The organism is Alkalihalobacterium chitinilyticum, assembly GCF_029028005.1.
GTDB classification, from domain to species: Bacteria; Bacillota; Bacilli; order Bacillales; family Bacillaceae_F; genus Alkalihalobacterium; species Alkalihalobacterium chitinilyticum.
This window is the reverse complement of the sequence record NZ_JAOTPO010000001.1, coordinates 115,344-173,014: the sequence shown is the minus strand read 5'-3', so window position 1 is coordinate 173,014 and position 57,671 is coordinate 115,344. Positions and strand designations below refer to the sequence as shown.

Below are 57,671 nucleotides of genomic sequence, written 5' to 3'. Positions count from 1 at the left end.
GCATATGGAGAAAATTTTGATCGTTACACACTTTTACCGAACTTGTCTGTTTCAGCCTACTCCAGAGTCGGCTCACTTTTTTTATTTTCAAAGGTACCGATTGAAGAGCTAAACGAAAAGTCAGTAGCCTTAACATCTAGTTCGGCGACGACGATTCATTTACTTAAAATTATATTAGAACGATTCTATGAGTTTTCAGTTGAATATGATGTTATGAAGCCCAATTTTGAATCCATGCTTGAAACACATGATGCGTGCCTCTTAATTGGCGATGATGCAATTAAAACGGTTTGGAATAAATCAGATCGATATTATATGTATGATATAGGTCAACTTTGGTATGAACATACGGGATTACCAATGACTTATGCGGTTTTTGCTGTGAGAAATGAAGTGCTTCAGACAGAAACTGAAAAATTGAGTGTATTATATGAACAGTTGATTAGTAGTAAAAGAAAAAGTATTGATATCAACTATCTACCGATGATTGATAGTATTAGAAACAACTTTGGTGGAACTCAGCTGTTTTGGGAACAATATTTTAAAGGTTTATCGTATGACCTTAATGATCAAATGTTAAAAGGCCTGAATTATTATTATCAATTAGCATATGATTTAGGTTACTTAAAGAAAAAGGTACAAACTATTTCATTGTGGAGTGCTTTTGACCATAGTCATTCCATGTAGTTTAGGGTGGAAGAAATGAAATTAGCAGACGTTTATTATAAATTACAGAAGGATATTAACATCATCGAGAAAGAGTTAGAGGTGACAGTCCAAGCAGATCATGTCACATTAAGTGAAGCTTCCACTCAACTACTCAAAGCAGGTGGAAAAAGAATACGTCCTGTCTTTGTTTTGTTAGCAGGAAAATTTGGTGATTATGATATTCATTCATTAAAAAATATTGCGGTTCCACTCGAACTCATTCATATGGCGTCATTAGTTCATGACGATGTAATCGATGACGCCGAAACGAGGCGAGGTAAGCGAACCGTTAAAGCACAGTGGGATAACCGTGTTGCAATGTATACTGGTGATTATATTTTCGCGCGGGCACTTGAAATATCACTGTATTTTGAAAACCCAAAGATTCACCAAATACTCTCCTACGCAATGATGGAAATGTGTATAGGTGAAGTAGAACAAATCCGTGACCAGTACAACTGGAACCAAAACTTTAGAAATTACTTACGACGTATAAAAAGAAAAACAGCTCTATTAATTGCTGTAAGCTGTGAATTAGGAGCAATTGCAGCAAATGCTCCATTACATATCCAAAAGCGCCTTTATTATTTTGGTTATTTTGTCGGTATGAGTTTTCAAATTACAGATGATGTTCTAGATTTCATCGGTACACAGAAACAACTAGGGAAACCGGCTGGCAGTGATCTTTTACAAGGCAATGTCACATTACCTGCCTTATATGCAATGGACAAAGATCCAGAAATTAAGCGCCTCATCATGGAAACTCTCGATGATCCGTATGTCGATAAATTAGACATCAGAAATGTATTGGATGAGATCAAAAATTCAGGTGGAATTGAATATTCTCTGCAAATCAGTGATATGTACTTAAACAAAGCATTTAGATGCTTAGAAGAATTACCTGACATTGATGCCAAAAAGTACTTATATGAAATTGCAAGTTACATAGGGAAACGAAAGTTTTAATCAACGGACCTCTATGTCTCATATATAAATGAACTTACGCATGTTTGCCCTTAGCGGCCACATGCGTTTTTTGTTGTAGCACCCTCTCTCTAGTAACGTATTAAAGAGGGGGAAGTCCATTTTTTATAATTCTTATATAATGTTTCATTTATTGTATAATTCGTCCAAATTTGATATAATCTAAAAGGCTTGTACATAACACGAAAAATGAGAGGTAGGGTTTTATAATGGAAAGAACGTTTTTAATGGTTAAACCAGACGGAGTTCAACGTAACCTAGTGGGAGAAATCGTTTCTCGCTTTGAAAAGAAAGGTTATAATTTAGTAGGTGCAAAATTGATGACGGTTTCAAAAGATCTTGCTGAAACTCATTACGCTGAGCACAAAGAGCGTCCTTTCTTTGGCGAGTTAGTTGATTTCATTACTTCTGGACCAGTATTTGCAATGGTTTGGGAAGGTGAGAAAGTAATTTCAACAGCTCGTACGATGATGGGTGCTACTAACCCTGCAGATGCTGCACCTGGAACAATCCGTGGTGACTTTGCTGCACAAGTTGCAATGAACGTTATTCATGGTTCTGACTCTCCTGAGAGTGCAGTTCGTGAAATTGGTATTTTCTTTAAAGAAGAAGAGTTAAACACTTACGATAAAACAATTAGTAAGTGGGTTTAATAAAAAGCGGGAAAGGCATCTAAAGCAGATGCCTTTTTCTTTTTTAACGCAATAAAGTTTATATCGAAGATGTCTAGCTCCAGCGCCCAGCGACTAGCGAGACTTCGCTCACCTCCTTACGATAAGTCAACATCGGCTCCCTAGCGATCACCGTGTTTTCTTTATCTCATACGGCGGGCTCCAGTCCGTACGTCGCTAAACGGGCGCTTGCGCTTTTCGTGTCTAGATCCAGCGCCCAGCGACTAACTAGACTTCGCTCACCTCCTTGCGATAAGTCAACATCGGCTCACTTGTTACAAGACAACTACCGATTATAGAACATAAGAAAAAGTTCTATTTTTTCTTTTGCTATTTTATGAAAACCGAACGGATCTTATATTTTTTTGTAGTTTTATCGGGGAAACTGTGATAAAAAGTAATAAATAAGTTTGTTTTTAGAGGAGACAGCAAGACATGAAATGTGATTATAACGAGTTTGTTGATAGTGTCAAAAGAAAAACGGGGATCGATTTAAATTTGTATAAAGAAGCTCAGATGAAGCGCAGATTAACATCTCTTCGTGAAAAAAAAGGATATAACGACTTTACTAGTTTTTTTCAAGCCATGTTAAAGGATGAAAAACTATTTGATGAATTTCTTGAGCGTATGACGATCAATGTATCCGAATTTTATCGAAACCCTAAACGATGGGAAGTGTTAGAAAATAAAATCTTGCCGCGGTTGCTAAAACAAAACCCTCGTCCGAAGGTTTGGAGTGCGGCGTGTTCTACCGGGGAGGAGCCGTATACCCTTGCCATTATTATGAGTCACTTTATGCCATTATCCCAAGTTTCTATTTTAGCGACAGATATTGACCGAGCCATTTTAGAAAGGGCAAAGGTTGGGTTTTACGCAGAGCGTTCGATTAAAGATGTTCCAAAAGAAGTGTTGCACAATGCATTTAACAAAGATGTTATCGGTTATACCATTAAAGACGATATTAAAAAGACTATTAAATTTAGGCAGGGCAATTTACTTGCAGACCGTTTTGAGTCGAACTTTGATTTGATCGTTTGCCGAAACGTTATGATTTATTTTACAGAAGAAGCAAAGCATGAACTATACCAGAAGTTTAGTGATGCGTTAAGGCCTGGCGGAGTCCTTTTCGTAGGAAGTACAGAACAAATATTTAATCCTCAGACGTATGGCTTTGAAACAGAGGATACTTTTTTTTATCGGAAAAAGTAATGAAACTTCATATAAATTCTAGACGACCTTTATATTTTAAAAATTTTCTGATAAACTGAAACTTCTAACATAAAAAGCTAGGTTACAGCATACTGAAAAATTTCTTAAGACAAAGAAATAAAGTTGTGCTATAATTTAGTGCATAAAAGCGCTAAAGAGAGAATAGGTTGGAGGAGGAGTAAGATATGAGATACCTTACAGCAGGAGAGTCACATGGACCGCAGTTGACTACGATTATCGAAGGTGTTCCCGCTCATCTAGATTTATTACCTGAAGATATTAATGTCGATTTAGCTCGTAGACAAGGTGGGCATGGCAGAGGACGCCGTATGCAAATTGAAAAAGACGTTGTTGAAATATTAAGTGGAGTTCGCCATGGAAAAACGACAGGTGCGCCGATAACACTCGTCGTCGAAAATAATGACTGGAAAAATTGGACGAAAATAATGGGTGCAGAACCATTATCAGAAGAAGAAGAAAAAGAAATGAAGCGCAAAGTAACACGCCCAAGACCAGGTCATGCCGATCTCAATGGTGCAATTAAATACGGCCATCGTGATATGAGAAATATATTAGAACGTTCCTCGGCTCGTGAAACGACAGTTCGTGTTGCAGCAGGAGCTGTAGCCAAGAAAATTCTAAAAACATTTGGTATAGAAGTCGGTGGACACGTTCTTGAAATTGGTGGTGTGAAAGCAGAACAAACTTCTTACACCTCAATAAATGATTTACAAGATCGTTCGGAAGCTTCGCCTGTACGCTGTTTAGATGAAGACGCAGGACAGAAAATGATGAATGCGATCGATCAGGCAAAAAAAGACGGCGATTCAATAGGTGGAGTGGTTGAAGTGGTCGTAGAAGGAGTTCCAATTGGTCTAGGAAGTCATGTGCACTACGACAGAAAACTGGATGGAAAACTGGCAGCAGCTATTATGAGTATTAATGCATTCAAAGGTGTTGAAATTGGAGTCGGCTTTGAAGCTGCTAGAAAACCAGGAAGCCAAGTTCATGATGAAATTTTATGGGATGAAGAAAATGGTTATACTCGTAACACAAACAACCTTGGCGGGTTAGAAGGCGGAATGACCAATGGAATGCCTATTGTCGTACGTGGAGTAATGAAACCTATCCCAACTTTATATAAGCCTCTTCAAAGTGTCGATATTGATACGAAGGAACCTTTTGCTGCAAGCATAGAGCGTTCGGATAGCTGTGCGGTTCCAGCTGCATCTGTAGTTGCGGAAGCTGTTGTCGCTTGGGAAATTGCTAATGCACTACTTGAGAAATTCGGCAGTGATCGTGTAGATGAAATAAAGGAGAATATTGAACGACATGAAGAGCGAGCGAGGTTGTTCTAATGGAACAATTACACATAAACACATCCTCAAAGCAATACTCTGTATGGATTGGTGACGATATTCGCTATAAAGTGTCTGAATATATTCCAACTCCGCTGCAACAAAAAGTGTCGTCTGTTTTAATTATTACAGACGACCAAGTTGCTCCATTGTATTTACAAGATGTAAAAAACGGATTAAGTAATCGTTTCGAGGTATTCGAATATATTGTACCAGCTGGAGAACAGTCGAAATCATTTCAGCAATACTACGATATCCAGACGTATGCATTAGAACAAGGATTAGATCGACATTCACTAGTTATTGCACTAGGTGGAGGCGTTATCGGTGATCTTGCCGGTTTTGTTGCAGCGACTTATATGCGTGGAGTACCTTTTATTCAAGTTCCAACAACATTACTTGCACATGACAGCAGTGTAGGGGGGAAAGTGGGGATCAATCATCCGTTAGGTAAAAACATGATTGGTGCTTTCCACCAGCCAGAAGCAGTAGTTTATGATCCGACAGTATTTAAAAGTCTTCCGTTACATGAATGGCGATCTGGGTTTGCTGAAGCGATTAAGCACTCTTTAATTTGGGACGCTCAGTTATATTCATGGCTTCAAGATCATATAGATGATTTTTCAAACATTAAAGGTGAATTAGCAGAACAGTTACTGTTACGTTCAATTGCTGTCAAAGCTGCTGTCGTTAGTGAGGACGAAAAAGAAAACGGCATCCGTGCTATTTTAAATTTCGGACACACTTTAGGTCATGCGATCGAAAAGGAACTAGGCTATGGCAAAATGACTCACGGTGAAGCAGTAGCAGTCGGTATGATTTTTGCAATGCGTTTAAGTGAACAATACTATGATATTTCTTTACCGATAGATGAAGTAAAAGCTTGGCTAACTAAATTAGGGTATGAGACAGATATTCCTGTTGAATTAGATCCTAATCAATTAGTACATACAATGAAAAAAGATAAAAAGGCCCAAAAAGGAGTCATCCGAATGGTCCTAATGAAAGAACTTGGGAGAGTAGAGGTTGTTAGTGTTGATGAAGAGCCAATCAAAGAGCTGCTCTTAAAGTCTATTAAGGGGGAGTAGGAATGATTAGAGGAATTCGAGGCGCAACAACTGTTGAGGTAAATGAAGAAGAGGTTATCTTGGATGCAACAGAAAAACTATTAGAAACGATCATCACCAAAAATGGAGTTAAACCAGAAGATGTTGCCCAAATTGTTGTGACAGTCACTCATGATTTAAATGCGACATTCCCAGCAAAAGCACTGCGTCGTTTTGAAGGGTGGAAGTTTGTGCCGATTATGTGTGCACTTGAAATCCCAGTGCCAAATAGTCTGCCAATGTGTATTCGAGTGATGATTACTGCAGAAACAGATGTACCTCAAAGTGAAGTTGAGCATATTTATTTAGAGAACGCTATCTCACTTCGACCAGATTTACAATTGACAAATAAAGAAGACTCAAGGTAAGATTACAGTAGTTGAGATGAGAGTAAGATTTAGTTTAATTAGTTATTTAGAGTATTAGTTTTTAGGTTATATGAGTTGAAGCTTGTTACGTATGATGAGTTTCTAGAATAGTTTATTTAAGAGTAGAGCAGAGATGAGAATGAATAGTTGAGTAGAGCTGAGCAGAGCGAATATATGTATTAATGATTCGGCTGACTCTAGTTAAGGGTGTCAGGCGCCGCAAAGCGAAATATTAGTGCTGATTTTTCATCAGCATCTCTATTTTCGTATGATTTTGGGGAGCCAGTCACTTTGGGGTCAGCTTTTTATATTTAGTTTAAGTAATGGATGCTAAATTCATGGCAACACGGATGATCTAGCCTCTGTTTTCTCCGCCATATTTCTCACGTTCATTTTCACTCACTTATATGAAGGAGTGAAAATCATGTTAAATACCTCATTATCTTCCTACTTAGAAGATGCCAATCAATTCAAAACAGTTCCCGTTATAAGTCATTTATTTGCTGATACGTTAACACCCATTCAAATCTTTCGTCAGTTAGAGCAAGATGCGGTTTACTTACTCGAAAGTAAGGATGAGCACTCGCCGTGGTCTAGATTTTCATTTATTGGTCTTTATCCAAAGTTGTTTTTGAGTAATACAGGCAATGAGTATTATATAAAAGAAAAAAACGAGACCATTCATACTACTTCTTCTTTTCAATCAGCATTTGACTATGCAACAGAATATGTGGATGTGAAACCAATTAAACTTCCAATCCCCTTCCATAGCGGTATGGTTGGATATGTATCGTATGATGCGGTAGAGCAATTTGAACGTGTTCTGGCTCAGCAGGATACAAACAAGGAAACGGTTCACTTTGTATTCTGTGAACTCGTTATTGCCTACGATCACCACAAAAAAGAAATGTATTTAATTTCTCTTCCTAGTTCGGGTCATAGTGATGAAGAAAACAAAAAGATTTATAACCATACAGTTCAAATGATGAAAAACGTTGTTGCACAAATGATGGAGGGTTCCAAAGACAAGCGAGCATTACCACCACCGACGTACAAAGTCGATGTATCGTTTGAGCAGGTTCGTTCGAACTATAAAAAAGAAAAATTCCTAGCAGATGTAGAAAAAATTAAAGAATATATTCGCGCTGGAGATGTATTTCAAGCGGTGCTATCCCAACGATTTGAAGTTGATATTAACGTTAGTGGTCTAGATATCTACCGAGTGTTAAGTATGGTAAACCCTTCCCCTTACTTGTTCTATATAAAAATTGGGGGTAACGAAATTATTGGTAGCTCACCTGAACGACTCGTCCAAATCCAAGATGGACATATGGAAATTCATCCGATTGCTGGAACGAGGCCGCGCGGAAAGTCCGTAGAGGAAGATGAAGCGTTAGCTCAAGATTTATTATCGGATGAAAAAGAACGTGCTGAGCACTATATGCTCGTTGATCTTGCTCGAAATGATATCGGCCGAGTAGCTGAATATGGTTCTGTTGAGACGCCGGTTTTATTAGATGTCGGGAATTTCTCACATGTCATGCACATCATCTCAAAGGTGACTGGGAGATTGCAAGAAGGCATTCATCCACTCCAAGCTTTCTCTTCTTCATTTCCTGCTGGAACGGTTTCGGGGGCACCGAAAATTAGAGCGATGGAAATCTTAAAAGAAATCGAGCCAACAGAACGAGGGATTTACGCTGGGGCGATTGGGTACTTTGGTTTTGATGGCAATATTGACTCATGTATCGCCATTCGCACATTAGTGATAAAGAACAAAAAGGCTTATGTTCAAGCTGGTGCAGGAATCGTAGCCGATTCAATTCCAGAAAATGAATATGAGGAAACACGAAATAAAGCAAAGGCGCTTTTACATGCTGTTCAATTAGCAGAGGCCATGGTTAAGAGAAATGCGGAGGAGGCGATTGGCAATGTTTAAAGACATATTGCAAAAATGTATTCGTGGGGAACACTTGTCAGAAACAGAAGCAAAATCAGTAATGGATGAAATTATGACAGGTACAGCCACTCATAGTCAAATTGCTAGCTTGCTGACATTATTAAGATTTCGCGGTGAGACACTGGGGGAAATGGTCGGTTTTGCAAAGTCAATGAAAGAGCATGCTATCTCAATTCCTCATAATGAAAAGGGTGTAATTGACACATGTGGAACTGGCGGGGACCATGCGAAGACATTTAATATCTCAACAGCAGCTGCTATTGTTTTGTCTTCGCTCGGTGTGACAGTTGCAAAGCATGGTAATCGATCCGTTTCTTCAAATAGTGGCAGTGCAGATGTTTTAGAACATTTAAATATAGAAATTCAAACAACACCTGAAGAAGCGGCTCTTGTACTAGAAGAAAAGAAAATGAGTTTCTTATTTGCTCCTCTATACCATGTCGCAATGAAAAATGTTGCAACGCCTAGAAAGGAATTAGGGTTCAGGTCGATCTTTAACTTATTAGGACCATTAACGAATCCAGCTAATGCAGAAGCTCAATTAATTGGAGTGTTTGATGAAAAGTACGGTGAATTGATGGCACAAACACTTAGAGAGTTAGGAGTTAAAAGGGCAATGCTCGTAACAGGCGCAGAAGGCTTAGATGAAATTTCAATCGGTACGAATACCTTTGTAACGGAATTGAAGCATGGTGAAATTACCAAGTATATTCTAACACCAGAGGAAGTTTCCTTGCCACGAGGACCGTTAAGTGATATTCAAGTTAAGACACCTCTCGAAAGTGCAAACATGATCTTAAATGTGTTCCAGAATGGTAAGAATGAAGCTGCCAGGAACATTGTTGCCTATAATGCTGGAGCAGGTTTATATATAGCTGGAAAAGTACCGTCTATTAAAGATGGTGTTCGAGAAGCGCAAAAAGCAATAATGAATGGAACGGTTTATAATCAATTTACTAATTTACAAGCGAAAAAGGTGGAGAGAATCGATGCTTAAAAAAATTATCGAAACAAAGATGGAAGAACTAGATCAATTAGTCTTACCGCCAGGCATATCAGTTGAACGCAAATCTCTTTTTCAGCACCTTTCTCATCCGAATCGTAAAGTGGGTTTAATTGCGGAAGTGAAAAAAGCATCTCCTTCAAAAGGAGTGATTAAAGAAAATTTCCACCCTGTGGAAATTGGCAAAGCATATGATGAGAGTGGTGCTGATGCTATTTCAGTCTTAACGGACCGCACTTACTTTCAAGGGCATCGTAGTTATTTAACGGCGATTAAAGAAGAAGTAAATCTGCCAATTTTACGTAAAGACTTTATTATTAGTCCACTTCAAATTGAGGAAAGTGTGCGGATTGGTGCCGACGCGATCCTTTTGATTGCTGGTATTTTCGAAGTAGAGAAGTTACAAGAATTATATACAATTGCGTACGAAAAAGGTCTTGAGTGTTTAGTCGAAGTACACTCAAAAGAAGAGTTAGAAGAAGTTTTATCCGTGTTTACTCCAGAAATTATCGGTGTTAATAATCGCAATTTAAAAACGTTTGAAACGTCATTAGAGCAAACCGAGAGACTAAGTTCCCTAATTCCAAAAAACAGTTTATTTATTAGTGAAAGTGGAATTCATACTCATGCTGACGTTGATCGTGTATATAGAGCAGGAGCAAACGGAATTTTAGTCGGAGAATCGTTAATGAGAGCGAATACTCCTGCAGAAGGAATTCAAACATTATTTGGGGGAGAAACAGTTGCAAACGAAGCTTAAATATTGTGGCAATCACTCATTACAAGATGTTAATAACGTTATAAACTCTCGGGCTGAATATATCGGTTTCGTTTTTGCTGAGAGTAAACGAAAGGTCACAGCGGATGATGTGAACAACTGGTTTAGAAGTGCTCCGGCGAATCACACAAAACAAATCGTAGCGTTATTCGTGAATGCAACTATCTCAGAAATTGAAGAGGTCGTGTCCAAAGTGCACGTTGATATTATTCAATGTCACGGGAATGAAACACCAGAACTTGTTCAAGAAATCAAGCAGCGCGTGAAAAAAACAATCTGGAAGGTCATTCACCATCAAGAAAAAGCATGGCAAGACATGAAAGCCTTCGCTACTTATGTTGATGCGTTTATTATTGATAGTAAAGTCAAAGGTCAATGGGGTGGAACAGGTATTACCTTTGACTGGGGACATATACCGAATTATATTGAGCAAGGTAAAACTTTGCAGAGACCCGTTTTTATAGCGGGTGGTATCAATCCTAGTAATGTGGGTGAATTATTAACCTATCAACCTGATGGAATTGATATTTCTAGTGGAATCGAAAAAGACGGAATAAAAGATAAAACATTGATCAAACAGATCGAAGAAAGGATTACTAATCATGATAACCAATTATCCAGATAAACGAGGCAGATTCGGACCGTTTGGCGGCAAGTTTGTACCTGAAACGTTAATGAATGCGATTGAAGATTTAGAGAAGGCACTTGAAGAAGCGCTTCAAGACTCTGCTTTTTTTGAAGAATATCACCATCATTTACAAGAGTATGCAGGACGAGAGACTCCTTTAACTTATGCCGAAAATATTTCTAAAGAATTAGGTGGCGCTAAGATTTATTTAAAGCGTGAAGACTTGCTTCATACAGGTGCCCATAAATTAAATAATGCGATGGGGCAAGCACTTCTTGCTAAACGAATGGGAAAAAAGAAAATCGTTGCTGAAACAGGAGCAGGTCAACACGGGGTTGCGACTGCCACCATTGCAGCGCGCTTTGGTTTAGAATGTAAAGTGTTTATGGGAGAAGAAGATATCGAACGACAGAAGCTGAATGTTTTCAGAATGGAGCTTTTAGGAGCGGAGGTCATTCCGGCTACGTCTGGTAGCAGAACCTTAAAAGATGCAACAAACGAAGCCATCCGTTATTGGGTTGGAAACGCTGAAGACACATTTTATTTAATAGGATCAGTAGTAGGTCCACACCCGTATCCTAAAATGGTACGTGAGTTTCAAAGAATTATAGGAGATGAAGCTAAAAAGCAGATGCTAGAAGTAGAAGGGCGTTTGCCAGATGAAATTGTTGCTTGTGTAGGCGGGGGAAGCAATGCAATTGGAATGTTTTATCCATTCCTAAACGATGACGTGAAATTAGTTGGAGTTGAAGCGGCGGGTAAAGGAGTAGCAACCAATCAACATGCTGCAACCATCACAAAAGGAACGAAAGGTGTAATTCACGGCTCGCTCACGTATTTACTTCAGGATGAAAATGGACAAATTATTGAGCCGTATTCCATTTCTGCTGGCTTAGATTATCCAGGGGTAGGGCCTGAACATGCGTACTTAGCAAGTATTGAGAGAGTGTCATATGAAGCGGTAACGGACAGCGAAGCACTTGATGCATTAAAAAAACTATCGGTAACTGAAGGGATTATTCCAGCCATTGAAAGTGCACATGCATTAGCAAAAGCATTTGAGCGAGCAAAACAATTAACGAGTGATGATATAATCCTCGTATGTTTATCAGGTCGAGGCGATAAGGATGTTCATACGTTAATGAAATCAGAGCGAGGTGAAAAAGGATGATGCAGCGATTTCAACAATACGTTAAATCTCAGGATCAACCGCTGTTTATCCCATTTATTATGGCGGGTGACCCAACCCCAGAGGCAACCATTGAGTTAGCATTAACGTTACAAGAATCTGGAGCGCATGGGCTTGAACTAGGTATCCCGTATTCAGATCCACTTGCCGACGGGCCAGTTATTCAACGAGCAGCGAAACGAGCATTAGCACATAAAATGTCACTTAAGAGAGCATTAGAGCTCGTTCCCATTATGCGCGAAAGAGGACTAGGAATTCCTGTAATAGTGTTTACGTATTATAACCCAGTTCTTCAATTTGGAGAACGGGAATTTATGAATAAAGCAAAAGAGTGTGGGGTGGATGGACTGCTTGTTCCAGATATTCCGTTTGAAGAAAGTGAAGAACTCGCTCAGTTATGCGAAGAAAACGAACTGCAGTTTATTTCACTTGTTGCGCCGACATCAAAACAAAGAATTGAAAAAATAGCAAAATCAGCAAAAGGATTTATCTATTGTGTGTCCTCATTAGGGGTGACAGGAGTTCGAAACGAGTTTCATCCTAAAGTTTATGAATTTTTAGAAGACGTCCGCTCATATAGTAAAGTGCCAGTTGTCGTTGGTTTTGGAATTTCCAACAATGAGCAGGTACAGCAGTTACAGTCCCATTGTGATGGTGTAATTGTTGGAAGTGCGATTATTCGCGAGGTTGAGAAGGTAAAGGAGCTTCTTGAAGATGAAAAATTAAGAAAAGATGGACTTTTTCATATAAAAAGGTTTGTCCTTTCGCTGATTTCATCGTAACATAGTATTATAGATTTCTCACTGTAAACCATTAAAGACTTTTTGATCGGTTTTTGAATAGAGGCTGACTCGAAAGCGAAGTGTCAGACACCGCTGTATGCTTTTTCATTGCACATTAGGAGTAGCAATGAATATAGAAATGGGGGGTGTCTGCATGTCAGGGTCGGCCTCGAACTTTTTTTATACTATCTTTTACGGATGGTTAGTATAAGAAAAGCTAAGGGGTAAGTTTTTCTTACTGATATCAAACATTATTAATGAATACATAGAAAGAGGTGCTTACGATGAAAGCAAAACCACAAGTCATCGGGCTGCCAGCCTATAAACCTGGAAAACCAATTGAGGAAGTTAAACGTGAATTAAGATTAGAGAAAGTTATAAAGCTCGCTTCCAATGAAAATCCGTTTGGAGCTTCGAAGAAAGTCGCTGAGGCGATTTCACAACTGGCGAATCAAACTGCTGTTTACCCAGACGGTTATGCAGCAGAATTACGGAATAAAGTAGCGCAGTTTGTCAATGTCAATCCAAATCAACTAGTGTTTGGAAATGGATCGGATGAAGTCATACAGTTACTTTGTCGAACATTTTTAACCCCTGATACAAATACAGTTACTGCAGATCCTACATTTTCACAATATAAGTTAAATGCTGTAATTGAGGGAGCCGAAGTTCGAGAAGTACCTTCAAAAGACGGCGTTCATGATTTAGATGCAATGCTTGAAGCGATTGATGAAAAGACGAGAATTGTATGGGTATGTAATCCGAATAATCCATCAGGTACATATGTAAACGAAGAAGCATTTAAATCATTTTTAGCCAAAGTTCCAAACGATGTGCTCGTCGTATCTGACGAAGCCTATTTTGAATATGTAACGGCTTCTGATTTCCCACAAACGGTTCCTTTACTTGAACAATATAATAATTTAATTATCTTACGCACGTTCTCAAAAGCATATGGAATGGCAGCGTTGCGAATTGGATACGGTATTGCTAACAGTGAGATTATTTCACTAGTAGAGCCAGTCAGACCGCCGTTTAACACGACAACTTTTGCACATGCTGCTGCGATTGCTGCTTTAGACGATCAACAATTTATTAAAGAGTGTTATGAGAAAAATGTTGAAGGAATCGAACAATACGTAAAGTTTTGTAAGAAATACAACTTAAAATATTATCCAACGCAAACGAATTTTCTTTTAATTGACTTTGGTATTCAAGGTGATGAAATTTTTGATTTTCTCTTGAAAAAGGGTTACATTATTCGATCTGGAAATGCACTCGGTTTCCCAACATGCGCACGAATTACAGTAGGAAGTCAAGAAGAAAACGCAGGAATTATTCAAGAGCTTTCAGCTTGGCTTGAAGAAAGAAAAGTGAACTCTGTAGGCTAGAAGGAGATTTTAATGTGGAGAAACGCAAAGTATTTGTTATCGGTCTAGGTTTAATTGGAGGCTCAATTGCATTAGCTATTAAGAGAGAGCACGATGTCCATATTGTTGGCTACGACATTAACGAACAACAAGTAAAAATGGGCTTGTCTCTAAAAGTTATTGATGACGCTGCTGATTCAATTCGAGCTGGGGTAAAAAATGCAGATCTAATCGTATTAGCCACACCCGTTACTAAAACGGAACAGTTACTCGAAGATATTTCTAATTATGAATTAAAGCAAGGTGCAATTATTACGGATGTCGGCAGTACCAAACAACGAATATTTCAAAGTGCAACTTGTCTTAAGGAAAGAGACGTAACTTTTATAGGGGGTCATCCAATGGCGGGCTCTCATAAAAGCGGTGTCGAGGCGGCAAGGGCACATTTATTTGAGAATGCCTTTTATATATTAACGCCAGTGGGTCAACAAAATATGAACAAAGTCATTCAATTACAAAATTGGTTAAAGGGAACGAGAGCGCGTTTTATTGAGATGTCACCTGAACAACATGATCGATTAGCAGGTGCTATTAGTCATTTTCCTCATATTGTTGCAGCCAGCCTTGTCCATCAAGTGGCTAAAATCGAAGAAAAAGATCCGCTCGTTTCAAGATTAGCTGCAGGAGGGTTTCGTGATATCACGCGAATTGCCTCTGGTAGCCCTGTGATGTGGCGGGATATTCTCATTCATAATAAAGAGAGCTTAATTGAGTTGTTAGATAAATGGCAAGAAGAGATGAACTATGTAAGGGTACTTATTGAGCAAGAGGAAGATGATAAGATCCACCAATATTTCGATCATGCAAAGAAATTCCGTGACGGTCTCCCAATTCATAAAAAAGGTGCTATTCCTGCGTTCTACGATTTATATGTAGACGTTCCCGATCACCCGGGGGTTATTTCTGATATCACAGGAATTTTAGCGAAGGAAAATATAAGTATTACAAATATCCGCATTATTGAGACTCGCGAGGATATTATGGGAGTTCTAAGATTAACTTTCCGTACGAATGAAGATAGAGAAAAAGCAGAAACGAGCTTAAGATCACATATGTATGAAACTAATTTAATGGAGTGAGAGAAATGAGTAAAGTGGAACAAATCACTGGTGGCTTAAATGGAACAATTAAAGTACCAGGAGATAAATCAATCTCTCATCGTGCTGTTATGTTTGGTGCGATCGCTGAGGGGACAACTACGATTGAAGGATTTTTACCTGGTGAGGATTGTTTAAGTACGATTGATTGTTTTCGCAAACTCGGTATTCATATCGAGGCGCAAGGAGATAAAGTGAAAGTTGAAGGTAAAGGATGGGAAGGGTTAACGGAGCCTAGTGAAATCTTAGATGTAGGAAATTCTGGGACAACAACCCGTTTAATGCTTGGCATCTTATCTACACGCCCATTTCACACTGTTGTTATTGGTGATGCATCAATTGCCAAACGGCCGATGTCACGGGTAACTGACCCTTTACGTCAAATGGGTGCAGTGATTGATGGACGTAATAACGGTAATTTAACACCTTTATCGATTCGCGGCGGTCAAACGAAAGGCATTGATTTTATTTCTAAGGTAGCTAGTGCTCAAGTGAAATCATCCCTATTACTTGCCGGCTTACAAAGTGAAGGGGTAACGACAGTTACTGAGCCTCATTTGTCACGTGATCATACGGAGCGGATGTTACGAGCTTTTGGTGTTGATGTAGAAATAGATGGTCTGACTGTATCTGTTAAAGGTGGACAAGACTTAAAAGCACAGCATGTTGTAGTGCCGGGAGATGTTTCTTCGGCAGCCTTTTTCCTTGTAGCAGGTGCAATTGTGCCTAATAGTCAAATCGTTCTAGAAAATGTAGGAGTTAATCCATCACGTACAGGAATTATTGATGTTCTTCAACAAATGGGTGCTAAACTCGAACTGATCAATGAAAGAGAATCAAATGGAGAACCTGTTGCAGATATCATTATTTCCACATCGGATCTAAAAGGCACTGAAATCGGCGGTGATATTATTCCGCGATTAATCGATGAGATCCCTGTAATCGCTGTGCTAGCTTCACAAGCACAAGGAAAAACAGTAATCCGTGATGCAGAAGAGCTAAAAGTAAAAGAAACGAACCGTATTGATACGGTAGTAAGTGAGTTAAGGAAGCTAGGGGCTGAGATCGAAGCTACAGATGACGGAATGGTCATAAATGGTCCTGTCCAGCTTAGAGGAAATACAGTCGATAGTCATGGAGACCACCGTATTGGGATGGCAATGGCAATAGCAGGCTGTGTTGCTAATGGTAGCGTTACGGTTGAGAATAGTGAAGCTATTGCTGTTTCATATCCTAATTTCTTTGACCATATTAAGAAGTTAACATAAAGAAGAGTAGTCTATACCCTTCCCTAAAATTAGACCAGTTAGACGGAAATCAATCAGGTTTTCGTCTATTCTGTTTTGCATTGCTGTAAAGTTTCGACATTACTATGTATAGATGGAAAATGAGAGAATAACAGACTTAAAAATATTTTTTTATTTTTCTGAAAGTATATTGACATTGTCAGTATTTTCTATATAATAAAAATTAGCGTATGGTTTCTCTCCACTCCTATCCATACTAATAGACTTTTTAGCATCTTGCTAAACCTGTTTGAAAGCGTTTACGTTTTCGAACGGGTCTTTTTTTTTGTTCAGGAACACTAGGTTTTAACATGAAAAGTGTGTTGAAGGTGATCTGATTATATGTAATTAATTTCTAAAAAATAGAATGACTAAAGATGAATATAAAGTAATTTAATTTTGATACAAATTATTCTTAGCAACCATTTATCAAAACAAAGACTTAGAACCATAAAATAGGGAATGTTTTTGCCGTCTTTTTCATAGCTTGTCTATAGAAGAAAGGTGGGATAATGATGAAATACATTCTTGCAGACGCGAAAAGGGAAGAAGGTTGTGAATTTAATAAGAAGTCTTACTGTATCGAAAACAACTCTATTTCTTATGTAAACGATAAGATGGACAAACTTAAATTTACACGAATAAATACGAGCGGATTTACTTTAGCGGCTGGGCATATAATGAATGATTTCAACTTAATTAATTTTAAGCACAAAGAAGCTTATAAAATGAGGTTTAAGCGACTTATTGAAAAAGGGTGTACAACGATCGTTACGTATCCATTTGTAGAAGGAGTTGATGAACTAAAGAAGAAGTTGAGGTATGCACGTCACCAACTGATTAATAGTCCGATTGATTATGTAATTGGCATTCAAACGAATATTGATGGATTGACTCCTGCCCTCGTTCGAAAATGTAGGAATGAAAAAGTCCCAATCATTCTCGTTAATATTACATCAATTGAAGATTTTTATAAGGTTTCTTGGGAACGCATTAAAGAAGCGATGCTAACGTACCAACTTTTGATTATCCCTAACTGGACTGTAACTCCACTGACGCGAAAAGTAGAAGAAAAGCTCTCAGATACGTGGGAAGTAATTTCAAATTTGCATCGAATTCCAAGCCACCAGTTGTTTCCGTGTGAACATGAGCCTTTCTCGAAGGTTCTTTCCAAAAAAATTGGACTATATCCAAAAAAAAGTGAATTAATTGTTGGAAGCGATGTTGATTATATCATGTTTCAGAGAGGTGCAGCTGAACGAATGGATGAAGACTCCGTTACACTAGATGAGCCTGCTGTCGTTGTTCTACGAGGAAAAGTACTTAAAGCTGGGGATCTCATTTATTACAAGCCAGGGTACGGAAGAGAAGTCCGTATTGCTGTTCCAAGGCATTTCTTACCAATTACCGAAGCTTTTAGGGATGTTATACATCTATGAGGTGTTGTCTATAATGCGAAAAGATAGTGAAAATCAAATATTCATGCTACCATCATAATATAATTATGATGGTGTTTTTTATGAAAAAAAAAGGAACCGCGTAGGAGGCTGTTATGCAAAAAATAGTAGATGCAGTACATAAAATAGAGAATGGTGAAGTCGACCAAGGACTTGCACAACTTGAAGAACTTGAGAATACGACTAATCATGAAACAAAATTTGAGTTAGCGGAGACATATTATTCGTTAGGCCATATTGATAAAGCAAAGAAACTGGTTGATGATTTACTCATGTTGTACCCGGATGAAGGCGAGTTATATACGTTTTCTGCCGAGTTATTAATTGATCAAGACCAAGAGGATGAAGCAATTGAAATGCTCTTAGAGATTAAGGAAGATGATCCTGCTTATTTAAGATCACTTCTATTATTGGCAGATCTTTATCAAATGCAAGGGCTAGATGAAGTCGCTGAACAAAAATTACTAAAGGCCATTGAGAAAGCTCCAGATGAACCGATCGTTTCTTTTGGTCTCGGGGATTTTTATTTAGCTAGAGGTGATTTTCAAAAGAGTCTCCCGCATTTAAAGAAGGCCTATTACGCAAATGTAGAAATGGAAGGGTTAAATATCGCATTACGTTTAGCGGAAGCATATAGTGGTACAGGAGAGTATGAGGAGGCTTTAAAATTATATCAAGAGGGTCTGGATCAACAATTAGACATCCATGCGCTATTTAATTATGGGTATACAGCATATCAAATTGAACAATACGAGCTTGCAATCGATCAATTCAATACCTTAAAAGAACTTGATCCGGAATTCAGTAGTGTGTATCCGTACTTAGCGAAGTGTTATGAAGCATTACACCGACTTGAAGAAGCCATTAAAATTATTAATGAGGGGCTGTCAGTCGATCAATATAACGAAGAACTGTACGTTCATGGTGGAAAGTTAAGTTTTAAGATGAAAAATCGTGAAAAAGGGGAAGAATATTTACGAGAAGTTATTGCAATTAATCCAAGTCATTTTGAAGCTGTACGTACATTAGCAGCCTTCTTAAAGCACGAAAATCGTTTTGATGATTTGATTGACTTAATCGAATACTTGAAAGATATTGGCGAGGGAGATCCAGTCTTAACTTGGTATGAGGCAGTAGCAAGGTATGAAAATGATGACATTGATAAAGCAAAAGAATGTTTTGAAGCGGTTAAAGCAGATTTTGCAGATGATGTTGATTTTCTAGAAGAGTATGGAAAGTTTTTAATGGAAAATGGAGAGCGTATTGAAAGTCTCCGTTTATTTAAGCAGGTCATTGCTTTAGATGAAACTAGGTTAAATGTTAAAGAATTAATTATTTACTTAGAAGAAGATATGCAATAAATTGTTCATAATCATGTAACAATAATTTTGTGCATATTAGAGGATTTGAATTATAAGTTGGAGAATAATTATATACATAAAATTCTTTCTGTTGTCGTGTTAAATGTGAACTAAGGTATAAGCCTTTCGGGGAGGGAATCAGGATGAGCAGCACTATTTCAGTATATGAGAAAAAAGAGTTTTTACGTTGGTTTCTTAATGAGTATCAGTTGAAACGAAGAGAGTGTGCTTGGCTTTTAAATTACTTAATTAGTGATGAAAACTTAATGGAAAAAGTTCATTTTGTGGAAAGAGCTGAATATTGTCCAAAAGCATTAATTATTTCTACAACTGACGTCGATCATGTTCCGTTTTGCTTCCATAAGCAAAAGCATGTAACGATGGATGCAGAAAAGGCCTTCCATGACATTCGTCTGAATAATGATGAAGATGTTTATATTCAGTTGAATTTCTCAAATGCTAAAACAAATCCCCATTATGTTGCTGTCCTTGAAGAAAATCCGTATTTACCAGCAAATGAAATGGCAACGGCTGATGCAATAATAGCTGAAATTTTTCTTGATAAAGTTTTAGCTGCGTTTAATGAGAAACAATGGTATAAAAAAGTGGATGAAGCATTAGACAAAAGAGATAAAGATACATTTTATAAATTAACAAAAAAGAAGAAATGATATTTAGAAGCTGATTTATCGGAGTGCTCTAAAGAGCTCATCGAATAAGTCAGCTTGTTTTATTTTTGAGCATTTTTCGTTAATATAAGAGAGTGTTAATAATTTAGTTGCTATAAGGAGAGAGTAGACATGAAATGGTTAGCCAAAGAAATGGATACGTATTTGCAGGCAAAAGAGTATGTCGATACCGCATTAATTCCTTTAATTCCTGTAAGTTGGGAGAAGGAGATTAAGTCCAACGTAGCGATGGGAGAATTTATTTCAATTATCTCTAGTGAATTAGAACGGCAATTCCAAGGTAGAGTGATTGAGTTTCCAGCATTTACATATTTGAAGAGCGATGTTGAAAAGACAGCGCGCCTTAAGAGTTGGGAAAAAGAATTAAAAGAAAATGATATTAAACATATCATTTATATCACTTCAGATTTTGAGTGGGAACAGGCAAAACAAGATTTGACAGAAACGCTTATTTGGCTTCCTTCTATTCCATTAGAACACATGGATCAAAAGCATAAGGTCGAGGTCATTGAGGGGCAAATTAAACAACTTATCCCCTTTTTGACAAACAAGTGGCAAAATCGTTAATTATGAAATTTCCGTGGCATTTTGACTTCTGAAAAGATTGACATTGAAAGAGTAGTTAGCTATCATGAGTATGTCCTAGTATTATATGTGTTAAATTATGTCCGGTTGGACTTAACTTACAACGTAGGGGGGGAAATAGAGTGAGTGAGAAAGATCATAAAGTATCAAGACGTCAATTTTTAACGTATACGCTAACAGGGGTTGGCGGTTTCATGGCTGCAGGTATGATCATGCCTATGGCTCGTTTTGCGTTAGATCCAGCTTTAAAAGTTGGTGCTGAAAGCGATATGGTTCCGATTAACCTTCATGTAGATGAAGTTACTTCAGAGCCAATCCGTAAAAACTTCCAATTTGAGCAGGTCGATGCATGGTATACTTCAGAAGTAACTGGGGCGGCTTGGGTGTTTAGACAAGGTGATGAGATTATTGCATTATCTCCTGTATGTACTCATTTAGGCTGTACAGTAGACTGGAACACAAATCCAGACTTTGAAAACCAATTCTTCTGTCCATGTCACTTCGGTCGTTTTGAGTTAGACGGTACAAACGTTGCTGGTACACCACCAACACGACCGCTTGATGTATATGAATTAGAAGTTAGAGACGGATATATTTACTTAGGTAGACCAATTCGAAGAGGATAGGAGGGGCGTAGCTCATGTTACAGAAAATTTATGACTGGGTTGATGAGCGTCTCGATATTACTCCTATGTGGCGTGATATCGCGGATCATGAAGTGCCTGAGCATGTTAACCCTGCCCATCACTTTTCAGCATTTGTTTATTGCTTTGGTGGGTTAACATTCTTCGTCACAGTCATCCAGATCCTATCTGGTATGTTCTTAACGATGTACTATGTACCAGATATTATTAATGCTTATCATTCCGTTGCATATTTACAAAATGAAGTAGCTTTTGGTGTTATCGTTCGCGGTATGCATCACTGGGGAGCTAGTTTAGTTATCGTAATGATGTTCCTACATACGTTACGTGTATTTTTCACAGGATCATATAAGAAACCTCGTGAGTTAAACTGGGTAGTCGGAGTACTTATTTTCTTCGTAATGTTAGGCCTTGGTTTCACAGGTTATCTTTTACCTTGGGATATGAAAGCGTATTTTGCAACTGTAGTAGGTTTACAGATCGCTGAAGCAACACCGATTATCGGTGGATTTGCGAAAACATTACTTGCTGGTGGAGAAATTATTGGGGCAGCGACGTTAACTCGTTTCTTTGCAATCCATGTATTCTTCTTACCGGGTGCTCTTTTAGGTTTACTAGGAGCTCACTTCTTCATGATTCGTAAGCAAGGTATTTCTGGACCGTTGTAAAAAATAAAAGACAATTTATAAAGGAGGGAAATCGATGCATCGTGGTAAAGGGATGAAGTTTGTTGGTGACTCTCGTGTTAAAGATTTAGAACACAGAAAACCTAACATTCCAAAAGACTATTCTGAATATCCAGGTAAAACGGAAGCGTTTTGGCCAAACTTCCTTTTAAAGGAATGGATGGTTGGTGCGGTATTTTTAATCGGTTATTTATGTTTAACTGTTGCTCATCCATCGCCATTAGAGCGTATGGCTGATCCGACGGACGCAGGTTATATTCCGCTTCCTGACTGGTATTTCTTATTCTTATATCAATTATTAAAGTATGAATATGCTGCTGGTGTATACACAGTTATCGGGGCGATCGTTATTCCAGGTTTAGCGTTTGGTGCATTACTTTTAGCTCCATGGTTAGATACTGGAAAAGAAAGAAGACCATCAAAGCGTCCTGTAGCAACAGGTTTAATGCTTTTAGCAGTAATTGCTACTATCTACTTAACTTGGGAGTCTGTTGACCAACATGACTGGGAAGCAGCTGCTAAGCAAGGGGCAATCATTGAACACGAAATCGATGATACAGCCCAAGGGTACGAAATTTATGCCTCACAATCGTGTATCGGATGTCACGGTAACCAAATGGAAGGTGGGTCTGCTGGTTACGCTTTAGTTGAAACAGGCTTAACTGTTGAAGAAATTAAAGATATCGTAATTAACGGACGTGGAACAATGCCTCCTGGCTTATTCGACGGTACTGATGAAGAGCTTGAAATTCTTGCACAGTTTATCGCCAATGACGGTCAAGGTGACGAATAATTTTTAATGAAAAGCTGACTATATAGTCAGCTTTTTTTACACATTTAATAGTAGTTTCAGGTTCTCAAGCAAGAATATCAAGGAGTGTGTTTCATGTGATTTCAGTATTAAAGATTTTCAGGCACCCGCTCATGTTGTATATGTTACTAATCATTAACTTTTTTGGTACGATTTATGGCTACTACTGGTATAAGGACCAACTGGCTGCTACACCAACGCACTTTTTAATTTTTGTTCCTGACAGCCCGACAGCCAGCTTGTTTTTTTTATTTGTATTAATTGCTTTTATTTTAGGTAGAAATGTTCCGCTTCTTGAAGCGCTTGCGGCTGTTACATTAATTAAATATGGATTGTGGGCTGTGGCTATGAATATAGGCGCGGGAGTTACCGGTTCTCAATTAGGCTGGCAAAATTATATGCTGATCGCATCTCATTTAGGAATGGCGATTCAAGCGGTCTTATACTTACCATACTACCGCATCAAAGTGTGGCATTTAATGCTCGTCGCTGTTTGGACATTACATAACGATATTATTGATTACGTTTACAATATGCACCCATATGTTTCGTGGAGCCTACAACCTTACATTCACCACATTGGCTATTTTACATTTTGGCTAAGTATCTTTTCGCTAATTGTAGTTTATTGGTACGGTGTTCGTGAAAATAGATTGAAGCTTTCTATTCGACCTTAAATGTAACTCTGAAAAAGCGCAAAAACTTGTCCTGAAAATGGTCTACTCTTGTCCATTCTTTCATAGATTAGAGTAGATGAAGGAGGGACCGAAATGCGCTCGTTTTTACTTATATTACTTACTATTTTAGTCTTGAGCATGCCAACATATAGTAACGCCGCTGAGGATAAGGAGTATTGGGGGAAGCTAAATGACACTTCGGATAAAGTCTTACAATTAGTAAAGCAGGAAAAGCTTGACGAAGCAAAACAACTGTTAGATTATTTTTCGAAGCAATTTTTATCTTTAGATCATAAGCAATCTTCTCTATCAATGAGTGATCTCCAAATTATTACAAAATCATATGAGCGAGCCATGGAGTCAGTTACAGCAGTCTCCATGAATCATGTTGAAAGAGTAAGGCTGGCTACTGAATTTAGGCTCGTCGTTGATGCTTTGACCAGTCCTCACCATCCTTTGTGGTTAAGCTCTGAACAATCGGTAATGAAGTCGATTAATGAATTAAAAGGAACCATGCAACAAAAAGATCCTCAAGCTTTCCGTCATAAAATAAACGAATTTTTACGTCTATACCAAATGATACGGCCAGCATTACTAGTTAGTGTCGAAGGTGTACAAGTTCAAAAAATTGAGTCACTCGTACAATTTATCGACCGTTATGGGAACGATATGATACATGACACTAGTATGCAAAAACAATTGTTTGTGATGGAAAAAGAATTCCAAAAATTGTACGAGCAAGTTAAAGAAGATAGTGCAGACCCATCGCTTGTTTGGGTTATGCTAACTATTGGAGGAATGATCATTATTTCCTTATCCTATGTAGGCTGGAAGAAATACCGTGCCGAAAAAAGACGTGTAAAAGTTCGGGATTAATAAACCATCATTAACAGTGTGGAAATGTCAATAACTCGCCACAAAATAGCAAGTATCTAAATTGACTTTTTTTGATGTTTAAAATAGAATAATTATAAAAGTGTACATCGAGAGGTGAGTTTACAAATGGGTTTAGGAGCATTTTTAGTTTACTTTGCGATTATTTTGATCATTCCAATTTGGGCGCAAAGAAAAGTAAAGTCGGCCTATAAGAAATATTCTCAGGTCGCGGCTACATCGGGTATGACTGGTGCGCAAGTTGCTCGAAAGATCTTAGATGATAACGGATTATATGATGTTACAGTTGAGCCGATTCGAGGAGAATTAACGGACCATTATGACCCGCGTGCAAAGGCTGTCCGTCTTTCAGAAAAGAACTACTATGGGAATTCTGTTGCAGGTGCTGCAGTAGCTGCCCACGAAGTCGGGCATGCAATGCAGGATGCTGAAGAGTATGCATTTTTACGCTTCCGCCATGCGTTAGTTCCTGTCGCTAACTTCGGTTCTAATACGTCATTTATTATTTTAATTGCAGGGTTCCTTATGGGAATGTCAGGTTTAGTCCTTTTAGGTATTATCTTCATGGCTGCTGCGGTTCTGTTCCAAGTGGTTACGTTACCAGTTGAGTTTAATGCTAGTAGTCGAGCAATGGGTCAAATGGTGTCTTCAGGAATTATCCGTAACGACGAAGAGCGTGAAACAAGAAAAGTTTTAGACGCTGCAGCATTAACATATGTAGCGGCTGCATTAGTTGCTGTTATGGAACTAGTTCGTTTTGTACTTATGTACATTGGAATGAACAGTGACGATTAATTTAAATAATAAAAGAAAAAACGACTGAAGGAATGCATTCCTTTAGTCGTTTTTAGGTTCTTGGATAATTTAATTATCCTTACGTCTCTAAGGGCTTCTTATTTTCATCTAGTGTAAAGCCTTCACCAATTACATCTTGAACGTCATTGACAGTAACGAAAGCATGCGGATCAATTCTCTCAACCAAGCCCTTTAAACGAATAAGTTCATTTCTCCCAACTACGCAGTATAGTACTTCCTTATCAGATCCAGTAAAACTTCCTTTTCCTTTTAGTACAGTAGCTCCACGGTCCATTTCTTTTAAGATGGCACTTGCAATCTCAGGTACGCGATCTGAAATAATAAACGAAGCTTTTGCAGAATAAGCCCCTTGTTGGATAAAGTCTATGACTTTCGCAGCGATAAATACAGCTAATAACGTATACATGGCTTCCCGATAGTTTAAATAAAGTAAAGATGAGCCAATTACCATTGCATCAAAGATAAACATCGTTTTTCCCATACTCCAACCGATGTACTTATAACCTAACTTTGCAATAATATCTACCCCGCCAGTTGTTCCACCGTAACGGAATACAATTCCGAGTCCTACACCGATAAATACGCCTGCGAATAAAGCAGCAAGTGTCATGTCATCATGAAGCGGTAAAGAAATAACAGGATAACGTTGAAAAATATATAAGAAGAGCGAGACACCTAAAGTGCCGATAATCGTGTAGATAAAAGTATGCCTTCCTAAAATATACCAACCAACGAAAAATAATGGTATGTTTAATAGTAGATTTGTTATAGCAGGGTCAAAATTGAAGATAAAGAAGAGGATCAGTGTAATTCCAGTAAATCCACCATCCGCTAAATTATTCTCCATATTAAAATAAACAAGTCCAAAAGAAAGAATGGCAGAGCCAAGAAGAATAAAAAATACATTTTTAAATTTAATTCGATATGTCATGTTTTACGTCCTTTTTCAATTATTGCGGATACAAATGGATGTCGCACGAATATTATACTGGATATGCATTCTTTGGGCAAATTGGTAATGAAATTCTAAGTAGCTAAGTGGTTAAAATGGTTAGTTATTTCAATTAATAATCACACGATCTAGAGAAATAAATGTTTTATTGGATAAATATTTGTCAAATGCTCCTGAATTAGCTAACATGAACATAAGGGGTGTTGAGCATGGAAGAACGAAGCTTGAAGGATATGCAAAGAGAAGTAGATGCATACATAAGTCAATTCAAGGAAGGTTATTTTAGTCCGTTAGCGATGCTGGCACGAATGACAGAAGAATTAGGTGAACTAGCACGTGAGGTGAATCATCATTACGGAGAAAAGCCGAAAAAAGATTCAGAAGACGAGCGCTCGATGGAACAAGAAATGGGCGATCTTTTTTTCGTCCTTATTTGTTTTGCCAACTCGTTAAATATTAATTTAGATGATGCATTAGAACTTGTTATGGAAAAGTTTAAGACAAGAGATGCCAATCGTTGGACCAAAATAGAGGAGGAGTCATAAAATGGCAGAGAATATGATTAAGATTGTCATTGCAGGACCAAGAGGAAATATGGGTAGTGAAGCCGTAAAAATGGTGACATCGACTGAACATTTCCAACTTGCTGCAGTAGTTGATTCGAAAAATAACGGGAAGTTATTAAAAGATATTGAAGGACAGCCAGCACTAGACGTTCCTATTTATGAGGATCTATCCGTTTGTTTAGCTGAGCATGAGCCGCATGTTCTCATAGATTTAACAGCACCAAAGTTTGGACGTAAACATATGGAAATTGCTTTTGATCATGGGGTACGACCTGTGGTAGGTACGACAGGCTTTACTGAACAAGATATAAATGAATTAAGACAGATAGCCGAAGATAAAAAGTTAGGTGCTATTATTGCGCCAAATTTTGCAATCGGTGCAATTCTTATGATGAAGTTTGCACAGGCTGCTGCTAAATACTTACCTGATGTTGAAATAATTGAAAAACACCACGACCGAAAGCTAGATGCCCCATCAGGAACAGCCATTAAAACCGCACAACTTATTCAAGAGGTGCGAGTTTCAAAAGTTCAAGGGCATCCAGAAGAAGTAGAAGAATTACCTGGTGCTCGTGGTGCAAATATCGATGGGATGCATATACATAGTGTTCGATTACCGGGATTAGTAGCCCATCAAGAAGTCATCTTTGGAGGACAAGGTCAAACATTAACCTTAAGACACGATTCAATCAATCGTACATCCTTTATGCCTGGAATTCAGTTATCGGTGGAAACCGTTATGAAAATGGATACGTTAATTTATGGCTTGGAAAATATTATTGAATAGGGGAAATGAGAGTGAGAATTGCATTTATAGCACATGATCAAAAAAAATCAGATATGGTCAATTTTGTTACTGCATATGAGAACATCTTCATAGACCATGAATTATTTTCTACAGGTACAACTGGTCAACGTATAATGGAAGCAACCTCTTTAAAAATTACGCGATTTTTATCAGGTCCTTATGGAGGCGATCAACAGATCGGAGCACTGATCGCTGAAAATCGAATGGATCTGATCATTTTCTTCAGAGACCCATTAACGGCACAACCGCATGAACCTGATGTAACTGCTCTATTAAGACTTTGTGATGTTCACTCAATACCGTTAGCAACCAATATGGCCACAGCAGAAATTTTAATTAAAGGAATTGAACGCGGAGAGCTGGAATGGAGAAAGAAAAATTAACGCCGAAGGCCTAGAGAAGTGAGGAGACTTATGAGTTTAAAGATTGGAATTAGTTGTTATCCTTCGGTCGGAGGTTCTGGAGTTATTGCAACGGAATTAGGAAAGCTACTAGCAGAACGTGGGCATGAAGTCCATTTCATTACTTCTAGTGTTCCTTTTCGTCTTGATAAAATTGATCCAAATATTTTCTTTCATGAAGTAGAGGTAAATCAATACTCGGTATTTAAACATCCTCCATATGACTTATCTCTAGCTAGTAAAATTGCGGAGGTTGCCAGAAGGCAAAAGTTAGATATACTTCATGTGCACTATGCCGTTCCTCATGCAATATGTGCTTTTTTAGCAAAACAAATGGTGGGTGACCATTTGAAGATTGTGACAACATTGCATGGAACGGATATAACTGTTTTAGGGTATGATCCATCTTTAAGTGAAATTATTAGATTTGGAATCGAACAGTCTGATACTGTAACAGCAGTCTCAAATGATCTTGTAAGACAAACTCGGGAACTGCTGGACGTAAACAAAGACATTAACACAATTTACAACTTTATAGATGAACGTGTGTATTATAATCGAGACAATACTGACCTTAAAAGGCGATATCACATTGCTGAGGATGAAAAGGTTATTGTTCATATTTCTAATTTTCGTCCTGTAAAACGAGTAAAGGATGTTATTTTAAGTTTTGCAAAAATCAACGAACATCTTTCTTCAAAGTTGCTATTAATAGGTGATGGCCCCGAGTTAACCGTTGCTTGTCAGCTTGTCAAACAGTTAGGGATTGAGGAGCGTGTATTATTCTTAGGTAGTCAAAAAGATGTTGCTGAGATTTTATCTATTTCTGATTTATTACTCTTATTATCTGAAAAAGAAAGCTTCGGTTTAGTTGCGCTAGAAGCTATGGCTTGCGGAGTTCCTGTCATAGGAACGAATATTGGTGGAATTCCAGAAGTGATTGAAGACGGAAAAACAGGATACATATGTGAGGTCGGCGATATATCAACGATAAGTGATAAGGCTATTAGTTTATTAACAGACGAAGATTTGCATAAACACATGAGCGAAAGTGCACAAAAGCGAGTGATCGACCATTTTAGTTCAAAAGATATTGTTGATCAATATGAGTATATTTATCATTCAACTCTCAACAAGTGAAGAGGGGCAACATTATGGAACCGTTATTTTTAATTGGATCAAAAGTTATTCAAACGATAAAGCAACAAGGATATGAAGCTTACTTTGTCGGTGGTGCAGTTAGAGATTTTCTCTTACAACGACCGGTTCATGATATCGATATTACGACATCTGCACCTGTAGAGCTCATTGAACAACTTTTCGAAGTAACGGTTCCCTTAGGTAAAGAGCATGGAACAGTTATTGTTCGCATGGAAGAACGGTCTTTTGAAGTAACCACTTTTCGTTCTGTTTCTGACGGTAGAAATACTTTACTTGAAGATTTGCAGAAACGAGATTTTACCATCAATGCAATGGCAATGAACGAAAATATGGAGTTAATTGACCCATACGACTTTTGCCGTGATCTTGAAAATCAGTTGATTCGTGCTGTTGAAAATGGAACGGAACGCTTTGTAGAGGACCCCTTACGAATGCTTCGTGCGTGCCGTTTTAGTAGTCAATTGAACTTTGAAATTGAAAAGAAAACATTAGATGCAATTATCGAGTGTCGCAGTTTAATTGAAAAAGCAGCAGTTGAAAGAGTAATTACTGAATTCGATAAATTAGTAAAGGCAAGATCGTACTCACGAGGTCTTCATTACCTCTTATCCTTAGGTTTGACACAACACCTGTCATTTTTAAAGGGCAAAGAACAAGCTTTAGAAGACTTAGCTGCGATGCAACTTCAAAATCTTTGCTCACTTGAAGAAGTTTGGGCAGCCTTTTTATTTGTTGACCAAACTGAACAAGAACTATTGAATTATTTGAAAGCTGTAAAAAAATCAAAGTCGTTTGTTCAGCAAGTCATTCGGTTGCTAGGAGCATTAAATACTTATGAAAACAGCGGATGGTCAAACGAGCTTCTGTACGAAATCGGTCTGGAAAATAGCTTAAAATTAGGGCGGTTACTCTTCACCTTACAACCGGAAGAAAACCATGTACATAATGAACAGGCCTTAATTAGATGGCACAATGAATTACCTATAAAAAGTCGCCGTGATTTAAATCTAAATGGACAATTACTCGTACAGTCCTTTCAAAAAGAGCAGGGGGCTTGGATTGAACAACTGCTAGTAAAAGCAGAAAAGGCAGTATTAGCACAAACCGTTGCAAATGACCCAAAGGAATTAATAGCTTGGCTAATGAAAGAGAGGGAGTTCAATGATGAAGGAGAAGCTTTTGGAGATGCTGTCAGAAAATGAATCTGGCTTTGTATCTGGGGAAAAGATTAGTAAACATTTAGGTTGCTCAAGGACGGCGATATGGAAACATATTGAGGAACTTCGTAAGAGTGGGTATGAAGTGGAGGCAGTTCCTAGAAAAGGATATAGGATTAAAACAAGACCAAATACCATTTCACCACATGAAATAAAGGTTTACTTACAAACTGAGAAAATCGGGCAAGAGCTTACTTATCATGAATCACTACCGTCTACACAAGAGGTTGCCCATCGTTTAGCACAAGAAGGGGCTGTCGAAGGACACGTAGTAATTGCTGATGAACAAACATCAGGAAAAGGAAGGCTTGGCCGTGTTTGGCATTCACCGATTGGGACAAGTATCTCAATGAGTATTATTTTACGTCCCAAAGTATCGCCACAGAAAGCACCCCAACTAACACTGCTTGCTGCAGTTGCAGTTGTAAGAGGGATTGAGAAAACAACTGGTTTACAATGTAGTATTAAGTGGCCCAACGATATTTTACTGAACGGCAAAAAGATTGTGGGCATACTAACGGAAATGCAATCCGAGCCAGACTATGTGCATTCTGTGATTATCGGAATAGGAATTAATGTCAATCATAAACGTGAACAGTTTTCATCTGAACTTCGTGAAATAGCTACCTCTTTAGCGATTGCCAAAGGTGAAGAAGTTAGTCGAGCGAAATTAATGAGTAGTGTTTTCTACGAGTTAGAATCATTATATGAGCAATATCTTCTTGAAGGCTTTGATGTGATTAAACCACAGTGGGAAAGTTATGCAATAAGTCTTGGAAAACGAATTGTTGCTCGAACTATACAAGGGACTATTGAGGGAGTAGCAAAAGGCATTACAAATGATGGTGTACTTTTATTAGAAGATGATGACCAAGTTGTGCATCAAATTTATTCCGCAGATATTGAAATAAAATAATAAAAAGTTGTTACAAATCTGCTACATTTTGTTATACTCATGATATGGGCAGTATCCATTAGAACTGCACCTTTTGGATAAAACTACTTATACACACAATTTTAAACCTATGTAGTCTGCCTTGATCCATTTAGGACTGGGACAGAGGGATGAATTAAACCGATCAACTGTTTTACAGTGTTGAATTATAATTCCTTTGAATCCTTCTTCCAGTGTGGAAAGAAGGATTTTTTTACATCTTAGCCTGTCGGTTTATTCAGTTTCCTCTATATTAAAAAGGGGGAGAAACGATGAAAACATCAACAGATTTTAAGAAGATGAAAGAAGCAAATGAGAAAATTGCAATGATAACTGCTTATGATGCACCATCAGCGAAGTTAGTCGAACAGGCTGGAGTGGACATGATTTTAGTTGGTGACTCACTTGGAATGGTCGTACTAGGCTATGACTCAACTGTTCCTGTTACGTTAGAGGATATGATTTTGCATACAAAAGCAGTAAAACGTGGTGCAAAACAAACGTTTATTGTTACGGATATGCCCTTTCTAACGTACCATAGCTCCATTAGTGAGACGATGAATAATGCGAAACGTCTTATGCAAGAAGGTGGAGCACATGCAGTCAAAGTAGAAGGCAATGGGGAAGTAATTCAAACGATTGAAATGTTAACAAAAGCAGGTGTACCTGTTGTGGCTCATTTAGGCTTAACTCCACAATCTGTAGGTGTGCTAGGTGGCTATAAAGTTCAAGGTAAAGATAAAGAAAGTGCAAACGAGCTCATTGAAGATGCCAATAAAGTGGAAAGAGCTGGAGCAATCGCACTAGTTCTGGAATGTGTTCCTAAACAATTAGGAGAATATATTAGTAAACAGCTGTCTATTCCAGTTATAGGAATTGGTGCTGGTGCTGATACAGACGGGCAAGTGTTAGTTTACCATGATGTTATCGGTTATGGTGGAGAGTTTGTTCCAAAGTTTGTAAAGAAGTATGCAAACATTTCACCTGTCATTCAAGAAGCTGTTTCTGATTACGTTTCGGAAGTGAAAAATAAGCAGTTTCCAGAAGATAAACATACGTTTACGATGAATGAAGAGCATCTTGCGCATCTTTATGGAGGCGTAAAATAGATAATGAAAATTGTAGAAACCGTACAAGAATTACAAAACTTAATCAAAGAAGCAAAAAGAAATGAAAGCGTTGTCGGCTTTGTTCCAACGATGGGATTCCTGCATGAAGGTCATCTGAGCCTTGTGGATCAAGCCCAAAAAGAATGTGATCTGGTTGTCATGAGTATTTTTGTCAACCCTCTTCAATTTGGTCCTAATGAAGACTTTGACCGGTATCCAAGAAACTTTGAACGGGACAGTCGATTAGCGCGAAATGCTGGTGTTAATATTTTATTTTATCCAAATGTTAAAGAAATGTACCCGACAGAGTCGGCGATGAAGGTTATCGTTCATGAAGGAGTAAGTGTACTTTGTGGAAAAAGTCGACCAGGACATTTTGATGGTGTCGCTACAGTGGTTTTAAAGTTATTTAACATTGTTACACCCGATCGAGCTTACTTTGGTATGAAAGATGCTCAACAAGTCGCTGTAATTGAAAAAATGATTCGTGATTTTAATTTACAAGTAAGTCTAATCGGCTGTCCGACCCTTCGTGAAGAAGATGGTCTTGCTAAAAGCTCACGAAATGTCAACTTAACAGACGTGGAAAGAAAAGAAGCTGTTTCTATTTATAACAGTTTACAATTGGCAAAAAAGCTGATTGCACAAGGGGAACGTAAGACAGAGCGTATTCAGGAAGAAATGACAACATTCTTGGAAACAAATAGTTCAGGAACTATCGATTACATTGAACTGTTAACGTATCCGGAACTAAATCATTTAGAGCAATTGGAAGGAAAAGTGATTATTGCCATTGCTCAACAATATTCAAAAGCCCGATTAATTGATAATATCGTACTAGAGATAGAATAAGCACAGGGAGTTATTAATTGGGGAGAACAAGGAGGAGAACAAACAATGTTTCGTACAATGATGAAATCAAAAATTCACCGTGCCCGTGTTACTGAGGCCAACTTAAATTATGTAGGTAGTATCACAATCGATGAAGATATTATGGACCAAGTTAATATCCTTGAAAATGAAAAAGTACAAATCGTAAATAACAACAACGGACAACGTTTTGAGACTTATGTAATTGCTGGGCCAAGAGGAAGTAAAGTTTTCTGTGTAAATGGTGCTGCAGCACGACTTGTACAAGAAGATGATGTGATCATCGTTATTGCTTATGCACTTGTGGGAGAAGAGAAAGTATTAGAACATGAACCAAAAGTCGCTATAATGAATGAAAAAAATGAAATAGTTGAAATGATTGGAACAGAGCCTGCTTCCACTGTATTGTAAGGCAACTATTACTAACATAATCCCCTCTCGTTAGATGAAAACTGTTGGATAACAGCATCTATGAGGGGGGATTTTTCATGCAAAAAATAGAAATCAAGCAATGGGAAATGATGATGAAACAATTGAAAAATAATTGGAAGAAAATTGGGGAAGATGAACGTAATGATTACATTAATGAACTGGCGAAATTAAACGAAGCCGTCTTAGATAAATGGGTTGAAATGGACGAAGAATTGCATGAATTAAAAAGTGAAATAAAAAATTTTTCCTATGAGTGTACGCGTTATTCTTCAAAAGGCACTTCCTACTTCAAATTGGATTTATTTGAACAAGCAATTGAAGAATTTTTAATAGAAATACAGGACCATCGACATCCCATTGTCAAATTATATCTCGCTTATTCATACTTATACGTACAAAATTATGATAAGGCTAAAGAGTGGTTTCTATTCTTAATTCATAGTAAAGAGTCGATTTGGAGTCAACATTTTGCTTATGTTGGTCTTGGTTGTTTAATGGCACAACAAGAAAAATATGATGAAGCGATTACCTATTTTGAAAAGTCCTTATCACTTACCAACAATTCCGATGTAGTGTATAATTTAGGAATGTGTCACTTTTTACAGCACCAACCAGGCTTGGCCTTACCTTATTTTAAAAAAGCCATTGAGTTACTTCCTGAAGATGGTGAAGCATACTACTTTCTAGGTCGCTGTTATGTAGAATTAGATGAGTATGATCAAGCTTGTCAAACATGGATTACAGGGTTACAACTCGTTGAGACAAAAGGAATGTTGCAAACATTAGCATACGAGATGGAGTGGATGGGCTATTATACTGGAGCCATCCATTGTTATAAACGGTTACTTGCACTAGGCTTTGACGATACTGAAGTTTATCATGGGTTAGCTTGGAATTACGGATTAATGGATATGCGTCAAAGTGCAGACAAGCTTTTTATGTTTTTAATTCAAGAAAATCCGTACCAAGTCAATTGTTGGATATCGTATTTATGGTTATTACAAGCCTGGGGCGAGAAAGCAAAGTTTGAAAAAGTACGATCGTATTGTAATCAGCTGAACTTTTCTCACCCATTATTGGAGCGAATATTTTAAATAAAAGAAGATTAGTCACTCGAGAGGTGAAAACTCGTGAAAGAAACACGCTTTGTCGTTGTAGATATAGAAACAACCGGTCATTCCGCTCAACAAGATCGGATTATTCAAATAGGTGCAGTGTTAGTTCAAGACGGCGAGATTATTGAGCGCTTTACTTCATTTGTTAATCCGCAAATGAAGATCCCGCCATTCATTGAGTCATTAACGGGGATATCTGATGAGATGGTGGCGCTGGCACCTACTTTTGAACAAGTGATACCTGAGTTACTGCAAATGTTAGAGGGTTCCTACTTTGTTGCTCATAATGTTCAATTTGATTTATCATTTTTACAAGCCCAGCTCGATGAGGTGGGTTATCTTCCTTTCCAAGGCCCCATCTTAGATACAGTTGAACTATCTCGATTGCTATTGCCAAATGAGGAGAGTTATAAGCTGCAGCAATTAGCTGAAAGCTTTAATTTTCAACATGATCGCCCTCATCAAGCAGATAGTGATGCAGAAGTCACTGCCTTGTTATTATTGAAAATGATACATAAGTTAGAAGGGTTACCGCTAATTACGCTACAAAAATTAAAAGAGATCACCACACGACTAAAAAGTGATTTTGATATCTTGTTAGATCCTCTAATCAGTAATAAGCTGACAAGCTTTAACGAAGAGGATGAGCAGAATTTTGATATTTACCGCCAAATAGCAATTAGGAAAAAAAAGCTGGAAGTAAGTGTGGAAGAAGAAGTTTTAATTGCACAGCCGCAGCTCAAGTCCTTTGTTGAAGATATATTCACAAACCTAGGTGAAATGAAAAAGATTTTCCCCAATTATACAGTGCGTACAGGGCAGTTAGAAATGATTGAAGCCGTTTCTGATGCCTATGAAAACAGAAGTCACCTTTTAGTTGAGGCAGGTACCGGTACAGGTAAATCACTAGGCTACTTAATTCCATCGGTATTCTATGCTAAAACTTTTGGACGTAGGGTGGTAGTTAGTACTCATACTATTCTGTTACAGCAACAATTATTAGATAGAGATATCCCGGCACTAAAAAAAATGTTGCCATTCACATTTAAGGTGGCGCTGCTAAAAGGAAGAAGTCATTATTTATGTCTAAGAAAGTTCGAACAGAAATTACAAAGCCATTTAGATGATAATTACGATACTTTACTATCAAAAGGACAAATATTAATATGGCTTACAGAAACGACTACAGGTGATGTAGAAGAATTAAATTTACCTTCTGGCGGGCGAAGTTTCTGGCTGGAAATTCAAAGTGAGCCTAATTCTTGCTCCGGACCACAATGTCCTTGGTTTTCAAGATGTTTTTATCAGCATGCAAAAAAAATGGCTCAAAAAGCTGATGTTATTATTACAAATCATGCACTGTTATTTACAGATGTTGCCCAAAATCATTCGATTATTCCAAGTTATTCGCAAGCCGTGATTGATGAAGCGCATCATTTTGAAGACGTAGCAAGTAATCACTTAGGGGTATCGACTGACTTTCATCAAATGGCGTTTTTATTTAATCGATTGGCTAATTCGAAAGAATCTATTTTCTCTTTGTATGAAAAATGCGGTCAAGTTCCAACGATCGAGAAGAAAGCCTTAGAGATGAAAATTGAAACGTGTAAATTTGAAATCGATGAGCTGTTTCGTATGTTGCATAGTTACGTCCTGAAAATGAAAAAATCGTCGACAGAGGTAGGGCGGTTATCTTATCGTTATTGTGCACCTAATGAGCAAGGTTCGTTATGGCAGAGTATATTAGAGTGTGGTCTTCGCGTTCACACTTTCTTAAAAGAGTTAAACGAACAATTACAACAATACGTTCAAAAATTAAATGACAACATAGACGACCTATCTTGGGAAAACAGAGGAACGATTACTGATTTCCAAGGAGTAACTAATGATTTTGAAGAAATGAAACAGAACATCGAGCAACTCCTTTTAGAATATGATCCTAATGCAGTATATTGGATTGAAATTGAGGAAAAGGGAGCGAAAAATGCGACATACTTGTTTAAAAAGCAAGTGCAATTAAAAGAAACTTTAGCTGATGAATTTTTCACTAAAAAAGACTCAGTTATTCTCACATCTGCTACACTGTCTGTAAAAGAATCATTTTCTTACTTTATTGAACGGTTGGGATTGGAAGATTTCGGACCAAAGTCGCTTATGATTCCTTCTCCTTTTGATTACAGCAGTCAGTCCAAGTTGTATATTCCAACAGATACATTCAGCATTAATGAGGAACCTGATTTGTTTGTTTCAGATACTGCAGAAAAGATTATAAGGCTCGCTCATGTAACAAAAGGTCGAATGCTCATTTTATTTACATCCTTTAAGATGTTAAAAGAGACGTACCAGATCATAAAAGATCGAATGGAAGAAGACGAATTTTATTTAATTGGACAAGGAATTAATAGTGGCAGCCGAACAAAGTTAATAAAAACGTTTAAGCAAAGTGACCAAGCCATTCTTTTTGGTACAAGTAGTTTTTGGGAAGGAATTGATATTCCTGGTGAGGATTTAAGTTGTTTAGTCATCGTTCGCCTGCCTTTTTCTCCACCTGATGATCCGGTTTTACAGGCACGATCGGAACATATGAAATTAGAAGGAAAAAACCCGTTTATGAATTTAGCTTTGCCACAAGCAATTATAAGATTTAAACAAGGAGTAGGAAGACTCATTCGTTCGGAGAGTGATCGAGGTGTGATCGTTGTAATGGATCAAAGAGTAACTTTAACACGCTACGGGAAAATGTTCTTACAATCCATAGCAGATGTCCCTGTCTTAAAGATGAACACCAACGAGTTACTAACGGATTTAAAAGAGTGGTATCGGTCGTAAGTAAAATCATTATACGCGAACAACAAGCATACATTAGTTTTAGTAACATAAGTTTTGATTTTTGTTACAAACTAATATGGTTAATGGAAAATTCGGAGGTTTCGCGTATGCAGATGCTTATTAAACGGCTGGCATGCTTCTTTTTTTGCTTGCTTTTTTTAGCTGGTTGTCAGGTAGTATCAGTAGTAAATGTAACAAATGAACTGGAGGTTGAATTTTCTTTAGGTGATGACGAACTGGCATTTACCTACTTTGATCTTCCAAGTGGTGAAGCAACATTAATTCAATCCGGACAAGGAGGAACTGTCTTAATTAATACCGGCGACTCATCTTCACAAATAGAATTGGCGAGAAAGTTACATATGTATCATGTTGAAACAATAGATTCACTAATTGTAACGAATATGGGTGAGGAATATAGCGGGAATATAACTTGGCTTGTTGATCATTATCAAATCTCTTCCATTATAGTTCCTGATGCTGGGAAAGGAATGATAGAACCTCAATTAAAGGAAAACACCGGAAAAATAGTCGGTTGGAAAGAAGGAGACAAGCATGAAGTTCTTCCTAATTTAAAGACTGAAGTGTTATTTACAGGTGAGAATGAAGGGCTTGAACCATGTTTAGTTCTTTCTTTTACATATGGAGAACACCGGACATTATATATGGGGCTTGCAGATGCTGAAATAGAGGAACTGCTGGCTTCCCATTATGATCTGAAATCAACGATTCTAAAAGTCGGTCATTTTGGAAGCTCTAAGGGCACGTCACAAGAATTTCTTCAAGAAGTTGATCCACAAGTGGCCATTCTTTTTTCGCTTGAGGGAAAAAGGCCGAGCGAATATGTTTTGGAACGGCTACAGGAAACATGGATTGATGTGTATCAAACGAAAAAAATTGGTGCAGTATCGATTAAGTGTACGTTAGAAAACTATGAAATCTGGACAGTACGGGCAAGTGGGCAGGAGTTTCATATTGCCGTATCGAATTGAAAAGATTAGCGCTTAGAGAATGAATTAGAAGAGAAAGGATTCACATAAGTATGGACAAAGTTTTTTATAACGGCGTCATTATTACAGCTAATGAGAAAGATGAAGTTTATTCATCAGGCTATGTACATGTAAGAGCTGGAAAATTTATTGAGGTCGGTTCAGGCTATCCTGATCATATTGGAACAGAAGAAGCCAACTTTTATAATTTGAATGGAAGGTGGCTCCTTCCAGGATTAATAAATACGCACGGGCATACACCAATGACGCTGTTGCGAGGTCATTCTGATGATTTACCGCTTAAGCGGTGGCTGCAAGAAAAAATGTGGCCAATGGAGCAAAAGCTAACTAGAGAAGCTGTAATCGTAAGCTCAAAATTAGCGATGGTTGAAATGCTGAAGTCTGGAACAACAACATTCCTTGATATGTATCATTTGTTTCTTGATGATATTGCTAATGTCGTTGATGAAATAGGTATGAGAGCTGTTATCACCCGTGGAATTATTGGTTTATGCAGTAGAGAAGAGCAAATAGCTAAGCTCGACGAAGCGATGACAATAGCTAAAAGTTGGCACGGAAAAGGGGATGGACGAATAACAACGATGCTGTCTCCACATTCACCTTATTTATGTCCGCCTGATTATATTGCGGAGATTGCAAGTGAAGCGAGGACACTAGGTGTTCCTGTTCATACTCACATGTCTGAGACGGCTCAAGAAGTTGAGGAAAGTGTAAATAAATATGGAAAGCGGCCAGTCGAACTTTTACAAAGTACTGGATTTTTTGATGGGGCTTCACTAGTCGCTCATGCCGTTCATGTAAATGATGAAGAATTGGAGATTCTTACTGAACATCAAGTTGCAGTTTCTCATAATCCAATGAGTAATTTAAAGCTTGGTTCAGGCATCGCATCTATTCAAAAAATGCTCTCAAAAGGAATTACTGTTTCCATTGGAACTGATAGTGTCGCATCCAATAATAACCTTGACTTAATTCAGGAAATGAGAACAGCTATCTTACTGCAAAAAGGAATCAATCAAGATCCAACTGCGGTAAAGTCAGCAGAAGGAATTAAGTTAATTACTGTTAATGGAGCAAAGGCGTTAGGATTACGAAATACAATAGGGTCAATTGAAAAAGGACTAGACGCAGACTTTATCATAATGCAGGAACAGCAAGCACATCTTCAACCGGCAATGAATGCCTTGTCTCATCTCGTTTACTCAGCGAGTGGTGCAGATGTAATAGATGTGTATGTCAAAGGTAAGCAACTAGTTAAAAACAGAGAGTGTTTATACCTTGATGAAGAAAAGATTATAACTGAATGTAACGATCACTATAGGAAGATGCTCAAATAATGTAATAAATCCTGTACCATTAGGATACAGGATTAATGAGGTGTGAGTAGGAGTTATTTTTTTGTTACTGTTTTACCCGCGATTTAGAAGCGATGGAAATTGAGTCTGTCTTATACTGCATCTTATCTTTTTTGCTTGGTTGGAACGTACTGGAGACGAAAGAGAGAACCATTCTTTTTCGAGTTGGAACTGTTCAGCTGTTGAGAGCTGAGCGTAAGGCCATTGTATTTGATTGTTTTTCAAATGCAACTCCTCCTTTATGGGAGCTTACTTATAGTATAGCCTTTTGTCCAATCTGTATGTTAGAAATGGTTACTCAAATAGGAAGAAGTTATTATTTTTGGAGGAGTAATTATGGAACAAAAAATGGTTGTTTTATCTACAGTAAAGATAGAAAAGTCACCGGATGTATATAAAGTGGTTGATGCTCTAAATCGAACGTTAAAAGAAAAAGATCTCATGTTTGGACTGGCTTTAGATGATGAAGAAGCAAATAAGATGGTATTTACCATTTATCGAACATAAAGAATTGGTGATTAGCTTATGAAAAAGTGGGTTATAACAATTGTATGCGTGTTTTTACTCGCAGCTATCGGGATTTCAATATACTTTTACCAAAGCATGCGTTCCCCGATTACAGAGCAAGAACAATTGGCAATAGCGAGGGTATTGGGCGAAACAGAAGTAAGTATTATTCAGAATGTTTCATTTTACCATGGTACTGAACCATATGTAGTCATTAAAGGTCAACAAGAAGAGGGCGGAGAGAATTTTATCGTTTGGGTTGGACAAGAGGATGAGAGCGTTGTTGTCAAACCAGCAAACGCTGGATTAAGCAAAGAACAAGTTAGACAATTTGCGATAAATGAATTAGCCCCTAAAAAGCTTCTTGCTGTCCGCCTTGGACTAGAAAATCGTTTACCTATATACGAAATTACATATATAGACGAAAATGACCGATATTCTTTTTATTATATTACCTTTGAAGATGGTACATTTGTAAAAAGGTATAGCCTAAAGGCAGATGATTAAATCGAGTGATTGAATTTTTCAGATAACGGTTGATTCATGTTTTTACAATGATTATAGTAATAGTATGGATCTAAATGTAGAAGAGAAAAGAGGAGAGAAAATGAAGTTAGCGAAAAGAGTTTCAACATTAACGCCATCATCGACGTTAGCAATTACAGCAAAAGCAAAAGCACTTCGTGAACAGGGCCACGATGTGATCGGATTAGGTGCGGGTGAACCTGACTTTAACACTCCACAATATATTATTGACGCTGCAGTAAAATCAATGGAAGAAGGTCAAACCAAATATACACCTTCTGGCGGTTTACCAAAATTAAAAGATGCTGTTATCGGTAAATTTAAAGAGGACCAAAACATTACATATTCAGCAAACGAAATTATCGTTTGTTCTGGAGCAAAACATGCTCTTTATACACTTTTCCAAGCGATATTAGATGAAGGGGACGAGGTTATTATTCCTACTCCTTATTGGGTTAGTTACCCTGAGCAAGTTAAACTTGCAGACGGAAAGCCAGTTTACATTGAAGGAAAAGAAAGCAATGAATTTAAAGTAACGAAAGAACAATTGGAGGCTGCAATAACTGATCGAACGAAAGCATTTATTTTAAATTCGCCAAGTAATCCAACGGGATCGATGTACAGCGAAGAAGAAATGAGAGAACTTGGAGAAGTTTGTTTAAAGCATGACATACTTATCGTTTCAGATGAGATCTATGAAAAGCTTGTATACGATGGAGCTGTTCACACATCGATTGCTCAACTTTCTGATGAATTGAAAGAACAAACCATCATTATTAATGGGGTGTCTAAATCGCACTCCATGACAGGTTGGAGAATCGGTTATGCGGCTGGTAATGTAGAAATCATTAAAGCAATGACAAACCTTGCAAGTCATAGTACATCAAACCCAACAGCGAATGCACAATTTGGTACGATTGCAGCGTACACAGAAGACGATGGATCAGTTGAAAATATGCGTCAAGCATTCGAAGGGCGACTTCACAAAGTATATGAGCAGTTAGTCGCAATTCCTGGCCTTTCATGCGTGAAACCAAAAGGTGCCTTCTACTTGTTCCCAAATGCTATAGAAGCTGCTACAAACTGCGGGTATGACAATGTTGATGACTGGGTAACAGCTTTATTAGACGAAGAGAAGGTAGCTCTCGTACCTGGATCAGGTTTTGGGGCACCAGAAAATGTTCGTCTGTCTTATGCTACATCACTTGAAGCAATTCAAGAAGCATTGACAAGAATTGAGCGTTTCATCGAAAAAAAGAGTAAGTAAAAAATTCATTTTGAAGGTTGACGTGCTGAGAAGTGCTGTCAACCTTTTCTCAATATGAAAACTTGCTCAAGGTTAGTAAAAGCTTGTATAATGGTTGTTGGTATATATACATTTATACATAGAAAATATACATATATTTCTGGAGGGAAAATAGTGAATAAGACGACGATTTCAACGGTCGGGCAATTTGTCGGACAAGAGGTCAAAATAGGTGCTTGGTTAGCTAACAAACGCTCAAGCGGGAAAATTGCATTTTTACAATTGAGAGATGGAACTGGATTTATACAAGGTGTTGTTGTAAAGGCAGAAGTTGGAGAAGATATATTTTTAAAAGCTAAAAATTTAACTCAAGAATCTTCGTTGTATGTAACAGGTATTGTTCGAGAAGATGAAAGAGCCCCATCTGGTTTTGAATTAACAGTAACAAATGTGGACGTGATTCACGAAGCGGTAGATTATCCAATCACACCAAAAGAGCACGGTACAGAATTTTTAATGGATCACCGTCACTTATGGTTACGTTCTAAAAAACAGCATGCTAATATGAAAGTACGAAATGAAATCATTCGTGCAACATACGAATTCTTTAATAAAGAAGGATTTGTAAAAGTGGATCCTCCAATTCTGACAGGAAGTGCTCCAGAAGGAACAACTGAATTATTTGCAACAAAATACTTTGATGAAGATGCATATCTTTCCCAAAGCGGACAACTTTATATGGAAGCAGCAGCTATGGCTCTCGGAAAAGTATTCTCATTTGGTCCAACCTTCCGTGCAGAAAAATCAAAGACTCGTCGGCATCTCATTGAATTTTGGATGATTGAACCAGAGATGGCTTTCTACGAGTTTGAAGATAGCTTAAAAGTGCAAGAAGAATATGTTGCACACGTCGTTCAATCTGTATTAAAGAATTGTAAGATTGAATTAAACGCATTAGGTAGAGATACGAGTAAGCTTGAAAATATCGTTGCACCATTTCCTAGGATTACGTATGATGATGCAATTAAGCTTTTACATGAAAAAGGCTTTGATGATATTAAATGGGGTGATGATTTCGGCGCACCACACGAAACAGCCATTGCAGAAACGTATGATAAGCCCGTGTTCATTACACATTATCCAACTAGCTTAAAACCATTCTATATGCAACCAGATCCGAACAACGACAAAGTCGTTCTTTGTGCTGATATGATTGCTCCAGAAGGCTACGGAGAAATCATTGGCGGCTCAGAACGTATACATGATTATGATCTGCTTGCTGAAAGAATGAAAGAACACGATCTAGACCCAGCTGCTTATCAATGGTACGCCGAGCTGCGTAAGTACGGTTCTGTACCTCATTCTGGATTTGGATTAGGACTTGAACGAACGGTAGCATGGATTTGCGGAGCAGAACACGTTCGTGAAACAATTCCGTTCCCTCGACTGCTCAACCGTCTATATCCTTAAACAATAAGATAGCAAGACATTGTTAAAATGAATAAAGGGTCAGACCTTATAGCTATGGAAGCAGCTAAAAGTGTCTGATCCTTTTTGTTGCTACATTTATTAATGCTGAGAACCGAAAAGTAATACAGTTCATAAAAGGGAAAACTGTCGAGTTATGCCAAATGATGTTGATGAAGTTCCATGTTATAATATTCAAGAGGTGTTTTTATGAATAAACGTTTTTTAATGCAATGGATTACTGAAGGTCAACTATCAGTCCCAAAGCTTTTACTAAAAAATTATCGAAAAATAGGATTAAACGAGGAAGAATTTGTTCTGCTTCTTCAAGTATATGATTTTTTATCAGAGCAACATCCATTTCCGACTCCAGAAGATTTGTCAGAGAGAGGTCCGTCCTCATCAGAATGTGCTACGATTCTCGGTCAATTATTGAAAAAAGGGTATCTATCGATTGAGGAACATGTAGATGAAAATGGCATCCTCTTTGAATCATACAGTATTGATCCGTTATGGGAAAAGTTAATTCACGTAATGACTAATGAAAAAATAGAGCAGGAAAATGAATTGAAAAAACAAGAAGAGTTTAACATCTACACCGTTTTTGAACAGGAATTCAGTCGCCCACTGTCACCGATTGAATGTGAAACGTTAGCGATGTGGCTAGACCAGGACCATCATTCACCAGAAATCATCCGTGCCGCACTACGTGAGTCTGTCGTTTCAGGAAAATTAAACTTTCGATACATCGATCGAATTTTATTTGAGTGGAAGAAAAACGGTGTCCAAACATTACAACAAGCCCGCGCATACGGTGAGAAATTCCGCAAGTATCAACAATCAAAGCAACCAACACAAGAAAAACGAAAAGTGGAACCTTTTCCTACTTATAACTGGTTAGAGAAGTAGTTATGGAGGTCAATGAATCATGCTTACGAAAAAAGATATTCAGTATGTACTAGAAACGATGGGGAACATGTTTCCCGAGGCAGAATGTGAATTAACACATTCTAATCCCCTGGAGCTCACAATTGCTGTACTTTTATCAGCTCAGGCAACCGATGCGCTCGTTAACAAAGTAACTCCAGGTTTGTTTGCAAAGTATAAAACTCCTGAAGATTATGTAGCTGTGCCTTTAGAAGAATTAGAAAATGATATACGTCGAATTGGATTATTTCGCAGTAAAGCAAAAAATATTAAAAAACTGGCGCAATCATTAATTGAACAGTATAACGGTGAAATACCTACTGAACGTGATGAGCTTATGAAATTAGCAGGAGTTGGACGGAAGACAGCAAACGTTGTCGTATCTGTTGCGTTTGATACACCTGCCATTGCAGTTGATACACATGTTGAACGGGTATCCAAGCGATTAGGCATCTGCCGTTGGAAAGATAATGTACGTGAAGTGGAAGAAACATTAATGAAAAAAATTCCGGAAGAACAATGGTCGGTTACTCATCATCGACTCATTTTTTTTGGCCGTTATCATTGTAAAGCGCAATCTCCACAATGTGAGATTTGTCCTTTATTAGATATTTGTCGAGAAGGAAAAAAACGAATGAAAGCCAAAGGAGTAAAGGGGTAATGCAAAAAAATTACCCTGTTCCTTTATCCTTTCGTGTATTCCCGTTCTATGTAGAAGAAACTAAGTTTAGTTCGATTAGTCCAGAAGAGGCATCAACTGTTTTATTTAATGATGATATGCTCGAGGCACTAGGTGAACCGAATAGAAACCCGTGGTTTGAGTCAAACTCAAACACCTATGTACCCGAGCTGTTTGTACAATGGAAGGAAACAAGAGATAAGCTCAGTGAACTGTATTCGAAACGCGATCCAAAAATAGTCAAACCATTAATGGTCCGGATGGTTGCGCAGTTAATTCAAGCGATATACTGGACGAACCATGTTCCTGTTACAACTCTTGAGCAATTGGAACATCACATCAACCAACTCGATTACAAACCGATTAATATCAGTGAACGACTTTCTTTTATACTTAAAGACCCGGGACATTTTCATTCTTATAATCAATTAAAAGCCTTATTTGAGGAAACTGAGAAAATGTATTATCGCTCAATAACAAAAATGAATTAAGAAAAAATCACTTTCGTGCAGCACCTCACATATCCATATAAATAGTTCATGCTATAGAAGAACTGAGTTGCATAACATCTGTCCAAAAATTTAATTACGTTCTTCTCATTTTTTAGAAAATTCGTTATAGTAAAGGGATAAGGATGGTGTGGAGACATATGACAGTTGTAAAAGAAAAATTAAAAACAGAATTAATTCCGTACTCTCAAGAAGAACGATATCGTCTGGAGAAATTAGCAGAAAAACAAGATAAAAAAACATTTGAGGTTGCTTTTTGTGGACACTTTTCTGCAGGTAAATCAACGATATTGAATACATTACTTGGAGCGGAAGTGTTACCGACAAGCCCAATTCCTACAAGTGCTAACATTATCGGAATTAAGAATGGAGAGTTAGGCTTAACACTACATACGAAAGACGGCGAGCAAAAGCAGTGGAAAGGTGAAATTCCTTGGACACAAGTACGTGAATGGGGAATGAATGGCAATGAAATTTCAAATATGGTCATTACGGCACCGTTGCCTTTTTTAGGGGAACATAGCTGTATTCTTGATACACCAGGTGTCGATTCTACAGATGAATCGCATGAAGCAGTAACAGTTGATCAATTGTATACAACGGATGCTATTGTTTATGTTATGGATTACAACCATGTTCAATCAGAAACGAATTTATACTTTTTAAAACAGCTTTCACTTGAAAAGAAACCGATTTATATCATCATAAACCAAGTAGATAAGCATAATGAACAAGAAATCCCGTTGTCCGTATTTAGACAATCGGTGCAAGATGTATTTAGTCGTTGGGAGATCCGTCATTTAGGATTATTTTTTACAACGATGAAAAAACCAGACCATCCATTAAATCAATTTAAGACGTTTGAAAAGACGATTAAATCATTACTTTTTCATAGTGATAAGTTGTTAAATGGATCAAGGTTACGACTAGAACAAGGTTTTTATCAAGCAGTTGAAAATCGCCTGCAAGAAGACAAACTGGATGCAGTTGATCAACTGCTAGATGAGATGAAAGAAAAAGGTTATGAGGTATCCCAATTAGATGAGCAGCAACATCTAAAAACAAAACTAGTAGAAGTTCGCCAATATGATAAGGCAATTTATAAATCGTTTGATGACGAATTAGGCGGTCTCTTTAAAGATGTTATCTTATTCCCTTATACAACGACAGATCTTGCGAGAAATTGGATTGAAAGTATTCAACCTGGCTTTAAAGTAGGTCTCTTATTTACAAAGAAAAAGACACAGGAAGAACAAAACGAACGATTAAGATTACTCGTCCAAGACTTGCAAGATAAGGTGAAATCACAATTGTTATTCCATGTTCAAGCTTATTTTCAAAAGATTAACCGCATGAAATTAACAAACGTAGAAGAATTGGAAGCAGCGATTAATCAGTTGTCATTTGAAGTAACAGATGATTTGTTGAAAAAGAATGTTAAATCCGATCATGCAAGTCGTGATTATGTGTTTGCGTTTTCAAAAGAAATTACTTCAATGATTGTAAGAGACATTCGTAACAAGGCGAGAGAAATTGTGGATTTACAAATTGAAGGGTTAAAGGAAGCTTATCGTGTAGAGCAAAAATCGATAGAAACCCAATTAGCTAAGTTTAAAAACATTGAGAAATATGTGGATCAAGTAAATCAAGTTAAAGCGGACTTTGACAAAAATATCGAGGTGGTTAAAGAGCAAATAGCTACGTATCCACCAGAACGAGAATACAATGAAACGATTAAACATGCTTCGAATCAATCGTACCCTGAAAAACTAGAAAATGGATTTGCTAATGTGATCTTACCAGAAGAAGGGGTTATTGATACGAGTTGGGAAGTGACAGAAGAAAAGTCAACAATTGATTTTTCTGAAGAAGAAACGTTGACATGGTTAAACTCGATTAAGAATGTTCTACATGATCACAAAGATCAAGTAATCGTTTCTCATGAACGAAATCACTTAATTGAACGAATTAATCGTTATGAAAATCAAACGTTTATCATTTCTTTGTTTGGTGCATTCAGCGCAGGTAAATCAAGCTTTGCGAATGCTTTATTAGGAGAAAATATTCTGCCGGTGTCACCGAATCCAACAACGGCAACGGTGAATACAGTTGAACAATCAACTGCAGATCACGCTCATGGAACAGCGAAGGTTACAGTAAAATCGGTAGATGCATTAAATCACGAGATTAGATCTGTCAGTGAGCAACTAGATGAATCGTTAGATCTTGAACGACTTTCACAATGGAAGCCGAATATGAAAGACTATGTTTCTAGTTGGCAAAAAACATATGCCGAGTATTTGTTAACCATTCAGCAAAGTGTGGCTTCTACTGAATGGAAGTTAGGCAGTGAATTTAGTGTGTCTCACGAAGAAATGCAATCATTAGTTGCTGAAGAAAGTAAAGCGTGTTTAATTGAAAAAGTGAATATATACTTTGATAGTGCAATTACGAAAAAAGGAATTATTCTTGTAGATACACCAGGTGTTAACTCAATCCATGGGCGCCATACAAATGTGGCTTTCCAACAAATGCGCCAATCTGATGCTATTTTCTATTTAACGTATTATAACCATGCCTTCTCAAAAGCTGACCAATATTTCCTTCAACAGATGGGGAAAGTTAATGAAAGCTTTGGTCATGATAAGCTTTATTTTGTTATCAACGCTGCGGATTTAGCAAGTAGTGAAGGAGAGTTAAATGGCGTTCGAAAACACGTGTATGATCAATTGAGACGCAATGGAATTGAAAAACCAAGGTTGTATCACCTTTCTAGTAAAGAAGGGCTGCAAGCTAAAAAAGAACAACTTCAAACTGAAACTACATTTGCTGCGTTTGAACGTTCGTTTTATGAATATACGATCTTAGAACTAAAACAACTAAGTGTCAAGATGATCACTGAAGAGCTGAGGCAGTTTACGAATAAGATAAAAGATAGTATTTCATTTATGAACGAAGAGGCTAATGAGCAAAAGCTTAAGCATGAAAAACTCAAGCAAACAGTGGAGATTGAAATAGATAATGTTCACAAGGCATCGTTCTCCTTTGCATTAAGAGATATACTAATGGAATTTGATCAACTTGTTTTATATTTACGCGATCGAATGCGCTTCGTCTTAAATGATTACTTTGCGAGTGCAATTAACGTAGCTGTATTGACTGGCAATAGTAAAAAGGAACTTCATGAACAGTTGACTGGAGCGATTAAAGAATGGCGCGGCTTAGGGGAATACTTCTTAAAACAAGAGCTAGAAGCAACCGTTATTCGAATGGAAGAAAAAATGAAAGCGCGTGCGAAAAGCTGGCTTAGTGATCAAATTACCTTGCTCCAAAAAGAGCTGCCGTACCTCTATTGTGAAGCGGAAATTGAAATAGCTGCCATTTCAGTGGAGCTAAATGAAATGGCTCTATCCATAGATACGAAGAAGTATCTGCCAATGTTGAAATCTAAAAAGGATTTCTTTGAAAATGGTGCAGTAAAACAATTTAAAGAATTAATTGTCGCTGACGGGGTAGAAAATTCTAGAGAAATGATCAATTTAAGCTCGAAGAAAATGTCTAATGAATTTGAACAAAAGCTTCAAACGATTGAACAAGACTTAAAACAACGTTTAAAAGAGGCTATAGAAAACGAGCTTAATCGATTCGAAGCTTTGTTCGATGCAGAAGCCAAATCAGCGTTAATTAATGAATATGATGAGCTAAAGAGGTTTGTTTACTAAAAGGATTGTGTGTACATCTTAAATAGTATCAATTATAGATAAGAAAAAAGACGACTTAAATTCAGGAAGTGGATTTATAGTCGTCTTTTTATCGAGATACTTTAACAGTGAACATACTGAAGCCTCAGTCGGAGCTTAAACTTGTTTAATTTAAGAATAAATTTAGGATGTTAGAATAGGTATATAAGGAAATTGCTAGAATGAACAGAATTCAGAAAGCGCTTACATAATGTAGCTAAATCTTTTATGTTACAGAATGAATAAAAAAGAAAAGGAGGAGAGATATGCAAAAATATTGGAATGAAGTTGAAAGGTTAATACATGAGGAAGAAGTAGCTGGTGTTCCGATGAAGGTTTACAAGGAAAGGCCTTCTAACATTAGTGAAACATTAACTGAAAGTGTTAAATGTTATCCAGATAAAATAGCAGTCGTTCATCAAAATAAACGATTGACTTATCGGCAATTACAAGAGCAAGTAAATAATGCAGCTTATCAATTCAAATATAAGTATGGAGTCCAAAAGGGAGATCGAATTGCACTATTGTTAATGAATGGTATCCCATTTGTAGTTAGTGTCTATGCGATCTTGCAACTCGGAGCCATAGCTGTGCCCTTAAATACAAAATTAAAGTCTCAGGAATTAAAGTACATGATCAACAACTCTGGAGCAAGAATGATTATTGCTAATCTAGAATGGTGGCCGAATCTTAAATTTGTAGTCGAAGAGACAAACGTTGAACATGTATTTATTACAGATACAAAAATTCCAGAAGGAACAAAACCATATATTAATCTCGTAAATACTCCGGCTGAAACGATCATAGACGCAGCAGTTGACGAACATGATAGCGCATTTATTATGTATACATCTGGTACAACTGGCAGACCAAAAGGGGCTTTAATTTCACATTTCAATATGATTCATACGGCATTGAATTACAAGTATTGTTATAATCTATCATCCGCTGATAACACAGTCATTGCTGTTCCTGTGTTTCATATTACAGGTCTAGCCGCACAGTTAGTACCATTTATATTTTTAGGCGGGAAGGCAGTCCTCCTATCAATGTTTAGACCTAAAGAATTTCTACAAACATTACAGGATGAACAAATCACCCATGTCATTGCCTCACCTACGGTTTATGTTATGACATTGCTAGATCCAGACCATGATACATATGATGTATCTCACCTACGAGTAGGTGGTTTTGGAGGCGCTCCTATGCCGAGTGAGACGTTAAAAGCACTAAAAAAATGGGTTCCAGCAATTGAATTGCATAATTCCTATGGATTAACAGAAACGTCATCTCCTGTCGTTATTATGCCTCATGAGGTGCAACTGCAAGAGATAGCTGCAGTAGGACCTACAGTGCCAGTTGCTGAAGTAAAAGTAGTAGATCCTGAAACGAAGAAAGAGTTGGCTCCAGGAGAAGTAGGAGAATTGATATTTAAAGGGCCGATGGTCATTCAAAAGTACTGGGAGAATGAAGAAGCGACTACAAAAGCAATTAAAGGTGGATGGTTTTCATCAGGGGACCTAGGAGTTGTCGATGAAAAGGGCATTATTACAATTAAAGATAGAATTAAAGATATGATCAATCGTGGTGGTGAAAAGATATATTCCGTTGAACTGGAGGAGGTATTGTACTCCAATCAAAAAATTATGGAAACAGCTGTTGTTGGAGTACCGGATGAAACATATGGTGAAGTCGTTAAAGCTTGTGTGGTCCCTCGTAAGGGTGAAGGCTTAACAGTGGAAGAAGTTAGACAATGGGTTCGAGATCGACTGGCAAACTATAAAGTCCCAACTTATGTTGAAATCATGGACGTATTGCCAAGAAACCCAAATGGGAAAGTGATCAAGACTGAATTAAGATACATTCCGTAAGTTTACAAAAAAGGGGGAAGTAAAAATGAGTAAGACAGTAAACACAGTGCTTGGACCGGTTGCAGTGGAGGACCTTGGTAAAACATTAATGCATGAGCATTTCTTTTTTGGTTATCCTGGTTTTTACGGCAATTCTTTATATCCAGTGGATAAAGATGAAATCTTAAGAGCTAGTATCGAGACGGCTTCAAAAGTAAAGGCACACGGGGTAAAAACGATAGTAGATGCTACACCGAATGATACGGGAAGAGACCCAGAATTATTGAAGCTGATTGCTGAAAAAACAGGGCTTAATATTATTTGTTCAACGGGATACTATTATGAAGGAGAAGGGGCTCCGGCTTATTTTAAATTTAAACAAGCGTTAGGTACAGCAGAAGAAGAAATCTATGAAATGTATATGAGAGAGCTTACAGAGGGAATAGGTGATACGGGTATAAAAGCTGGAGTTATTAAACTAGGCTCAGGAAAAGATAGAATAACAGAGTATGAGAGAATGTTTTTTAAGGTTGCGGCAAAAGTACAACAGGAAACAGGGGTAACGATCATTACACATACACAGGAAGGAACAATGGGACCTGAACAAGCTGAACTGCTCGTTTCTGAAGGGGCGGACCCTAAACGTATTCTAATTGGTCATATGGATGGGAATACGGATTTAAGATACCATATACGTACACTGGAACATGGGGTTTATGTAGGGTTTGACCGTTTTGGTATACAAGGATTTGTAGGGGCACCAATGGATAGTGACCGAATTGGTGTACTATTAGGTTTAATAGGGGCTGGATATGCTGAGCAACTAATGATGTCCCATGATAAAGTAAATGTTTGGTTAGGGAAATCTCCTGAATTTCCTGCGGAGCTAGGGAGTTTAGTTACTAATTGGCATATGACGCATATTTTTGAGAATATCATTCCAGTCCTTAAAGAAAGAGGCGTTTCTGAAGATCAAATCAATACAATACTAGTTCAAAATCCAAAGCAAATCTTTGGTGGAAATGAGGCATAAAATTGCTTCATCCATAAGAACGATATATGGTTTAATTAAAATAAACCGGGCATTTCGCTCGGTTTTTCTAGTAAAAAAAGGAGAGAAGTATTCTTCTCTCCAAATAAATGTTTATTGTTAACGTTTCTAGTTTTCTTCTTCTTCATCATCTTCTTCTCTTACAGTTGTAGATGCACTTGTTGCTGTCTCTTCATCATCTTCTGGATCTGGTTCAGGTTCCGGAATAAGATCAATTGGCAATTCTTCATCTTCGTCGACTGGAGGCTCAATAGGTTGCTCTGGTTCCTCTTCTATTGGTTCCTCGATTTCAATGACAGGAATTTTAACTTCGCCTTGAGCAGGATCACTTTTTATACTAGGATCTTCATCAGCAATTGCAATCACTTGGAAACGATACGTCGCACCTGGTGTTGGGCTCGTTATAATATGCTGCATATCTTTTGTTGTGTAAATTGGTTCAAAGCCGCCATCGTCGATACTTTGCATGATATTAAATGTAACCGCACCTTTTTGGTTGCTCGGATAACCCCATGTGAGGATGATTTGGTCTGCGTCTTCGTTGTAACCCACTTTGAAATCAGAAGGCTTCGGTATACTTTGGAATGCTTCTGATACTCTCGTTGGTTCAGTTCCTTTTACAAAGTATTCATAGACAATTTCACTTTGTGGTGTGAATGGACTAGGCAGTAATCCGGTTCTTCGTTCAACTCCAACTCTAACGACCGAGTCAGGTTGATTGAAGTCCGGTGTCTCTATATTTCGAGAAACTTCCTCCATAATGGCTTTAAAAATCTGTTGAGCAAGTCTACGGTCATTGTTTATGAGATAATTTCCTTCTCCTTTTCGGTCATAACCAGTCCAAACGGCTGCAGTATAGCGTGTTGTGTACCCAGCAAACCAAACGTCGGGAACTCCACCATCAGGAATTTTGTATTTTTCTCTGTCTTCTCTTTGGAAGTTAGTTGTTCCTGTTTTCCCTGCAAGTGGGAGATTAGGAATATTGGCATGTGTACCTGTACCATTGGTAACAACCGTCTTAAGCATGTCACTAATCATAAAGGCCGTATAATCACTCATGGCAACAACTGGTTCAGGTGCCATATTAATAACTTTTCCATCAGGAAATTCAATTTTACGAACTGTATGAGGCTCAATGTACACTCCTTCATTTCCGAAGGCAGCATATGAACCTGCTAAGTCGAAAGTCGAAATTCCTGTTGTAAACCCACCGATACCATAGGGTTCGTAAATGCGGTTATCTTCAAAAGGAATTCCTAGAGTGGACGCAAAATCACGTGCATTCTCTAAACCTACTTCTTGTAGTGCTTTAATCGCTGGAATGTTTAAAGAATCGGCTAATGCTTTTCTCATTGTTACTGGTCCTGCATAATTACGGTTATGGTTGCGGATCTCTGTACCATCTGAATACGTATGAGGTTCGTCCACAATGACCTTACCTGTTGACCATTTTAAATGCTCGATAGCTGGTCCGTAATCTAAAACAGGTTTAATAGTTGATCCAGGTTGTTTCTTAGCAGTTGCAAAGCTAAATCCTCGTTGGACCCCGGTTTGATGACGCCCGTTGCCTATCGCTTTGATTTGCCCTGTTGCTGTGTCAATAAGCGTTACACCGGCTTGAAAATCCTCATTACTCGGATACGTTGTGATGAATTCATCGGTTTGTAATACTTTCTCAACGTGAGTTTGAGCATCTGGATCTAGTGTAGTATAAATCTTTAATCCAGCTGTAAAAATGTCACTCGTTGTAATTCCCTCAAGCGACTCTACTTCAGTGATAACTTGATCAATAAAAGCTTGATAAGCGCTAGCTTCACGCTTTGCGGGATTAAGTTGATCTTGAACCGAAACAGCTCTCGCTTTTTGAGCTTCCTCACTCGTAATCTTGCCGTGTCGCTCCATCAGCGCGATAACTGTATTTCTTCTTTTTTCAGCAGCCTCAGGGTTGTTTAATGGGTTAAAATGGTTTGGACGCTGCGGAAGCCCAGCAAGAAGAGCCGCATCTTCTATTGTTAAATCCTCTAAATTTTCTTTACTAAAATACGTAATGGCGGCTTGTTGAACACCGTAGGCACCGCCCCCAAAGTAAATCGCATTTAAATACATTTCCAGTATTTGATTTTTAGAATATTGTTGCTCTAATTTAATAGCTAAATATTGTTCTTGAACTTTACGAGAAATTGTTTTTTCTGGTGATAAAAACAAGTTTTTTACGACTTGTTGTGTAATAGTACTTGCACCTTCAGCACCAAATCCACCTGTAACATTTGCAGCAACTGCTCCAAACATACGTCGCACATCTACTCCAAAGTGCTCCCGGAAACGAACATCTTCAACTGCGATAAATGCATCTTCCACTAGTTCAGGAATATCATTAATATTTACATAAATTCGATTTTCAACTGCTTCAAGGAGTGTAATTGAAGCATCATGTTGGTCAAGGATTTCAGTTGACTGAGCTAACATTAACCGATCCTCATTTAATGGTGGCGCAGTGGCAATCATTGAAAAGACTGTGATACCACCTGCAACAGCAAGTACGGTAAAGAATACAACCATTGCTATTAAGAGCTTTTTGAAAATACCTGTTTTCTTCTTCTTAGGTGTCGCCTTTGATTGCTCTTTAGCGCGGCGACGCCCAGTTCGTGTATTCATATTCTCACTCATGTTTGTTCTTCCTTTCTATCTAAACGAAAGAATAAAAATAATCTTGATCTATTCTTATTGTATCTTTATCTATTAACGTTTTTTGTGTCTGTTTCGTTACATTATTTTTGAAAAAAAAGTTGGTCGACTACTTTTAAGTAATCAATTCTTGGATGATATTCCTGTTCTATTAAAAAACCAAGCTGAGCAATTTCTGCTTTTGGAATGGATTTTCGTCCGTCTTTTTGCTTTTCGTAATACTCAATTAAATGATGTGCATTTAAATAGTATATTTCGTCTAGTAAAGTAAATCTTAAAATGATAAAACAAATACCTTGTTGGTCTAGAACTTGTTTCATATGTTCAATTTGGTGAAGATGAAAGTTTTGCAAAGGAAATGATGTCTTATTTCTAGTTTCCTTCGCTTCAAAGTCAATGTGCCGCCCACGATATACACCATTGTAATCTGTAGTAGAAGCTTGTTTAAAATAGGCCTCCTTAATAACAGCTGCACTTCGTTTTGGATAATCGACTTGGACGATTTGCAAAGGCGTCGGCTTTTTATGAATGACAGCAATTCCACGACTCAAATAATATTCGTTTGTATCATTTAAATCTTCTTCCAGCGTCATCCCGCGATTACCGAATGTTTCTTTTTTGTTAGGGTTTGAACGGTTAACGGGTGCGGAGTACTTTTTACCATTTGGATAACGGATAGCCAATGTAAATCAGCAACCTTTCGTTCAAAGAGTAGGTCTCTCTAAGAAAAGTAATGAAAACAAAAATTCTCATCAAGTTATCATATCATAAAACGGATAATCAGAGAAGTTAAAAAAAGGGTGATCTAAAGTTGTGGCAAAAGGAAAATGGAATCGTTAGTACTATAAAAAAGAAAACCATTGATGGAAATATAGATAATATAAGTCGTACAAAAGCATACTTGAAATACTACAAAAATAATCAAGAGATTTGGTGGGCCTTGTTAGCTAGTATGGTTTCCCGTAATGCAGGGTGGAATATGACGGACTTAAAAAGTAACTGGTATGAAACCTTAATAACTCCTCAATATAGTTACACATTATTTTTAACTTTTGAACGCGCCAATTGGCTTATTTTTTCAGATGCTTATCCACAACTGCTCATATATGAAGTTTCAAAAAAAGAAAAACAACCACTTTTTCATTTACTACCCTATTTTGATGTAAGTGAATTCATGATAAGGGAATGGAACATATTCTGGAATAGTGGAAATCTAGAGAGGCTTTGTACGGCTCTTATTATTAATGAACAGCACTTGATCCAAGGACCTGTGATTGAGCATCCTTTCTACTCAAGCCATGTATTTAAATCGTTGCCATATTTTTTAGTGGAGCACTTGCATTTCAATACGGTTCTTTTCCCTACTTTTGAAGGCAATCTCTATGGGTTTAGTGTCGATAAGTTTCAGAAGGTTGAGAGAAGAATTGAATTAGGAAAGAAGTTAGCATGGTTACTTTTTAAATCTGAACAAAGTTCTCCTATTCATCGATTTGCGCTTCAAGTCGAACCAACTGGCTCTAGAAGAGATTATGAAAAATATGTAAAGTGGAAAATTTTAAAACATACACCGATCCTTCGAACCGCTTATTCACCAGTACTACATCAAAGACATGATTATGGAGATTGGTCATTGTCGACTCGTAATGTGAAACGTTTTTTTAAGAGCTGGACAGAACCAAGAAGGGAATATAGATTAACGAGCTGGTATCAACAGAAAATGGCAGAATTATTTATAGCCATGAAGATTGAGACTACATTAATTAAGGCATTTCGATAAAAAATAGGTTTTAGGAAAAAAGAAAAGGCTGACATGTGTCAGCCTTATTCAGCTGGGCGATTAGGCCCTGTTAATTTTTTATCACCATACCCAGGAGCATTATGATTTTGTTGACTGTTAGGTTGTGCTTCTTGTTGTTTTTTCATTGAACGTTTATTGTTTTTAGCCACTTTTAACCCTCCATTTATTTTGTCTTTTATAGTATTCGTTCAAGTAAAAAAACCATACATAAGATTTCTTTAGAACGACTGATTTTGGAAGATCACCACTTTCTTTGACGAATAAAAACTAGTTTTGTCAAGTACGAAGGGAAAGTAATAATGCGCTACGAATAGTACATTAACAAAAGTGATGGAGGGATTTCTAATGGAAAATGTGTTAAAAACGAAAGAAGTTTCTGATCTATTGGGGGTAAATCCAACGACGGTCCAAAGATGGGTAAAATATTTTAATATTCATTGTCAATTAAACGAACACGGCCATTATTTATTTCAAACACCACAAGTTGAAACGTTAAGGGAAATTCAAGGACAACTTAGTGAAGGAAAAAAAATGAAGGATGTCAAGGTATCAAATAAAAGCATCATTAGTGAGAGTGAACCGCCTGAAGAAGTCATGCCAACATTTAAATACGAGCAAAAATTAGAGCAAATGATGCAACGTATTGAAGACTTAGAACAAAAACTTGCTGCAAAAGCAGATGATGTCGTTACGTATCAACTACTTAATCATCGTAAAGAAATTGAAGCGATGAGTAAAAGCCTTCTTTCGA

At 37.6% G+C, this 57,671-nt stretch carries 56 protein-coding genes (2 of these 56 cut by a window edge); 51 read left to right on the top strand and 5 right to left on the bottom strand.

Annotation, left to right across the window (positions count from 1 at the left end; translation table 11 throughout):
- The 26 genes from N7Z68_RS00845 to N7Z68_RS00720 form a co-directional block, all read left to right on the top strand.
- On the top strand, window positions 1-687 hold the 3' portion of the coding sequence (locus N7Z68_RS00845) for a menaquinone biosynthesis protein (RefSeq protein WP_275116559.1). It extends 171 nt beyond the left edge of the window; 687 of the gene's 858 nt are visible here — the last part of the coding sequence; the start codon falls outside the window, past its left edge; it ends in the stop codon at window positions 685-687.
- Window positions 688-702: 15 nt separating this feature from the next.
- On the top strand, window positions 703-1,674 hold the full coding sequence (gene hepT / locus N7Z68_RS00840; RefSeq protein WP_275116558.1) for a heptaprenyl diphosphate synthase component II: 972 nt from the start codon (window positions 703-705) through the stop codon (window positions 1,672-1,674).
- A 227-nt stretch (window positions 1,675-1,901) separates the two neighbouring features.
- Window positions 1,902-2,345, top strand: a complete 444-nt coding sequence (gene ndk / locus N7Z68_RS00835; protein ID WP_275116557.1) for a nucleoside-diphosphate kinase — start codon at window positions 1,902-1,904, stop codon at window positions 2,343-2,345.
- 453 nt (window positions 2,346-2,798) lie between these two features.
- Window positions 2,799-3,572 carry a CheR family methyltransferase gene (locus N7Z68_RS00830; RefSeq protein WP_275116556.1) on the top strand — a complete coding sequence of 258 codons (774 nt, stop codon included), beginning with the start codon at window positions 2,799-2,801 and terminating at the stop codon, window positions 3,570-3,572.
- Between the two features lie 185 nt (window positions 3,573-3,757).
- Window positions 3,758-4,930, top strand: coding sequence for a chorismate synthase (gene aroC, locus N7Z68_RS00825; protein ID WP_275116555.1), 1,173 nt, complete (start codon window positions 3,758-3,760; stop codon window positions 4,928-4,930).
- Window positions 4,930-6,018 (top strand): 3-dehydroquinate synthase, encoded by a 1,089-nt coding sequence (gene aroB, locus N7Z68_RS00820; RefSeq protein ID WP_275116554.1) that lies wholly within the window; start codon window positions 4,930-4,932, stop codon window positions 6,016-6,018. The genes aroC and aroB overlap by 1 nt, the downstream gene beginning before the upstream one ends.
- A gap of 2 nt (window positions 6,019-6,020) precedes the next feature.
- Entirely contained in the window at window positions 6,021-6,404 is a 384-nt protein-coding gene (gene aroH / locus N7Z68_RS00815; protein ID WP_275116553.1) for a chorismate mutase, read from the top strand.
- 424 nt (window positions 6,405-6,828) lie between these two features.
- On the top strand, window positions 6,829-8,343 hold the full coding sequence (gene trpE / locus N7Z68_RS00810) for an anthranilate synthase component I (RefSeq protein ID WP_275116552.1): 1,515 nt from the start codon (window positions 6,829-6,831) through the stop codon (window positions 8,341-8,343).
- On the top strand, window positions 8,336-9,361 hold the full coding sequence (gene trpD, locus N7Z68_RS00805; RefSeq protein WP_275116551.1) for an anthranilate phosphoribosyltransferase: 1,026 nt from the start codon (window positions 8,336-8,338) through the stop codon (window positions 9,359-9,361). The genes trpE and trpD overlap by 8 nt, the downstream gene beginning before the upstream one ends.
- Window positions 9,354-10,127, top strand: a complete 774-nt coding sequence (gene trpC, locus N7Z68_RS00800; RefSeq protein ID WP_275116550.1) for an indole-3-glycerol phosphate synthase TrpC — start codon at window positions 9,354-9,356, stop codon at window positions 10,125-10,127. The genes trpD and trpC overlap by 8 nt, the downstream gene beginning before the upstream one ends.
- Window positions 10,111-10,770 carry a phosphoribosylanthranilate isomerase gene (locus N7Z68_RS00795; RefSeq protein ID WP_275116549.1) on the top strand — a complete coding sequence of 220 codons (660 nt, stop codon included), beginning with the start codon at window positions 10,111-10,113 and terminating at the stop codon, window positions 10,768-10,770. The genes trpC and N7Z68_RS00795 overlap by 17 nt, the downstream gene beginning before the upstream one ends.
- Window positions 10,748-11,944 carry a tryptophan synthase subunit beta gene (trpB, locus tag N7Z68_RS00790; RefSeq protein ID WP_275116548.1) on the top strand — a complete coding sequence of 399 codons (1,197 nt, stop codon included), beginning with the start codon at window positions 10,748-10,750 and terminating at the stop codon, window positions 11,942-11,944. The genes N7Z68_RS00795 and trpB overlap by 23 nt, the downstream gene beginning before the upstream one ends.
- Window positions 11,944-12,744 (top strand): tryptophan synthase subunit alpha, encoded by an 801-nt coding sequence (gene trpA / locus N7Z68_RS00785; protein WP_373323092.1) that lies wholly within the window; start codon window positions 11,944-11,946, stop codon window positions 12,742-12,744. The genes trpB and trpA overlap by 1 nt, the downstream gene beginning before the upstream one ends.
- A 284-nt stretch (window positions 12,745-13,028) precedes the next feature.
- Window positions 13,029-14,135: a histidinol-phosphate transaminase gene (gene hisC / locus N7Z68_RS00780; RefSeq protein ID WP_275116546.1), complete on the top strand. Its 1,107-nt coding sequence runs from the start codon at window positions 13,029-13,031 to the stop codon at window positions 14,133-14,135.
- A 14-nt stretch (window positions 14,136-14,149) separates the two neighbouring features.
- Window positions 14,150-15,253: a prephenate dehydrogenase gene (locus N7Z68_RS00775; protein ID WP_275116545.1), complete on the top strand. Its 1,104-nt coding sequence runs from the start codon at window positions 14,150-14,152 to the stop codon at window positions 15,251-15,253.
- 5 nt (window positions 15,254-15,258) lie between these two features.
- Window positions 15,259-16,539 (top strand): 3-phosphoshikimate 1-carboxyvinyltransferase, encoded by a 1,281-nt coding sequence (gene aroA / locus N7Z68_RS00770; RefSeq protein WP_275116544.1) that lies wholly within the window; start codon window positions 15,259-15,261, stop codon window positions 16,537-16,539.
- Between the two features lie 530 nt (window positions 16,540-17,069).
- Window positions 17,070-17,996: a hypothetical protein gene (locus tag N7Z68_RS00765; RefSeq protein WP_275116543.1), complete on the top strand. Its 927-nt coding sequence runs from the start codon at window positions 17,070-17,072 to the stop codon at window positions 17,994-17,996.
- A gap of 113 nt (window positions 17,997-18,109) precedes the next feature.
- A complete protein-coding gene (locus N7Z68_RS00760) occupies window positions 18,110-19,375 on the top strand; it encodes a tetratricopeptide repeat protein (RefSeq protein WP_275116542.1) in 1,266 nt (421 codons plus the stop codon).
- A gap of 143 nt (window positions 19,376-19,518) precedes the next feature.
- The gene (locus tag N7Z68_RS00755; RefSeq protein WP_275116541.1) at window positions 19,519-20,046 is read left to right on the top strand and encodes a ReoY family proteolytic degradation factor; all 528 of its coding nucleotides are present in this window, start codon (window positions 19,519-19,521) and stop codon (window positions 20,044-20,046) included.
- A 129-nt stretch (window positions 20,047-20,175) separates the two neighbouring features.
- Window positions 20,176-20,631, top strand: a complete 456-nt coding sequence (locus tag N7Z68_RS00750) for a YpiF family protein (RefSeq protein ID WP_275116540.1) — start codon at window positions 20,176-20,178, stop codon at window positions 20,629-20,631.
- Between the two features lie 140 nt (window positions 20,632-20,771).
- Window positions 20,772-21,275 carry a QcrA and Rieske domain-containing protein gene (locus N7Z68_RS00745; protein ID WP_275116539.1) on the top strand — a complete coding sequence of 168 codons (504 nt, stop codon included), beginning with the start codon at window positions 20,772-20,774 and terminating at the stop codon, window positions 21,273-21,275.
- Between the two features lie 14 nt (window positions 21,276-21,289).
- Complete coding sequence (qcrB, locus tag N7Z68_RS00740; protein WP_075384751.1) at window positions 21,290-21,961, top strand: menaquinol-cytochrome c reductase cytochrome b subunit; 672 nt, start codon at window positions 21,290-21,292, stop codon at window positions 21,959-21,961.
- A gap of 34 nt (window positions 21,962-21,995) precedes the next feature.
- Window positions 21,996-22,772, top strand: a complete 777-nt coding sequence (locus N7Z68_RS00735) for a menaquinol-cytochrome c reductase cytochrome b/c subunit (RefSeq protein ID WP_275116538.1) — start codon at window positions 21,996-21,998, stop codon at window positions 22,770-22,772.
- A gap of 131 nt (window positions 22,773-22,903) precedes the next feature.
- Window positions 22,904-23,467, top strand: a complete 564-nt coding sequence (gene lhaT, locus N7Z68_RS00730; protein ID WP_275116907.1) for a lipoprotein heptaprenylglyceryl N-acetyltransferase LhaT — start codon at window positions 22,904-22,906, stop codon at window positions 23,465-23,467.
- Between the two features lie 93 nt (window positions 23,468-23,560).
- Entirely contained in the window at window positions 23,561-24,343 is a 783-nt protein-coding gene (ypjB, locus tag N7Z68_RS00725; protein WP_275116537.1) for a sporulation protein YpjB, read from the top strand.
- A 126-nt stretch (window positions 24,344-24,469) separates the two neighbouring features.
- Window positions 24,470-25,156 (top strand): zinc metallopeptidase, encoded by a 687-nt coding sequence (locus tag N7Z68_RS00720; protein WP_275116536.1) that lies wholly within the window; start codon window positions 24,470-24,472, stop codon window positions 25,154-25,156.
- 79 nt (window positions 25,157-25,235) lie between these two features.
- On the opposite strand, the gene N7Z68_RS00715 is transcribed toward N7Z68_RS00720, so the two are convergent.
- On the bottom strand, window positions 25,236-26,108 hold the full coding sequence (locus tag N7Z68_RS00715) for a YitT family protein (protein ID WP_275116535.1): 873 nt from the start codon (window positions 26,106-26,108) through the stop codon (window positions 25,236-25,238).
- 230 nt (window positions 26,109-26,338) lie between these two features.
- Here N7Z68_RS00715 and N7Z68_RS00710 point away from each other — a divergent pair, with 230 nt between their 5' ends.
- The 13 genes from N7Z68_RS00710 (at window position 26,339) to N7Z68_RS00650 (ending at window position 39,918) form a co-directional block, all read left to right on the top strand.
- On the top strand, window positions 26,339-26,674 hold the full coding sequence (locus N7Z68_RS00710; protein WP_275116534.1) for a nucleotide pyrophosphohydrolase: 336 nt from the start codon (window positions 26,339-26,341) through the stop codon (window positions 26,672-26,674).
- 13 nt (window positions 26,675-26,687) lie between these two features.
- On the top strand, window positions 26,688-27,482 hold the full coding sequence (gene dapB / locus N7Z68_RS00705; RefSeq protein WP_275116906.1) for a 4-hydroxy-tetrahydrodipicolinate reductase: 795 nt from the start codon (window positions 26,688-26,690) through the stop codon (window positions 27,480-27,482).
- A gap of 11 nt (window positions 27,483-27,493) precedes the next feature.
- Window positions 27,494-27,886, top strand: coding sequence for a methylglyoxal synthase (locus N7Z68_RS00700; protein ID WP_275116533.1), 393 nt, complete (start codon window positions 27,494-27,496; stop codon window positions 27,884-27,886).
- A 30-nt stretch (window positions 27,887-27,916) separates the two neighbouring features.
- A complete protein-coding gene (gene bshA / locus N7Z68_RS00695; protein WP_275116532.1) occupies window positions 27,917-29,044 on the top strand; it encodes an N-acetyl-alpha-D-glucosaminyl L-malate synthase BshA in 1,128 nt (375 codons plus the stop codon).
- Between the two features lie 14 nt (window positions 29,045-29,058).
- The gene (locus N7Z68_RS00690) at window positions 29,059-30,267 is read left to right on the top strand and encodes a CCA tRNA nucleotidyltransferase (RefSeq protein ID WP_275116531.1); all 1,209 of its coding nucleotides are present in this window, start codon (window positions 29,059-29,061) and stop codon (window positions 30,265-30,267) included.
- Window positions 30,230-31,198 (top strand): biotin--[acetyl-CoA-carboxylase] ligase, encoded by a 969-nt coding sequence (locus tag N7Z68_RS00685; RefSeq protein ID WP_275116905.1) that lies wholly within the window; start codon window positions 30,230-30,232, stop codon window positions 31,196-31,198. The genes N7Z68_RS00690 and N7Z68_RS00685 overlap by 38 nt, the downstream gene beginning before the upstream one ends.
- Before the next feature lie 290 nt (window positions 31,199-31,488).
- Window positions 31,489-32,325, top strand: a complete 837-nt coding sequence (panB, locus tag N7Z68_RS00680) for a 3-methyl-2-oxobutanoate hydroxymethyltransferase (RefSeq protein WP_275116530.1) — start codon at window positions 31,489-31,491, stop codon at window positions 32,323-32,325.
- A 3-nt stretch (window positions 32,326-32,328) separates the two neighbouring features.
- Window positions 32,329-33,177 (top strand): pantoate--beta-alanine ligase, encoded by an 849-nt coding sequence (gene panC, locus N7Z68_RS00675; protein WP_275116529.1) that lies wholly within the window; start codon window positions 32,329-32,331, stop codon window positions 33,175-33,177.
- Between the two features lie 45 nt (window positions 33,178-33,222).
- On the top strand, window positions 33,223-33,606 hold the full coding sequence (gene panD, locus N7Z68_RS00670) for an aspartate 1-decarboxylase (protein ID WP_275116528.1): 384 nt from the start codon (window positions 33,223-33,225) through the stop codon (window positions 33,604-33,606).
- A gap of 77 nt (window positions 33,607-33,683) precedes the next feature.
- Window positions 33,684-34,721 (top strand): tetratricopeptide repeat protein, encoded by a 1,038-nt coding sequence (locus tag N7Z68_RS00665; RefSeq protein WP_275116527.1) that lies wholly within the window; start codon window positions 33,684-33,686, stop codon window positions 34,719-34,721.
- A gap of 36 nt (window positions 34,722-34,757) precedes the next feature.
- Window positions 34,758-37,571, top strand: a complete 2,814-nt coding sequence (dinG, locus tag N7Z68_RS00660; RefSeq protein ID WP_275116526.1) for an ATP-dependent DNA helicase DinG — start codon at window positions 34,758-34,760, stop codon at window positions 37,569-37,571.
- Window positions 37,572-37,678: 107 nt separating this feature from the next.
- A complete protein-coding gene (locus tag N7Z68_RS00655) occupies window positions 37,679-38,563 on the top strand; it encodes a ComEC/Rec2 family competence protein (protein ID WP_275116525.1) in 885 nt (294 codons plus the stop codon).
- A 50-nt stretch (window positions 38,564-38,613) separates the two neighbouring features.
- Window positions 38,614-39,918, top strand: a complete 1,305-nt coding sequence (locus N7Z68_RS00650; protein WP_275116524.1) for an amidohydrolase — start codon at window positions 38,614-38,616, stop codon at window positions 39,916-39,918.
- 72 nt (window positions 39,919-39,990) lie between these two features.
- On the opposite strand, the gene N7Z68_RS00645 is transcribed toward N7Z68_RS00650, so the two are convergent.
- On the bottom strand, window positions 39,991-40,161 hold the full coding sequence (locus tag N7Z68_RS00645) for a hypothetical protein (protein ID WP_275116523.1): 171 nt from the start codon (window positions 40,159-40,161) through the stop codon (window positions 39,991-39,993).
- 111 nt (window positions 40,162-40,272) lie between these two features.
- Here N7Z68_RS00645 and N7Z68_RS00640 point away from each other — a divergent pair, with 111 nt between their 5' ends.
- From N7Z68_RS00640 to N7Z68_RS00595, 10 genes are all read left to right on the top strand, one after another.
- Window positions 40,273-40,443, top strand: coding sequence for a YpmA family protein (locus N7Z68_RS00640; protein ID WP_275116522.1), 171 nt, complete (start codon window positions 40,273-40,275; stop codon window positions 40,441-40,443).
- An 18-nt stretch (window positions 40,444-40,461) separates the two neighbouring features.
- Window positions 40,462-40,950 carry a cell wall elongation regulator TseB-like domain-containing protein gene (locus N7Z68_RS00635; RefSeq protein WP_275116521.1) on the top strand — a complete coding sequence of 163 codons (489 nt, stop codon included), beginning with the start codon at window positions 40,462-40,464 and terminating at the stop codon, window positions 40,948-40,950.
- A gap of 100 nt (window positions 40,951-41,050) precedes the next feature.
- Complete coding sequence (locus N7Z68_RS00630; RefSeq protein WP_275116520.1) at window positions 41,051-42,235, top strand: pyridoxal phosphate-dependent aminotransferase; 1,185 nt, start codon at window positions 41,051-41,053, stop codon at window positions 42,233-42,235.
- 153 nt (window positions 42,236-42,388) lie between these two features.
- Window positions 42,389-43,684 carry an asparagine--tRNA ligase gene (gene asnS, locus N7Z68_RS00625; RefSeq protein ID WP_275116519.1) on the top strand — a complete coding sequence of 432 codons (1,296 nt, stop codon included), beginning with the start codon at window positions 42,389-42,391 and terminating at the stop codon, window positions 43,682-43,684.
- A 207-nt stretch (window positions 43,685-43,891) separates the two neighbouring features.
- Window positions 43,892-44,590: a DnaD domain-containing protein gene (locus tag N7Z68_RS00620; protein ID WP_275116518.1), complete on the top strand. Its 699-nt coding sequence runs from the start codon at window positions 43,892-43,894 to the stop codon at window positions 44,588-44,590.
- A gap of 19 nt (window positions 44,591-44,609) precedes the next feature.
- Window positions 44,610-45,269 (top strand): endonuclease III, encoded by a 660-nt coding sequence (gene nth, locus N7Z68_RS00615; RefSeq protein ID WP_275116517.1) that lies wholly within the window; start codon window positions 44,610-44,612, stop codon window positions 45,267-45,269.
- Window positions 45,269-45,778, top strand: a complete 510-nt coding sequence (locus tag N7Z68_RS00610) for a YpoC family protein (RefSeq protein WP_275116516.1) — start codon at window positions 45,269-45,271, stop codon at window positions 45,776-45,778. The genes nth and N7Z68_RS00610 overlap by 1 nt, the downstream gene beginning before the upstream one ends.
- Window positions 45,779-45,936: 158 nt before the next feature.
- Entirely contained in the window at window positions 45,937-49,518 is a 3,582-nt protein-coding gene (locus tag N7Z68_RS00605) for a dynamin family protein (RefSeq protein ID WP_275116515.1), read from the top strand.
- Window positions 49,519-49,802: 284 nt separating this feature from the next.
- Window positions 49,803-51,407, top strand: coding sequence for a class I adenylate-forming enzyme family protein (locus tag N7Z68_RS00600; protein ID WP_275116514.1), 1,605 nt, complete (start codon window positions 49,803-49,805; stop codon window positions 51,405-51,407).
- A 25-nt stretch (window positions 51,408-51,432) separates the two neighbouring features.
- On the top strand, window positions 51,433-52,419 hold the full coding sequence (locus tag N7Z68_RS00595; RefSeq protein ID WP_275116513.1) for a phosphotriesterase family protein: 987 nt from the start codon (window positions 51,433-51,435) through the stop codon (window positions 52,417-52,419).
- A 126-nt stretch (window positions 52,420-52,545) separates the two neighbouring features.
- Here N7Z68_RS00595 and N7Z68_RS00590 read toward each other — a convergent pair whose 3' ends face one another.
- On the bottom strand, window positions 52,546-55,104 hold the full coding sequence (locus tag N7Z68_RS00590) for a penicillin-binding protein 1A (protein ID WP_275116512.1): 2,559 nt from the start codon (window positions 55,102-55,104) through the stop codon (window positions 52,546-52,548).
- A 101-nt stretch (window positions 55,105-55,205) separates the two neighbouring features.
- Window positions 55,206-55,805 (bottom strand): Holliday junction resolvase RecU, encoded by a 600-nt coding sequence (gene recU, locus N7Z68_RS00585; RefSeq protein ID WP_275116511.1) that lies wholly within the window; start codon window positions 55,803-55,805, stop codon window positions 55,206-55,208.
- Window positions 55,806-55,933: 128 nt separating this feature from the next.
- Here recU and N7Z68_RS00580 point away from each other — a divergent pair, with 128 nt between their 5' ends.
- Window positions 55,934-56,899 carry a DUF2515 family protein gene (locus tag N7Z68_RS00580; protein WP_275116510.1) on the top strand — a complete coding sequence of 322 codons (966 nt, stop codon included), beginning with the start codon at window positions 55,934-55,936 and terminating at the stop codon, window positions 56,897-56,899.
- Between the two features lie 44 nt (window positions 56,900-56,943).
- On the opposite strand, the gene N7Z68_RS00575 is transcribed toward N7Z68_RS00580, so the two are convergent.
- Entirely contained in the window at window positions 56,944-57,069 is a 126-nt protein-coding gene (locus N7Z68_RS00575; RefSeq protein ID WP_275116509.1) for a hypothetical protein, read from the bottom strand.
- A 196-nt stretch (window positions 57,070-57,265) separates the two neighbouring features.
- On the opposite strand from N7Z68_RS00575, the gene racA reads away from it, so the two are divergent.
- On the top strand, window positions 57,266-57,671 hold the 5' portion of the coding sequence (gene racA / locus N7Z68_RS00570; RefSeq protein ID WP_275116508.1) for a chromosome-anchoring protein RacA. It continues 110 nt past the right edge of the window; only the first 406 of its 516 coding nucleotides appear in the window; its start codon is at window positions 57,266-57,268; the stop codon falls past the right edge of the window.

Coding starts and splice junctions, on each gene's coding strand:
- nth (WP_275116517.1), top strand. CDS start 44,610: ATGCTTACGAAAAAAGATATTCAGTATGTACTAGAAACGATGGGGAAC.
- N7Z68_RS00755 (WP_275116541.1), top strand. CDS start 19,519: ATGAGCAGCACTATTTCAGTATATGAGAAAAAAGAGTTTTTACGTTGG.
- N7Z68_RS00590 (WP_275116512.1), bottom strand. CDS start 55,104: ATGAGTGAGAATATGAATACACGAACTGGGCGTCGCCGCGCTAAAGAG.
- bshA (WP_275116532.1), top strand. CDS start 27,917: ATGAGTTTAAAGATTGGAATTAGTTGTTATCCTTCGGTCGGAGGTTCT.
- hepT (WP_275116558.1), top strand. CDS start 703: ATGAAATTAGCAGACGTTTATTATAAATTACAGAAGGATATTAACATC.
- aroC (WP_275116555.1), top strand. CDS start 3,758: ATGAGATACCTTACAGCAGGAGAGTCACATGGACCGCAGTTGACTACG.
- panB (WP_275116530.1), top strand. CDS start 31,489: ATGAAAACATCAACAGATTTTAAGAAGATGAAAGAAGCAAATGAGAAA.
- N7Z68_RS00760 (WP_275116542.1), top strand. CDS start 18,110: ATGCAAAAAATAGTAGATGCAGTACATAAAATAGAGAATGGTGAAGTC.
- N7Z68_RS00650 (WP_275116524.1), top strand. CDS start 38,614: ATGGACAAAGTTTTTTATAACGGCGTCATTATTACAGCTAATGAGAAA.
- aroB (WP_275116554.1), top strand. CDS start 4,930: ATGGAACAATTACACATAAACACATCCTCAAAGCAATACTCTGTATGG.
- panD (WP_275116528.1), top strand. CDS start 33,223: ATGTTTCGTACAATGATGAAATCAAAAATTCACCGTGCCCGTGTTACT.
- N7Z68_RS00750 (WP_275116540.1), top strand. CDS start 20,176: ATGAAATGGTTAGCCAAAGAAATGGATACGTATTTGCAGGCAAAAGAG.
- N7Z68_RS00635 (WP_275116521.1), top strand. CDS start 40,462: ATGAAAAAGTGGGTTATAACAATTGTATGCGTGTTTTTACTCGCAGCT.
- N7Z68_RS00605 (WP_275116515.1), top strand. CDS start 45,937: ATGACAGTTGTAAAAGAAAAATTAAAAACAGAATTAATTCCGTACTCT.
- panC (WP_275116529.1), top strand. CDS start 32,329: ATGAAAATTGTAGAAACCGTACAAGAATTACAAAACTTAATCAAAGAA.
- hisC (WP_275116546.1), top strand. CDS start 13,029: ATGAAAGCAAAACCACAAGTCATCGGGCTGCCAGCCTATAAACCTGGA.
- trpB (WP_275116548.1), top strand. CDS start 10,748: ATGATAACCAATTATCCAGATAAACGAGGCAGATTCGGACCGTTTGGC.
- ndk (WP_275116557.1), top strand. CDS start 1,902: ATGGAAAGAACGTTTTTAATGGTTAAACCAGACGGAGTTCAACGTAAC.
- aroH (WP_275116553.1), top strand. CDS start 6,021: ATGATTAGAGGAATTCGAGGCGCAACAACTGTTGAGGTAAATGAAGAA.
- N7Z68_RS00715 (WP_275116535.1), bottom strand. CDS start 26,108: ATGACATATCGAATTAAATTTAAAAATGTATTTTTTATTCTTCTTGGC.
- N7Z68_RS00620 (WP_275116518.1), top strand. CDS start 43,892: ATGAATAAACGTTTTTTAATGCAATGGATTACTGAAGGTCAACTATCA.
- lhaT (WP_275116907.1), top strand. CDS start 22,904: ATGTTGTATATGTTACTAATCATTAACTTTTTTGGTACGATTTATGGC.
- dapB (WP_275116906.1), top strand. CDS start 26,688: ATGATTAAGATTGTCATTGCAGGACCAAGAGGAAATATGGGTAGTGAA.
- N7Z68_RS00640 (WP_275116522.1), top strand. CDS start 40,273: ATGGAACAAAAAATGGTTGTTTTATCTACAGTAAAGATAGAAAAGTCA.
- ypjB (WP_275116537.1), top strand. CDS start 23,561: ATGCGCTCGTTTTTACTTATATTACTTACTATTTTAGTCTTGAGCATG.
- aroA (WP_275116544.1), top strand. CDS start 15,259: ATGAGTAAAGTGGAACAAATCACTGGTGGCTTAAATGGAACAATTAAA.
- N7Z68_RS00735 (WP_275116538.1), top strand. CDS start 21,996: ATGCATCGTGGTAAAGGGATGAAGTTTGTTGGTGACTCTCGTGTTAAA.
- trpA (WP_373323092.1), top strand. CDS start 11,944: ATGCAGCGATTTCAACAATACGTTAAATCTCAGGATCAACCGCTGTTT.
- qcrB (WP_075384751.1), top strand. CDS start 21,290: ATGTTACAGAAAATTTATGACTGGGTTGATGAGCGTCTCGATATTACT.
- N7Z68_RS00600 (WP_275116514.1), top strand. CDS start 49,803: ATGCAAAAATATTGGAATGAAGTTGAAAGGTTAATACATGAGGAAGAA.
- N7Z68_RS00690 (WP_275116531.1), top strand. CDS start 29,059: ATGGAACCGTTATTTTTAATTGGATCAAAAGTTATTCAAACGATAAAG.
- N7Z68_RS00830 (WP_275116556.1), top strand. CDS start 2,799: ATGAAATGTGATTATAACGAGTTTGTTGATAGTGTCAAAAGAAAAACG.
- N7Z68_RS00685 (WP_275116905.1), top strand. CDS start 30,230: ATGAAGGAGAAGCTTTTGGAGATGCTGTCAGAAAATGAATCTGGCTTT.
- N7Z68_RS00610 (WP_275116516.1), top strand. CDS start 45,269: ATGCAAAAAAATTACCCTGTTCCTTTATCCTTTCGTGTATTCCCGTTC.
- N7Z68_RS00710 (WP_275116534.1), top strand. CDS start 26,339: ATGGAAGAACGAAGCTTGAAGGATATGCAAAGAGAAGTAGATGCATAC.
- trpE (WP_275116552.1), top strand. CDS start 6,829: ATGTTAAATACCTCATTATCTTCCTACTTAGAAGATGCCAATCAATTC.
- N7Z68_RS00765 (WP_275116543.1), top strand. CDS start 17,070: ATGATGAAATACATTCTTGCAGACGCGAAAAGGGAAGAAGGTTGTGAA.
- N7Z68_RS00595 (WP_275116513.1), top strand. CDS start 51,433: ATGAGTAAGACAGTAAACACAGTGCTTGGACCGGTTGCAGTGGAGGAC.
- trpC (WP_275116550.1), top strand. CDS start 9,354: ATGCTTAAAAAAATTATCGAAACAAAGATGGAAGAACTAGATCAATTA.
- N7Z68_RS00655 (WP_275116525.1), top strand. CDS start 37,679: ATGCAGATGCTTATTAAACGGCTGGCATGCTTCTTTTTTTGCTTGCTT.
- trpD (WP_275116551.1), top strand. CDS start 8,336: ATGTTTAAAGACATATTGCAAAAATGTATTCGTGGGGAACACTTGTCA.
- N7Z68_RS00665 (WP_275116527.1), top strand. CDS start 33,684: ATGCAAAAAATAGAAATCAAGCAATGGGAAATGATGATGAAACAATTG.
- N7Z68_RS00720 (WP_275116536.1), top strand. CDS start 24,470: ATGGGTTTAGGAGCATTTTTAGTTTACTTTGCGATTATTTTGATCATT.
- N7Z68_RS00630 (WP_275116520.1), top strand. CDS start 41,051: ATGAAGTTAGCGAAAAGAGTTTCAACATTAACGCCATCATCGACGTTA.